The organism is Novosphingobium barchaimii LL02 (assembly GCF_001046635.1).
In the GTDB taxonomy this organism is placed as follows: domain Bacteria; phylum Pseudomonadota; class Alphaproteobacteria; order Sphingomonadales; family Sphingomonadaceae; genus Novosphingobium; species Novosphingobium barchaimii.
On sequence record NZ_KQ130459.1, the window covers coordinates 1 to 57,671 of the forward strand.

Below are 57,671 nucleotides of genomic sequence, written 5' to 3' on the forward strand. Positions count from 1 at the left end.
GTATGGTTACGTAAGGACATGTAAAGGTAACGACTATTACTGCCACCCCGAGCCCTGAAGCCCCGGGAGCAGGCGCCGTCGCCCACATGTCCCTTCATCTAAAACCTACAATGTCAAAGATCCGCCAGACAAAAAACCCGGACAAACCACCATCCCCCGCTTCTTGCGATTAGGGAGAGAGCTAGCTGCCCGTCCAATGTTGGCGACCGCTGCAAAACCGGGTGGTCCGCTGCGGTGAACAGCCCTCTAAGAGCCACCCGCGATTCGGTCAACACTCAATTTCAAAAAAGTGTCAGACTTCGAGGAAAGCCGAATTTATCCAAATTTTTCAATCTATGGGACCGCAAAGTCTGGCCCGTCCCCCCCGTCGCGGTGGAGCATCATCAACCCTTCGAACGGGCTTTCACAACATCAAGACCTTGAGCGAATTTCAGCATCATCTCGCCGGCTTCACTGGCGCCGACAGCCTGCGAATAAAGGTAGCCCTGACCGAGAACGCACCCCAGCCCCAGCAGCTGGCGAACCTGGGAGCGCTCCTCGATGCCTTCCGCCACAACCCTGATGCCCAGCCTGCGGGCAATGCCGACGATGCCTTCGATTATTGCGGCACTGGGGCCATTGTCGACGATGCTATCCACGAAGGACTTGTCGATCTTGATAATGTCTACCGGCACGCTCATGAGATGGGTGAGCGATGCGTAGCCGGTGCCAAAATCGTCCAGTGCGATTTTGAGGCCTTTTTCCCGTAGCGCGGCCATCGACTGACGCACCACACCGGCATCGTCGTCCATGTAGACCGATTCCGTCACTTCCAGGATGACGTGCTTCAGGGGCACCCGCTCACGCTCGAAATTCTCCGCCAGCACCGAATAAATGCTGCCGTTATGGAAATCGACTGAGGAGACGTTGATGCCGACGTGCTGGAACGGGATGCCCATGTCGAGCCACATCCGCACGTCCCTGGCCACCTGCGCGACGATCTGCCCCGTGAGCGCTGCGGCAACGCTGGCATCCGTGGTCGCATCGTGAAAGGAGGATGCGGGCACCACCCTATCGCCGATGCGCATCCGGCAAAGCGCTTCAAGACCCACGATCTCTCCCGTCTCGAACAGGATGATCGGTTGGTAGAACGGCTCTATCCGTCCTTCGCGCAGAGCCGCATCGACTTCACGAATGGCCGTGAGCCTGCGCGTCATGCGCGTGCCGATGCCCGGCCAATAGCGGACATAGCCGCCGCGCCGGGTTTCCTTGGCGTGATAGAGGGCAAAGTCCGCGTTCTGCCGCACCCGTTCGGCGGTGCGATCTCCGTCCGACAGCACCGCGAGGCCGATTGTCGCACGGGGGCCGACGATCTTGCCGTCGCAATCGGCCGTGGGTACTAATGCTTCGAGATAGGCTTCCACCGTGCGATCGATGTCGCGCAGCGCCGAGCTACTCCTCACGACGACCGCGAATTCATCGCCGCCGATGCGGAAGACCTTGTCGGGAACGGCCGCAGCGGCAAGCCGGTCGCCGACCTCCTTGAGCAGGATGTCACCCGCCTGATGGCCGAACGTGTCGTTCACGACCTTGAGATTGTCCAGATCGACCAGGCACAGAGCCCAGGCGCCGGGGGAGGTACAGTCGAGATCGGGCAGCGCAATGTTGAAGGCCGCACGGTTCGCCAGGCCGGTAAGCGCGTCCGTATAGGCGCGGCGCTCATGCTCCAGCACACGCCGATGGCGATCGAGCGCGATCGCGCACAGGTGGACGCATCGATCGACCATCTCGCGCTCAATGGGCAAGGGCCCTCTTTTCTCGCGGTAGTAGAAGGCGAAAGTCGCGATCGGCCGATCGTGCGCGCCGAAAACCGGGCTGGACCAGCACGCCTTCAGGCCCAGCGGCAGCACGAGGTTTTTGAAATCGTGCCAACGCGGATCTGTCGCCACGTCCTGCACGGCGACTTCCCCCCCTAGCCAGGCCGCGGTTCCGCAGGAGCCTGCATTCGGTCCGATCACCATCCCATCGATCATCGCCGAATATTCGGCCGGTAGACTGGGCGCGGCGAGCGAGCGCAGGCAGCCGTGCGAATCCACCCTCAGCACGGAACAGATCGCATCCGGGACGATCCGCTCCACTTCCAGGCACAGACGGTTGATGGTGTCGGCCAGCGACTCCCCTTTTGCTATCATCTCCAGAATTGTGTTTTGAAGGTCGATCACTCGGCATCCCATTCGCTGACCCGCAGGTCTACAGCTATACTGGGTTGCGGTGATTAATGTTCCTTTGATCAAGGTACAGTTATTAGAACCGAACCGGTTTGAATAGGGTCCATTCAGATCCGTATCGGCGCCTGTATTGGCGATATGAGCAGTTGTGTTCAGTCCGGGACGTGTAGGCGGGCAAAGCCGCCTTCGGTCGATCGGTTCAGCATTTCGCGGTAGGCAGTGAAATACGGCATGTCCGGGCTGACGAGCCCGAGTTGCGCCTCTTCCCCTTCGCCCAGCTTGCCAAGAGCGAGCGGCGCGGAAGCAGGAACCAACTGCGAGCCGTGGCCCACTTCCAGCGTGGTGAGGATGCCGAACAGGCCACCGTCGATGGTCGGTCGCGAGAGGATGGCGAGGCGGTATTGCCCCTGCTCGTTGGTGATCAGATAGATGTGGCCGGAAAGGTTGGGCATCGAAACCTGCCCGGCCTGTTCAAAGCGGACGTCGGAGCGGCCCGATTCCGCGAAACACAGGCATGCCTTCTCGGGCACCCAGCGGATCGTGGTGAGATAGGCGAAAAGGCTTCCCGGCGTGCCGAAGCTGGGCCGCACGGTAAGGTAGCGCCCTTCTAGCCAGGTCACGGCCGAACGGGAGTAGGCGCCCATCGCCTCGGGCGCGACGTCGCCGCCGCTCGGCGTCGGCGCTGCAGAGCTGGCGCGCAGGCTAACGCCCAGCGCTTCCTCTATACGAAGCAGCGTGGCCAGCGTGAAGGGGCGCTTGCCGGCCAGAGCCTTCTCCAGCGTGGAGAGGCTGATCCGCGCCATGTCAGCCAGCGCCTGGCGCGAGATGCGGCGCCGTGCAATCTCCTCACGCACGCGGCGACCCGTCTCCATCCCTTCCGCGGATGTGGCGTCGGCTTCGGATGCATCTTCGGGCGTCATCTTGATGGACATCGTCATTGCGCCTATTTGCGCACAAATGCGGACATTCCGTCAACACCTGCGTTATTGTGCGTCTTCCCGCACACGGCGAGGCGGGAACAGGCAGAAACTGCTCGTGGCTGTACGCATGGCCCTGCGCATAGAGGGGTGGCTCCCGATCTTCGATGGAGCCCAGCCATGCCGCATTCCTTCGCTTTCCGCACTTGCCTGATCCCCGCCGCCGTGCTGGCTCTGGGTATGCCTGTCACTTTGACCGTCCACCCTACAGCCGCCCTCGCCGCGGATGATGCAGGGGACGAACCCGCGCCTGACGATGGCCCCGCCGCCGGCACCCTGATGCTGCGCGGCCAGGGCATTACCCAGGCCCTGCCCGCTGTCCGGCTTGGTACCGACATGGAAGTGAACGTCACCGGGCAGGTGGCCCGCGTGCGCGTCACCCAGGCGTTTCGCAACACCTCGGACAAGTGGATGGAGGCCAGCTACCTGTATCCGCTGTCGCAGGACGGGGCGGTGGATTCACTGAAGATGGTAGTGGGCCAGCGCGTGATCATAGGCCGTATCCAGCCGCGTGAAAAAGCCCGCGCCGTTTACGAGCAGGCCAAGGCCAGCGGACGCAAGGCCGGGCTGGTCGAACAGCAACGGCCCAACATGTTCTCCACCATGGTCGCCAATGTCGGCCCTGGCGAGACGGTGCTGATCGCGATCGAGTACCAGGCCCCGGTCTCCCAGGCCAACGGCACGTTTTCGCTGCGGCTGCCGCTGGTTGTGGGGCCGCGCTACACGCCGCCCCATACACTGCTTTCGGATGCTGCCGTGGCGGATGCGAATGCGTTGACGGCCGCGCCGGTGCTCGATCCGACGCTGGGTGCAAAATTGAAAGGCGGCCTCAACCCCACCTCGATAGTGGTGCGTCTTGCGCCCGGGTTCGATGTCGCCAACCTCATCAGCCGCTATCACCGCGTCAATGTGTCCGGCGCACAGAACGACCGCACCGTTCGGCTGGCCGATGCCACCGTCCCCGCCGACCGCGACTTCGTGCTGGAATGGCGCTCCGCCTCGGCTGACCCCACACTGGGCCTGTTCGCCCAGCACACCGCCAGGGGGGATTACGTGATGGCTTCGGTGACGCCGCCTGCCGACCTGTCCGCCCTGCCCACGCCGCCGCGCGAAATGGTTTTCGTGATCGACAACAGCGGGTCGATGGGCGGAGATTCGATGGACGAGGCAAAGGCCAGCCTGATCCACGCCTTGGGCTCACTGCGCCCGCAGGACCATTTCAACGTGATCCGTTTCGATGACACCATGACCCGCCTGTTCGAGCACAGCGTCGCCGCCACGCCCGATCAGGTCGCACTGGCGCGCCGCTTTGCCGGATCGCTCGAAGCGCAGGGCGGCACCGAGATGCTTCCCGCCTTGCGTGCCGCTTTGGCCGATGCCGGCAGCGGCGGCGGCAGCGATCCTGACGTTCTGCGCCAGATCGTGTTCCTGACCGACGGCGAAATCTCGAACGAACGCGAGATGATGGCCGCCATCGGCGCCGACGGCGGACGCAGCCATGTCTTCATGGTCGGCATCGGTTCGGCTCCCAACGACTATCTGATGGAGCGCATGTCCACCATCGGCGGCGGCGTCTACACCCATGTCGGCGCGCCGGGCGAAGTGGCGGCGAAGATGATGCCGCTGCTCGACGTACTGAGCCATCCGGCCGTGCGCGACCTGTCGGTGAGGGTGGAGGGCGGATCACTGGACCTGACACCTTCGCGCCTGCCCGATGTCTACGCAGGCCGCCCGTTGGTGCTGGTGGGCCGCAGCGATCACCTTGCCGGCACGTTGACGGTCAGCGGCAGGATCGGCGGCAAGCTGTGGGAACGGCGGGTAGACCTGGCCTCCGCCCTGCCCAGCCCGGCCGTGGAGAAGCTGTGGGCCAGTCGCCGCATCACCGACATCGAGGCGGACCGCGCGCTTGGCAAGATGGACGACACCGCGGCAGACGCCGAAGTCGAACGGGTGGGTATGGAAAACGGGATTGTCACTGGCCGGACCAGCCTTGTCGCCGTGGATGAAACGCCCTCGCGCCCCGCAGGCGCCCGCCTGACCCGCGAGGAACTGCCGATCAACCTTCCCGCCGGCTGGGATTTTGACAGCCTGTTCGGACAGGCCGCACAGCGGGCCGCAGGCGGGGAAGGATCGGGCGATCTTGCCGCCATGCAGGCGCAGGCGCTGGAACTCCCGCAAACCGCCACCGGCTTCCTCGGCGTGATCGGCAAGGGCTGTGCGCTGCTGCTGGCGGGCCTTGCCGGGCTGGCCGTGCTGATGCGCCGGAGGGCAGCGTGATCCTGCTCCCGCGTATCAGGGAGGCCGCGCAAAAACGCGGCCTCCGCGTTATCCTGCTGTCCGCGCTATGCCTTGCCGGCGTGGCCGATATCGGGCGCGGTCTTTACGTTCCGGCCAAAGCGGTGGCCGCCCAGTTCCTGCTGGAACGCGCCTTCACGCGCAGCCTTGCCGACCAAAGGCCGCGCAGGCCTTGGCCGTGGGCGGACATGACACCGCTCGCCCGGCTTTCTGTGCAGCGGCTTGGCGTGACGCGCATGGTTCTGGATAGCGGGTCGGGGCAGGCGCTGGCGTTCGGGCCCACGCTGCTACCTGGCGGTGCGGCGCCGGGCCAGCCGGGCACTACCATTATCGCCGCCCACCGCGACACGCATTTTCGCTTCCTGCGCGAACTGCACCAAGGCGATGTCGTGACCCTGGAAACCCGCACCGGGCTGAAACGCCGTTACCGGGTGACCGGCACGGACGTGGTGCGCTGGGACCGCTACGCCGTGCCCGACAGCGCCTCAGGCGAACGACTGGATCTGACGACATGCTTTCCCTTCGACGCCATCCGGCGCGGCCCCTGGCGCTATGTGGTGCATGCGCAGGTCATTGCTTGACCCGCGCAGTTCGCGCAGGAAGCGGGCCGATGATCTCCTGCTGATGATGACGCTTGCGATTTGAGAATCTCGACCATATGAACGCGGCATTCGTGCATCGGCCATAAGCCGTCCGCACGGGTAAAGATCGCGTCGGTTCCCCGAAAGGGGATTAAAACGGGAATGCGGTGCGGGTGGTTCTCCATCTAAATCCGCAGCTGTCCCTGCAACTGTAAGTGGCGAGCGCGATATACATGTGCGGACGGCATAGCGCCGAGCCGCCAGCCACTGGGCCGGACGCTGTAACATGCGAGGCCTGGGAAGGCCGTATATCAAGCGATGACCCATGAGCCAGGAGACCTGCCGGCGTCTGGTCGCTCTTGCCTTGGTCCAGGGGATGGCCGCGGCACGGTGAACTCCGTCTGAGCGACGAACGAGCGGCTGGGGCCGCATCGGTTTCGTGTGTCGGCCGCCCCTGGCGTCCGGGCGATGCGCGGCGCCGACCGTTCGTGAACGGCACGCCCCGGCCCAACGTCGATTGACGCCGACGGGGGAAGATCATGACCAATTTCGCATCGGCCGCGCTTGCGGCCTTCACTCTAGTTGCGCCCAATTTCGCGGCCGGTTCGGCCCTTGCCCAGCAAGCCCCGAGCGAGGCGGAGGGCGACGTGATCATCGTCACCGGCATCGTCGACCAGCTTCGACTGAACACCAAAACGGACAGCGCCAGCCGCCTCAACCTTACCCCGCTGGAGACGCCGGCCAGCATCGAGACGCTGGACGGCGACGCCATCCGCCTGCGCGGAGACCTGACGATCCAGGACGCTGCCGCCCGCGCGACCGGCATCGTCAACACGTCCGGCGTGTTCGGCTACGGCCTGTCCGCGCGCGGCTTCACCGGCCAGAACTCGGTGATGACGCTGTATGACGGGATGCGCATGTACAACAACACGCTGACCTTCCCGGCAGACCCGTGGATGGCGCAGAGCGTGGAAATCCTGCGCGGCCCGGCCTCGGTCCTCTACGGCGAAGGCGCGATCGGCGGCGCGGTGAACGTGACGCGCCGCCAGCCCGGCGATACGCTGGAGATCGGCGGGCGCGCCGGCGTGGCCTCCTTCGGAACCTACTCCATCGCGGCAGGCGCGGGCGGCCCGGTCAACGATCTGGTCGGTTTCCGCGCCGATGCCAGCTATCGCCGTTCGGACGGCTGGATGGACCGGGGCGACAGCAGCGCGCTGGCGCTTTCAGGCGCGGTCCGCCTGAAGCCCGCCCCGGACCTCAGCATCACCCTGTCCCACGATTTCAGCACGCAGAAGCCGCGCACATGGTTCGGCGTACCGCTGGTGAACGGCAAGCTCGACAAGTCGATCCGCCGCAACAACTACAACGTCACCGACGCGAACCTGCGCTTTCGCGACAACTGGAGCCAGGCGAAGCTGGAATGGTCGCCGTCCAAGGCGATCACCATTCGCAGCACGTTCTACCACCTATGGGCGAACAAGTATTGGAACAACGCAGAGAACGTGACCTACGTCCCCGCAACCGCAACCAGCCCGGCGAAGATCCGCCAGTCCAGCTTTCTGGAACTCTACCACATCCAGAAGCAGACCGGGAACCGCACCACCGCCAATATCGCGCACGATCTGGGCGGGCTGGAGAACCAACTGGTGGTCGGCTTCGACGTGAACCGCATCAGCTACAAGAACGTCAGCAATTCGGGCAATAACCAGACCCGGCTGATCGATGTGGTCGATCCCATGCCCGGCCTGTTCATCGACCAGGCCAGCGCGCCGACCAAGCCGCGCTATACCAACAAGATCCGCCAGTATTCGATCTTCGCCGAAGACCGGCTGAAGTTCAGCGACCAGTTCTCGCTGGTCGGCGGTTTGCGCTATGACCGGCCGGAAATCACCAAGACCGATTACGTCAACGCCGCCAACAACTTCACCGGCACCCCGGACGCGGTGACCTGGCGGGTGGGCGCGGTTTACAACCCCATCCCGACCCTGTCGCTTTACGGACAGTACGCGACGGCAGCCGATCCGGTCGGCGCGCTGGTTTCGACCAGCCTTGCCCAGAGCAGCTTCGACCTTTCGACCGGGCGGCAGTACGAAGTGGGCATCAAGCACATCTTCTGGGGCGGGAAGGGTCAGTTCACACTGGCCGCCTATGACATCGTCAAGAAGAAGCTGCTGACGTCCGATCCGCTGATCCCGACGATTCAGGTCCAGGTCGGCCAGCAATCGTCCCGGGGCGTAGAGGCATCACTGTCGCTGGAGCCGGTGGAGCGGGTAAGCATCAGCCTCAACGGCGCGGTGCTGCGCGCCCGTTATGATGACTTCGCCGAATCCGTTGGGGGCGTGCTGTTCCAGCGTGCCGGCAACCGGCCGACCAATGTCGCGACGAAGACCGCAAATGCCTTCGTGAGCTGGGAATTCCTGGACGGCTGGATCGTCGACGGCGGCGTCAGCCATGTCGGCAAGCGTTATCAGGATGCTGCCAATACCCGCGTCATTCCCGCTTATACGCTGACCGACATCGGCCTGCGCTGGCAGTTCGTCGAGGCCGCGAGCGTCGCCCTGCGCCTGCGCAACGTCTTCGACGAAACTTATGTACGGGCCACTTACGGCACCTCGCAGTGGGTACTGGGCGATCCGCGCGCGGTGGAGGCCAGCCTCAATGTCGGCTTCTGACAGCGCACCTGTCGTAACCGGGGGCGCGCCGCACGCGCGCCTCCATCCCGGACCACGGCCCAGGCAGCCGCTGTCCACTGCCGCATGGCGCGCGGCGCGGCGGTGGCTTTACTTCTTCCACCGCTGGACCGGCATTGCGCTCTGCGTCCTGTTCGCCGTCTGGTTCGTGTCGGGCGTGGTGATGATGTACGTGCCCTTCCCAAGCTTCCGCGCGCCCGAACGGATTGCCGGCGCACCGCCGATCGACTGGGCGCGGGTCCGGGTAAGCCCGGAGACGGCGCTGGCTACCCTGAACGAAGCGACCTTCCCTTCCGAAATGCGAATTGGCATGACCGCTGGTGAGCCGGTCTATCGCTTCGTCACCAAAGAACGTCGCCGCGCGGTGTCTGCCGTGACCGGCCGTGAGATCCTGTCCGTCGACGCGGACCGGGCCGGGACGATCGCCTCTACCCTTGTCGGGGCCCCGGTGGAGGCAGTCACCCCGGTCGATAACGACCAGTGGGTGGTCACCGGCGCCTACAAGAAAATGGCACCGTTCTGGCGGGTGAGAATGGCCGACATCGCCGCGACTGACATCTACGTGGCGCAGAAGACCGGCGAGATAGTCCAGAACACCACGGCGCATGAACGTCTCTGGAACTGGCTGGGCGCGGTGCCGCACTGGATCTACTTCACAGCCCTGCGCCTCCATCAGGAACCATGGCGCCAGACAGTGCTGTGGACCTCGGGCATCGGCATGGTGGGCGCTGTCGCGGGCGTCTGGATCGGGCTGATGCGCGTGCGGTTGTCGAAGCGGTATAAGTCAGGCTCCGTCAGCCCCTATCGCGGGTGGATGAAATGGCATCATGTCACCGGCCTTGTCGGCGGGCTGGCCGTCATCACCTGGGTCTTCAGCGGCTGGATGTCGATGAGCCCCTGGGGCGGCCAGCGCGATGCGGATCACGGCATCGCCGAGCGCTATTCCAGCAACAGGCAGGGCTTCGCGCCTACCGATCTCGCTGCCCTGAAAAGCGAAGCGCACGGCGCGCGGGAGGTGACTTTCGCCTATCTCGGCGCAAAGCCCGTGATGATCGCGCTGGGCGGGGTGCGGGACAAGGTACTTATGGACGGCGCCACCGCCCGTCCGCTGGCTCTGCCCACCAGCCGGATCGAGGCGATCGCCCGTGCAGCCGTGACTGATGGCAAACTGGTGTCCGTGCATCGGCTCACTTCCTACGATCGCTACTGGTACACCACCGGCGATCCGCGCAGCGATGCCCGGCCGCTTCCCGTGCTGCGGCTGGTCTTCGACGATCCCGCCAACACATGGCTGCACATCGACCCGGCAACCGGGATATTGCTGGGCAGGATGGGATCGGGCAGCCGTAGCTATCGCTGGCTGTTCGCGGCGCTCCACAGCTTTGACCTGCCGTGGCTGCTGACATGGCGACCGCTGCGCGACGGCCTGATGTGGGTGCTTTCCGCTGCGGGACTGGCCATTTCCGTCACCGGCATAGTCGTCGGCTGGCGGCATCTGCGGCCAGCAAAACGCAGGCGTGCAAAGCCGGGATAGCCGCGCCCCGCAATCTCGTTTTCAGGGCGAAATCCGATTGCTACCGCGTCACCGAACCCGCAGAACCGCTTGATCGGGCACTAAGCGGATTCGGTTGATGCGTTCCTGGATTTTAGGCGTAACTGCGGGAGTCGCCCTTGGCTTCCTGACCTTTCACACCCTTGCCGCAGCCGTGACTCTTGCCGGCATCTGCGGATTTGTGTCCCATGCCGTTTCCACGGAATCTGCCGCGCGCAGGAAGCGCCGCGCGAACGATGGATCATCGCCATCGGACAACGGCGGCGAGGTTTCATATGAAAATGACAATCACGATTGGTCTTCCGACTCCTTCTCCTTCGACGGCGGCGGAGATGGGGGCGGGGGAGATGGCGGGGGCGGCGGCGACTGAGTTCGGGCACGAACCGCGCCCGTCACAGGGCTCCCATCGTTCCCTCCGCCGCAGACGATAACGGCGCTCTAACAATCGCTTCCGCCGGAAGCGGCGGCGTTCCCACACGGACCGGACATGCACTTTGCCGCGCATTTACGGAATGGCAACTCCCCTGCGCCCGTTCCTCAGAGCATACAATGGAATATTGCGGCCAAGCCGCAAGCAAGGACCGGATGCAACGCCTGGCAGCCATTTCCCGGAACTTTGGCAAATTGTCTATTGCATCCCGTGACGGTTGAGATACACATTTTTGATGTAACCGTTACCATCTGCTAATGACAGGGCGTTTACGGCATCTCTCTCTTTCGTTGGCCAAGCAGAAAGAGGAGATCGCCTGATACTAATGTAATGCATTTCAGGATATGCGCGGGGAGCGCGACAACCATGAGGGGTACCATGCTTCAGTCTCCAATCTCGACCTTCGCAGTTGCAGTGGCGATCGCCGCCGCCGGCATCGCCGCGCCCGCCATGGCGCAGGATGCAGGCGCAGAAAGTTCGTCCGGCCAGTTCGGCGACATCGTCGTCACCGCTGAAAAGCGTGAGAGCACCGCGCAGAAGACCCCGATCGCGATGACCATCGCCACTGGCGAGGAGCTGACGAAGAACGGCGTCAGCGACGTCAACAGCCTGGTCAATATCGCGCCCACGCTGGGCATCGCCCAGAACAACCAGAACACGATCATCACCATTCGCGGCGTCTCCAGCCGCGACTACACCGAGACCGGCAACCCCGCCGTCGCGGTCAGCATCGACAACTTCTACCTCCAGAACGGCACCGCGCTGAATGTCGGCTTCTTCGACCTGGAGCGTATCGAAGTGCTGCGCGGCCCGCAGGGCACGCTGTACGGCCGCAACGCCACCGCCGGCGCGATCAACATCTCCACCGCCAAGCCGACCGACAAGCTCGAAGGCTCGATGGCGCTTGAATACGGGTACAAGAACGCCCTGATCGCGGAAGGCATGCTGAACGTACCCGTCAGCGATTCCATCAAGGTACGCGGCGCCTTCTCGGTCCACCAGCGTGACGCCTACCGCAACAACGGTTCGTTGTCCGATGGCGGACTGGTCCGCAAGGGAGGCAACGATGACGTCAGCCAGGCCGCGCGCCTGCATGTTGCCTACGATTCGGGTTCGCCCTTCACTGCGCTTGTTACCGGCGAATATACCCACGTCGGCGGCGTCGGCGCGGTCATCAAGGGCATCCCCTACAGCGATGTCGTCGACGGCAAGCTGAAGCTGGGCAGCGATCGCAACTGGGCGCTCAACACCCAGGGCTTCATCGATCTCACCATTAAGAACGTGCGCGCCAACCTGAACTACGACTTCGGACCTGTCACGCTGTCGTACTTCGGCGGTTACCGCACGCAGGACATCAGCCGCCAGAACGACCAGGACGGCGGCACCAGCGCCGGCTTTGCCTTCCCGACCGACGGCACCACCAAGACCCAGAACCACGAACTGCGCCTTGGCACCAACGGCACCGGTCCATTCGGCTTCCAGGTCGGCTTGTACTACTTCAGCGACCACAACGATTCGCTGACCAACTTCCAGATCCTGGGCGGCGCCGCGCCGATCAACTTCTACACCTTCGACTATGTGACGGATGCCAAGTCCTACGCCGGGTTCGGCCAGGCCTATTACGAAATCACGCCTGACCTGAAGGTCGAGGCAGGCGCCCGTTACACCCGCGAAAAGAAGAACCAAGTCGGCTTCAGCGACGTTGCCGGCACCTATACCGACGTTGACGCCAGCTACACCGGCAACAAGGACACCTACCACCTGGGCGTCAACTGGCAGGCCACGCCGGACAATCTCGTCTATGCAAAGTACGATACCGGCTTCAAGGCAGGCGGCTTCCAGAACGGCTACACCTATGGCCCTGAAAGCATCACGGCTTACGAAGCGGGCATCAAGAACCGCTTCCTGGGCAGCACGCTGCAGGTCAACCTGAGCGGCTTCCTCTACGACTACACCGACCTTCAGGTACAGCAGAACGACCCCGTCACGGCCGTATCGCGCGTGTTCAACGCCGGCCGCGCCCGCATCTACGGCGGCGAGCTGGAAACCAGCTGGCTGCCCACCACGCTGGACAAGGTGGATTTCACCGTCGCCTACCTCCACGCCCGTTACCGGGACTTCAACAACAACGGCGTACAGTATGCCGGCAACACCTTGCCCCAGGCGCCGTCGTGGTCTCTGTCGGGCGGTGTCAGCCATGACTTCCTGATCGGCAACGGCAAGCTCACCGCGCGCGCGCAGAGCCGCTACCAGTCGAAGTCGTTCTTCAGCTTCCGCAACATCGGCACGGAAATGCAGAAAGGCTACACCAAGACCGACCTCATGCTGACTTACGTGCCCAACGAGGCTTCGGGCTTCGAGATCTTGGCCTATGTGCGCAACATCGAGAACTCGGTCATCCTGACCACTTCGGAAGAAGCCGCTTACGCCGGCGGTTACCTTGTGCAGTTCGGCGATCCGCGCACTTACGGCGCGCGCGTGACCTACCACTTCTGACGATACGGGAAAGGCGGGCTCGGCATGGCCCGCCTTTTTCCTTGCAAGGGATCCAGTCCTACGGGACCGGATCCCTTTTTCATGTCTACGCCCGGCCCTGCCGGCATTCTCCCGAACCGAAAAAGAGCTAGACCGTTGCCTGCCGACCACCTCGACACGGCCGAGGGTAAGCACCGCCTTTTCGTCCTCAGCGACATTGGCAATGAGCCGGACGACCAGATGTCACTGGTGAGCCTGCGGCTCTATCCGAACGAGATCAACATCGAAGGGCTGGTCGCCATCGCTTCAACCTTGTAGAAATCGTCACTCATCCTGAGAAGATCCGCACATCCGGCACCGGCGATTTTCAGGGAGTAACTTAGATCGATTATGGAATTCTCTCTTTTCAGCTGATGGCGCAGAGAAACTAACGTGCTGCATTAATCGCCTATGAAAAGCATTTCATTGCCAGTTTCGGGTAACTTGTTCGATCCCGCTGCCCGTATCTGACGGCGAGGAACAGCGGCATGCCATCTTACGCGGCTCATAAATGTAACGATTACATGAAGAAACCGTCGGCACCACGTCTGCCCGAAATCAGTCCGACCGCCCCTGCCAACCCGGCAGGACATACCGTGCAATAGCCGCCGCGACGCCGTCCTCATCAGCGCTACCAGTGATGTGCATGGCCCGCGACTTCACCGCATCGCTGGCCTGCCCCATTGCGATCGACATGCCTGCCCGCGCGAACATCGGCAGGTCGTTTATCTGATCCCCGATCACCGCCACGGCACCAAGAGGTAGGGCGAAAGCCGCCGCCAACCGCGAAATGCCGTCGCCCTTGTTCGCCCCGGCGGCGGTGATATCGAGGTAATAGGGCTGCGAACGGGCAACCGTGGCGCGCGATCCCGCCAAGGCTGCTGCTTCACTTTCAAGCCGCGCGATAATGGCGTGGTCGTCGCTGACACCGACAATCTTGTCGACCCGCGCCAATCGCCCCCGAAAATCTGCGGTAAGAATCGGCTCGATCCCGGCGGATTTCACCTCCCGCTCGGTGTGCGGGTCAGACGCGTCGGTTGAAAACCACTGCCCGTCTGCAAAGACCCAACAGGTAATTCCGGCCCCTACGACAAGCCCGATAACAGCCTCGGCGACGTCCCGTTCCAAGCTGCGATGCTCGATGACGGTGCCGTCGCGGTCGAACAGCGTGCCGCCATTGAAGGCACCGAACGGCCCGGAAAGGCCAAGCTGGCGGGCGATCCACAGGATACCTGATGGCGGTCGGGCGCTGATGAGGCTCATTGGCATCCCCGCCTCGGTGAGCGATTTCACCGCTGCGACCGTCGCCGACGCCAAGCTTTTGTCAGAGCGGACCAAAGTTCCGTCGATATCGGATATGAACAGCTTGACCGAGATGGATGACGAGCGCTCCTGCCGCGCGGCGCCGTCTTGCCTGTCATCGCTCATTGCCGAATCTCCATAAGGCCACCGACCGGACATAGCGCAACTGCGCATCCCACTAATCCGGAGAAGCCATCGGAATCGGCCATCCAAGCGGCTTAGTGAGCCGGTTCTCGGTCCTTGGCCAGATTGAACGGTCTTCGGAAAGGCTTTCCAACAGCCCTACCGGAGCAGGCTGATCCCGACCCCCGAAAACCGGAGCCGGCCGTCCGCCGAAAGGGCGGTGCCAACCATGCTCGAGGCAGCGAAGTCCGAAGGTAATTCTGGCTGGAGTGGTCCTGCTGGGCACGCCGCTGAAGGGCAGCCCGCCCAGCCCGCACGCTCGCGGTGAAGCCAAACGCCTGCCTCTTGAACTGTCCCTGCCCGCGCAAGTATGGCGGATACGGCCATGCCGAGGACGGCAAAGCCTCGTCCTTCGACCCCGCAGCGGGCGGCGCAGGGCCACTGCTCATCACCTGACGAAGGACCAGCGGACCAACTACCCTCGGTCATTTTCGCTGCGTACTGTTATCAGCCGCGCTGGCGCTTGAGCACGCGCTCCGCCCAAAGTCCGAAGGCGACGCCGATTGTCGCCCACAGCAACAGTTGCGTCGCGATGGAGGCAACGCGGAAATTCCACAGGAGGGTTGCCGGGAAGTCGGCCGGCACTTCGTCTATGGTCGGCAGCAGGAACTGCCCCACCCCGACGATCACCGCGTAAGCGCCAAGCGCCAGCAGCGTTGCATCGAAGCCGCGCCCCGACCTGCTCGCCAATGCCGCGCGGACCTTGCCTGCGATGGCCGCTGCGCCCAGCGACAGGGCTATCATCGCGAAGTACGCGGCGGTGCGTAGGCCCACAGTCTCATGCTTGCCTACCGCAGGCGGCGTTTGCGGATACTTGATCGCAGGCACGACCACCACCAGCACGAACACTAGTCCCGCCATCAGCAGCGCCAGGCTGCGTGGTCCGATCGCCGCAAACCGGCCGTAGCCATAGGCGAAGACGATGGCGAAAATTCCGCCCACCGCAGCCCCGTAAAGCGCCAGCGCCGTGAGCAGCCCAGCGCCCTTCTGGGTAGAGCGGCTGACCACCTCTTCTTCAGGTTCGCTGACGATCGATCCACCGCCATGGGGCGCGCTCATGTGATGCGCGGAATGCGATTGCTCCACCCCGATAGCGAGATCGATCTGCGGTTCGGCAAAGGCACGCGCGAAAAGCGTGGCGAGCAGGGCCGCGAGAATGCCGGCCAGCATTCCGCGCCACAACAGGTCCTTGGTCACCGAAAGATCAGTGGCAGGGGAAGCCGAGGAGATGGCGGCCGTCATGCACGAATTCGTGCACGTAAGTGCCCTGGAACAGCGCGAAGGCGCCCTGCTCGGTGCTGACGAAGTAGAGGAAGATCAGCGCCAGCAGCGTGCCGAGCACAGCCCAGGGGGCGATCTCTTCTACGGGAATGGCAGCGCCGCCCTGTACGGGGATGAAGCTGTCGTCGAACAAACCGGCAGTCGTAGCCATGTCACGCTCCTTCAGGGGATTTCGCGTCCCGGGGAATTCTTCAGCTTCTGGGATGAAGGTCTGGCTCTCGACGCCGGGGCATGGCGTCGATTACAGTGGCGCGACCGCGCCGGACTCAAACCGGCTTCCTCATCCCGAAGGCCGCCGCCATCTAGGGCGCGCAAGGCTGCCGCGTCAACGAAGAGTTGGAAAATTCCCCGTGGCGACATCGCTCCTGCTGCTGTGCGCGGCCTCCACGAAGCTGAGCCGGAGCGGCGGCTTTCCCTGCCCCGCCGACCCGCTTGACAAACCCGGCGTAAAAGCAGCCGCCGCCTGCCAGTTGCCCGCGCGGTACATAGCGGGACTGCGGTGCGGTCCCTCGCATGCGGCCCGCGAAACGGCAGCGGCGATGGGTCTGACGGCGCGGATCGACCCCGCGCTGGCGGATATCGATCACGGCCACTGGACAGGCTGCGCGTTCGACGAAATCGCCCCGGATGCCCTCGCCTCGTGGCTTGCGGACCCAGCTGGCGGCGCCCCCGGCGGCGAAACGATGGCGCAGGTGCAGGCGCGCATCGGGGCATGGCTGGACGATATCGCCGCCGCGCCCGGCGCCGTCTGCGCGGTGACTCACTCCATGACGATCCGCGCCGCACTGGCCCATGCGCTTGATCTGCCGCTGCCCGCTACCCTTGCCATCGACCTCGCGCCGCTTTCGCGCACCATGCTGTCGTTCAACGGCCGGTGGCGGCTGCAATCGCTGATCCCCAACTGAACGCTTGCCAGCCCATACGCCCGTCGGTATCCGCTGTGAGGTTCCGTGAAAGCCCGCAAGGGTCAAGCGGGCAATGATCGCGCCGGTGCCTCGCAAGAGGCTTAAAACGGGAAGGCGGTGCGGGCTTCACGGCCCAATTCCGCTGCTGTCCCTGCAACTGTAAGCGGTGAGCGCGATGCACATCGCCTGTCCCCCAGCGGGGACGGGCAGCCACTGGGCCGGACGCTGAAACATGCGAGGCCTGGGAAGGCCGTGCATCGAGCGGTGACCCGCGAGCCAGGAGACCTGCCGGCGTCTGGTCGCTCTTGCCTTGGCCCAGGGGATGGCCGCGGCACGGTGAACTCCGTCTGAGCGACGACTGTTTCATGCGGCCGGGGCCGCATCGGCGCGCCTGCGCGCGTGCCGGACCGTTCGATCGCGCGCGTCGATCCAGCGGTGCGTCCCGCCGCGTCGATTGTCGTGAGCGCGCGGGAGAAGACCATTTGAGCAAAGTGCCGACCACCGTCATCACCGGCTTCCTGGGCGCGGGCAAGACCACGCTCATCCGCCATCTGCTGCAGAACGCGAAGGGCCGCCGCCTCGCGCTTATCATCAACGAGTTCGGCGACGTCGGCGTCGACGGCGAACTGGTGAAGGGCTGCAACGACGAAGCCTGCCCCGAAGACGACATCGTCGAACTGGCCAACGGCTGCATCTGCTGCACCGTTGCCGACGATTTCCTGCCCACCATGATGAAGCTGCTGGAACGGCCCAACCCGCCCGAGCACATCATCATCGAAACTTCCGGCCTGGCCCTGCCCAAGCCGCTGGTGAAGGCGTTCCAGTGGCCCGACATCCGCACCCGCGCAACGGTGGACGGCGTGGTCGCCCTGATCGACGCGGATGCGGTGGCAGCTGGCCGCTTCGCCACCGACGAGGTCGCGCTGGCCGCAGCCCGCGCCGCCGATCCCACGCTGGATCACGATTCGCCGCTTGAGGAGCTGTTCGAAGAGCAGCTGGCCTGCGCCGACATGGTCGTCCTCAACAAGACCGACCTCGTCGATGCGGACGGCCTTGCCCGCGTCGAAGCGCTGGTGCTGGCGGAAACCCGCCCCGGCGTGAAAATCGTGCGCGCGGACCACGGCGCCGTAGACATCGCCGCCCTGCTGGGCATCACCGCCGCCGCCGAGGACGACCTCGACAGCCGCAGGTCGCACATCGACGGGCTGGACGAAAGCCACGACCATGATGACTTCGACAGCTTCGTGGCCCAGGGTGGCGACGTGGCAGACCTGGACGCACTGCTCGCCCGCATGGCCGCGCTGATCGCCCAGCACGACGTGCTGCGCATCAAGGGCATGGTCGCCGTCGCCGGCAAGCCCGGCCGCCTGATCGTGCAGGCCGTCGGCCCGCGCATCCAGCACTTCTACGACCGTGCCTGGGGCAGCGCCGAGCCGCGCCGTACCCAGCTTGTGGTGATCGGCCAGAAGGGCCTCGACCGCGCCGCAATCGAGGCCGGGCTGACCGATGTTCTCGGTGCCGTTCCAGCCTGATGCACCTGCTTTCCGCCACTCCGGGAACCATCTCCAACGGCGATGAGGCGATCGACCTCGACCAGCCGCCCGGCGACATCGTGATCCTGACGGTGGCGGACAGCGAACTGGCGTGCTTCGCCAAGGCAGCGGCGCAGTTGCCGCAAGGCGCCGCCGGCGGCGCCCCCAGCGTGCGCCTCGCCAACCTGCTGCAGCTGAAGCACCCCTATTCGATCGACCTCTATGTCGAGAAGGTGATCGCCCCCGCCAAATTCGTCTGCGTGATCCTGCTGGGCGGTAAAAGCTACTGGCCTTACGGCATCGACGAGATCGCCCTGATCGCCCGCGAACGCGGCATCGCCTTCGCCGCCATCGCGGACGGGCGCGAGGACGATCCCGCGCTGGACCGTGCCTGCACCCTGCCTGCCGCTCAGGTCGAGCATTTGCGCGACTACCTGCGCCAGGGCGGCACCGCGAACGCGCTGTCGTTCCTGCGCACCGCGGCGCGGGTAATCGGCCATGACTGCGGCACGCCCGACGATCCCGTGCCCGTCGCCGATGCCGGGCTGTACCTCTCCGGCGTAGAGCGCCCCGGCCTCGCCGACCTGCGCGCCCGCTGGACGCCCGGCGCTCCCACCGCGCTGCTGGTGTTCTACCGCGCGCTGATGATAGCGGGCACGCTGGACGCGGTGGACGCGATGGTGGCGGACCTGCAATCACGCGGACTGAATGTCGCCGCCGTCCATGTGCGCGCTTTACGCGAACCCTTTGCCATCGACTGGCTGCGCGGGCTGATGGACGAGATCGCTCCCGACGTCATCGTCAACGCCACCAGCTTCGCGTCCTCCTCCTCGGGCGAGCCGCGCACCCCCGGCGTGCTGGAACGCGCCGACTGCCCGATCCTGCAGGTCGCCTTCGCCGGGGTGGAGGAAGCCGACTGGCTGGCCGCCGCGCGCGGCCTTGGCCCGCGCGACCTTGCCATGAACGTGGCCCTGCCCGAGGTCGACGGGCGCATCTTCACCCGCGCCGTCGCCTTCAAGGCCGCGCAGCACTTTGACGAAGTGACCCAGTGCGGCATCGTCGTGCCCCGCGTCGCGCCCAGCCGCGTGGCCTTCGTCGCCCGCCTCGCCGCCAACTGGGCGCACCTGCGCCGCACTGCGCCCGCGAAACGCCGCGTGGCCTTGATCCTCGCCAACTATCCCAACCGCGATGGGCGGATCGGCAACGGCGTCGGCCTCGACACCCCCGCCAGCGCCGCTTCGATACTCGCAGCCTTGCGCGGTGCGGGCTACGACGTCGGCGCGGCCCCGCAGAACGGCGCGGGCCTGATGGCGCTGATGACCGGCGGCGTGACCAACGACCTGACCTCGCTGGACCGCCCCGGTGAGATAGCTCTGCCCCTCACCGACTACCACGCCGCCTTCGCGTCCGTGCCTGAAACCGCGCGCGGCCTGATGCTGGACCGCTGGGGCGCGCCCGAGGCCGACCCATTCGTGAAGGACGGCGCGTTCCGCCTGCCCGTACACCGCTTCGGCAATGTCGCCCTCGCGGTTCAACCGGCGCGCGGCTACAATATCGATCCCAAGGCCAGCTACCACGACCCGGCCCTGCCCCCGCCGCACGCCTACCTTGCCTTCCACATCTGGCTGGAGCACCATTTCGGCGCGCAGGCGCTGGTCCATGTCGGCAAGCACGGCAATCTGGAATGGCTGCCCGGCAAGGCCATCTCGCTATCGGAAGACTGCTTCCCCGAGATTTGCGCCGGGCCGCTGCCGCAGCTCTACCCCTTCATCGTCAACGATCCCGGCGAGGGCACGCAGGCCAAGCGCCGCATCTCCGCCGTCGTGATCGACCACCTGACGCCCCCCCTTACCCGCGCCGAAAGCTATGGTCCGCTCAAGCACCTCGAAGCGCTGGTCGACGAGTACTACCTTGCCGCCGGCATGGACCCGCGCCGTCTGGAGCGATTGCGACGCGACATCCTCGATCTTGCGCGCGGTCAGGGGCTGGATCAGGACGCCGGGGCGCTGGGCGACGATGACGATGCGCTTTCAGCCATCGACAACTACTTGTGCGAACTGAAGGAACTGCAGATCCGCGACGGGCTGCACGTCTTTGGCCACTCGCCGCAAGGGCGGCTACGGCGCGACCTGCTGGTTGCGCTGGCCCGGACCCCGCGCGGGTATGACAAGCCGGGGCAGGCGTCCCTGCTGCGCGCGATGGCGCAGGATTTTGGGTTTGCGTTCGATCCGCTCGACTGCCGGATGGGCGATGCCTGGGCTGGGACGCGCCCAGCGGTGCTGGAGGCGGTGTCGGCCGATCCGTGGCGCACCTTGGGCGATACGGTAGAGCGGCTTGAGCTGCTGGCGGCGGCTTGGATAGAGGCCCTTGAACCGGGCCGCGACGCTTTCCCATCCCCCCGCCGTCACCCTGAACTTGTTTCAGGGTCCATCTCTCCGCCCGCACCGACGGCTGATGGCCACACATGGACCCTGAAACAAGCTCAGGGTGACGAAGCGGGGGTTGGTGAGGTGGGGGCAAAGACCGCCGCTGTCCTTGCCGAGATCGCAACCAATCTCGCCCCCCGCGTAGACCGCTGCGGTGATGCCGAAACGCAGGCCCTCCTTGCCGGACTCGAAGGCCGGTTCGTCCTGCCCGGCCCCTCCGGCGCCCCTACAAGAGGCCGCCCCGACGTGCTGCCCACGGGGCGCAATTTCTATTCGGTGGACACCCGCGCCGTGCCCACCGCCGTCGCGTGGGACCTGGGCTACAAGTCCGCGCAGCTCCTCGTCGAGGACTACCTCCAGCGCGAGGGCGAGTACCCCAAGGCCATGGCGCTTTCCGCCTGGGGCACCGCCAACATGCGCACCGGCGGCGACGACATCGCGCAGGCCCTCGCGCTGATGGGCGTGCGCCCGCGCTGGGAGTGGACCTCCGGCCGCGTCACCGGCTTCGAGATGATGACGGTGGTGGAACTGGGCCGCCCGCGCGTGGACGTGACCTTGCGCGTCTCGGGCTTTTTCCGCGATGCCTTCCCCGAACAGATCGACCTGATCGACAGCGCCGCGCGCGCGGTGATGGCGCTGGAGGAACCCGAAGGCGACAACCCCGCAGCGGAGCGCCGCCGCGCCGAACTGGCCGCTCTGGTCGAAGCCGGCGAGGACGCGGCCACCGCCGCCCGCCGCACCGGAGCGCGCGTTTTCGGATCGAAGCCGGGCGCGTATGGCGCCGGCCTTCAGGCCATGATCGACGAGAAAATCTGGCACGAACGCGCCGATCTCGCGAGCGTGTACCTCGACTGGGGCAGCTATGCCTACGGCGCGGGCGTGGAAGGCGAGGCCGAGCGCGAGTTGTTCGCCGCGCGCCTCACCCAGACCGACGCCGTGGTCCAGAACCAGGACAACCGCGAACACGACCTGCTCGACAGCGATGATTACTACCAGTTCGAGGGCGGCATCGCCTCCGCCGTGGAGCACCTGAAAGGCCGCAAGGTGATCTCGTATCACAACGACCACTCGCGCCCCGAACGCCCTGTCGTCCGCACGCTGGAGGACGAGATCGGCCGCGTGGTGCGGGCGCGCGTCACCAATCCCAAATGGATCGCAGGCGTGATGCGCCACGGCTACAAGGGCGCGTTCGAGATCGCCGCCTCGGTCGATTACCTGTTCGCTTTCGCCGCCACGACCCATGCGGTGAAGGACCACCACTTCGACGCCGTCCACGCCGCCTTCATCGAGGACGAGGCTGTCCGCGACTTCATGGCGCAGGCCAACCCGGCGGCTTTACGCGAAACCGCCGCCCGCCTCGCCGAAGCGCTGGAGCGCGGATTGTGGAAACCCAGATCAAACAGCGCGGGCGTCCTGCTCGCCGAAATTCCAGGAGCTTGAAATGGCTGAACGCACCGACGAACGCCACGCCGAGAAAATGAAGAAGAAACAGGCCGCCCACGACAAGATCCTCGCCGGCAAGACCGTCGAGAAGGGCCTGCTGATCGTCAACACCGGCAAGGGCAAAGGCAAGACCACCGCCGCGCTGGGCATGGTGGTGCGCGCCATTGGCCACGGCAAGAAGGTCGGCGTCGTGCAGTTCGTGAAGGGCGCGATGACGACCGGCGAAACCGCCGTGTTCGCCGCTTTCCCGGACAATGTGGAATTCAAGGCCATGGGCGAAGGCTTCACCTGGAACACCCAGGACCGTGCCCGCGACATCCTGCTTGCCCGCGAAGCATGGGACGAAGTGAAGCGCATGATCGCCGACCCCGCCTACGACATGGTGCTGGCGGACGAGTTGAACATCGTCCTGCGCTACGACTACCTGCCGCTGGACGAAGTGCTGGAAGTGCTGACCGCACGGGCCGATATGAAGCACGTCATCGTGACAGGCCGCAACGCTCCTGACGCGCTGATCGAGCACGCCGATCTCGTCACCGAGATGACGCTGGTGAAGCACCCCTACCGCGAACAGGCCGTCAAGGCGCAGCCCGGCATCGAGTTCTAGGAGCAGCCTCTCCTTGTCCCTGCCTCCGCGCTTCACCCCGGAATTTCACGAAGACCTCAGCGCGCTGCTGGCATGGCGGCGCGACGTGCGGCGCTTCCGGCGCGGCCCGGTGGCCGAGGATGTCGTGGCGCAATTGCTGGCCACCGCGCAGCTCGCCCCGTCAGTCGGCAATTCGCAGCCGTGGCGCTTCGTGCGGGTCCGCTCGCCCGGTCTGCGCGAGGCGCTCATCCGCCATGTCGACGGCGAGGCGGCGCGCGCGGGGGAGGCCATGCCCGATCCCGAACGCCGCGCCGCCTACGGGGCGCTGAAACTCCACGGCCTTGACCACGCGCCCGAAGTGATCGCCGTGTTCTGCGACGATGCGACCGACATCGGCGGCGGCCTCGGCGCGGCAACGATGCCGCAGACACGGGAATGGTCGGTGGTAATGGCGATCCATACCCTGTGGCTCGCCGCGCGGGCAAACGGGCTGGGGCTGGGCTGGGTGTCCATCGCCGATCCTGATACGGTGACGGCGCTGTCGGACGTACCGCAGGGCTGGCGTTTCATCGCCCTGCTCTGCCTCGGCGAACCCGAGGAACCGCATATCGTGCCCGAACTGGAACGTCTCGGCTGGCAGGCCCGCCTGGACGGGGGCGCGAATGTCAGCGAGCGCTGACTTTCTGCGACAGGGCACGGGCCGCTTTTACATAGGCCGGGCCGCCGCAGACCGTCCATGCCTGCGGAATGCCGATGCGCGGGATACCGTCCAGCACCGGGTGGTGCATCATCTCGGTGCCCTGATCTACGACCTTGTCTGTCGCGGTATCGACGATCAGAAAATCCGGCCGGGCGGCCGCCATTTCCTCCAGACTTATCTGCGAAAGCGACGGCTTGCCCAGCTTTCCGGCAAGGTTCACCAGCCCCACTCGCGTCATCAAGTCGTCGATCAGGGTGCCGGTGCCGGTCATGTAGCCCCGCCGCTGGTAGTACGCGGCCACCTTACCGCCGCCCGTTTTCGGCAGGCCCGCAAGATCGCGCTTCATGCGCGCGATCAGCGCCTCACCGCGTTCGGGATGGCCCACCGCCTGTGCCACTTCGCGGATCGAGGCCAGGATCGCGGGGTAACTGTTGGGCGACTTGATATCGAGCGCGGGGTACTTGCGCGATTTGAGTACGGCGATGGCCGGGCTGCGCCGCGCGGGCATCCCGATCACGAGGTCCGGATTGATCGCCATCATCTCCTCGGCGGAGCCAAGCAGCACTGGCAGGCCCCTCACCGTATCGGCAGCGGCGGACAACTGCGGGTCGGCGGCATTGCGGGTGAGACCGGCGATCTGCACCCGGTCTGCCAGCGCCAGCACGAGTTGATCCGCACACAAATTGAGCGAGACGATCCTGTGTGGCGCGGCTCTTGTATGCTGGGCTGCGGGCGCGGAACTGCTCCACGCAGCCGCTGCGCCAAGACCCACGGCCAAAGCACAAACCGCAAGCTTGCCAGAACGAAGATAAGCCGTAAGCGCCATGTCAGCGCATCCATAGCAACACGACCCCGGGACACAAGCGTGACGGGGAACCGATCCAATTCGAGGTATTCGTGGCTCAAGACGTCCTGTCATCCCAGCGCCACCCGGCGTTGATCCCGCTTCTGCTCGCCGGTGTGCTGGTCATGGGCCTGGCTTCCGTGAACCTTGGCCCGGTGCCGCTGTCGCCGGCGCGCATCCTGGCCGCGTTTACCGGCCACGGCGACGAAATCGCGCAGGCAATCCTGTTCCAGCTTCGCCTGCCGCGCACTCTGGTGGCGCTGCTGGTAGGGGCGACGCTTGGCCTTACAGGCGCCGTGCTGCAGGGCTATCTACGCAACCCGCTGGCCGAGCCTTCCGTGCTGGGTGCCTCGAACGCATCGGCGCTGGGGGCGGTGGCGGCGATATACTTCGGCGTGGCGGACTGGCACCCCGCGCTGCTTCCCCTGCTCTCGATCGCATCGGGCCTGATCGCGCTGATGCTGCTGTTTGCGCTGGCGGGGCGTTCGGAAAGCCCGCTGACGCTGATCCTTGCCGGCATTGCCGTCTCGACGCTGGCGGGGGCCGGGATCAGCCTTGCACTGAACCTTTCGCCCAACCCCTTCGCGGCGATGGAGATCATGGCCTGGCTGCTCGGCTCGATCGAGAACCGGACGATGGAGCATGTCTGGATTGCCCTGCCCTGCGTGATGCTGGGTATGGCCCTGCTGCTCTACGACCCGCGCGCGCTGGATGCACTGTCGCTGGGCGAGGATGGCGCGCGCTCGCTGGGCGTCGACCTTTCGCGCACCCGCATCAGGCTGCTTCTGGGCGTGGCGATCGGGGTGGGCGGCGCGGTGGCGGTGTCCGGCTCGATCGGCTTCGTCGGCCTTATAGTTCCGCATCTGATACGACCGCTAACCGACCGCAGCCCCTCCGCCCTGCTGCTGCCCTCGCTGCTGGGCGGCGCGATCCTGCTGACAGGCGCCGACATTCTGGTGCGCCTGATCCCGACCGCCAGTGAGCTGAAGCTGGGCGTGGTGACAGCCTTCCTCGGCGTCCCGGTCTTCCTTGTCCACCTGCTCCGGGAGCGCCGCCTGTGGTGACGATTTCGATCAGGGGAATTTCCGCCGACCTTGGCCGCCGCGCGGTCCTAACTGGCCTTAGTGCCACGCTAAGGCCGGGAACGCTGACCGGGATCATCGGCCCCAACGGAGCGGGCAAGTCGACGCTGGTGCGCGCACTGCTGGGCCTGGTGCCCACGCTGCGCGGTTTGATCGAAATCGACGGGCGGGATCTGAAGACGCTGTCCCAGCGCGATCTGGCACGCACCATTGCTTATTTACCGCAAGGACAGACATTGCACTGGCCCCTCAGTGTCGAGCGGCTCGTTGCGCTGGGCCGCCTGCCGCATCTTGGCCCGATGTCGCGCGTCTCCAGAGAAGACCGCGAAGCAGTGCTGGAAGCCATGGCCCGCGCCGACGTGGCGCATCTGGCCAGCCGCATCGCGACCGAGCTTTCGGGCGGTGAGCGGGCACGAGTGATGCTGGCGCGCGCGCTGGCAGTGGGCGCGCAGGGTCTGGTGGTGGACGAACCGCTGGCCTCGCTCGATCCCGGCCACCAAATTGACGTGATGGAACTGCTGGCCCGCGAGGCCCGCAGCGGAGCGCTCGTCGTCGCGGTACTGCACGACCTGACGATGGCGGCGCGCTACTGCGACCGCCTGCTGTTGATCGAGCGCGGGATGCTGGTGGCCGAGGGCACCCCGGCGCAAGTGCTCACCGCAGAGCGGCTGCGCACAGTCTACGGTGTTACCGGGCATATCGATATCGGCGGCGCAGCACCCGTTGTCGTCCCAACCGGGCGCTGGCGGGAGCCTCAGGCGGAAGCGGAATGACCCTCCCTTCACGGATATTATCCGGGGCGGCGGGCAGATCAGGCCGCTGCGTAACCGCCGTCAACGTGGATGGCATCGCCGTGCACGTAGCGCGCCGCGCTTGAGGCCAGGAAGGCCACGGCTTCGGCTACTTCCGCCGGCTCCACGAAGCGGCCCATCGGGTTGCCGGCGGCAACGCCCGCCCGCAGCGTCTCGACCGAGGTCCCGCCGCTGATGCGCGAATACGTGGCGAGGATGTCGTCCATCATCGCGGATTCGACGACGCCGGGATGGACAGAGTTGACACGGATCGGCTTACCAAGCGCGGCAAATTCCACCGCCGCAACCCGCGTCAGCATCCGCGCGGCGGCCTTGCTGGCGCAGTAGGCTGCGCTGAACGCGGCAGGCTTGTCCGAGGCGCCCGAGCACAAGTTGACTACCGAAGCCCCGCCCTGACGGCGCGGGCCGCTGCGGGCCAGAAGATCGGATGCGGTCTTGAGGCCAAGGAACATGCCCTCGACATTGACCTGCTGGCATCGGCGCCAATCTTCCAGCGTCATCGCATCCAGTCGCGCCATCGGGGCGATGCCAGCGTTGTTGACGAGGATATCGAGCGCGCCGTGGCGCTGCTCGACCAGGGCGATGACCTCGGCCCAGCTCGCTTCGCTGGTTACGTCGAGAGCGGCGAATTCACCCGCCGGTTCCTCAGGCGCGCGCAAGTCGGTGCTGACCACGGCGGCGCCGCGCTCTGCCAGCAGGCGGGCGACGGCGGAGCCGATATCGCCATTCGCGCCGGTGACAAGCGCAATAGTGCCGTCCAGACGGGTAGTATCCATGTGCATTCTCTCCATCGAAACGCTGTGTTTCATCGGGCGTGGAGCGTTCACCTCGCGCCGTCACCTCGCATAAAGGCGTAGACGGGATCAGCCGGCCCGCGTGCACCGTGCAGGTCGAGCGCGGCGTACATCCCGCCGGTCATGTTGCGAGTGCTGGCTTCTTGGCGCGTCCAGTCGAGGACGAAGCTGCGCTCCGCGATAGCCCAGCGGCCTTCGCGGCGCTCGAAACGGTCGATGTATCGGCCGCCGGTAAGGGTATCGGTCGCGCAGTCCTTGCTGGTGGAGACGGCAATAACGTATGTTTCGCCTATGGCAGCGTCCCCGGAAACTTCGATCCACTGGTTGGCGATCGAGTGGAAGGTCTGGGCGTAACCCTCCTCCACTAGTGCGCAGATAGTAGTGGCAAATTCCTGCCCGTTGCCGTTGAAGGCGCCGCTGACCACTGTGCTGTCGGCATGGAACACCTGCCCCAGGAGCGCCGCATCGGCACGGTCAAGCCCCCGGCAATAGGCCATGGTGACGTCCGCGATCTGTTGGCGCGAGACGACGGCATCGAGGGTCTGCTGGCTGTGAGCCATCGGCTGATATCCTTTTGTGCGATTGTGACCGGCGTTGTTCGCGCGCGCTTGGGCGAGCAGGGAGATTCCGGTATCGGCAGCACCGTGGCCGCCGACTGGCACGTGGTTGTCCACCGGCCCCAGCCCCGGCAACATGCCCCCGCCCGGCCAGTTGAGATTGGTGTCGAGCACGTAACTACGGTGGCTCATCCGCCATTCACCGCCGCGCCGCTCGTGCCGGTCGAGGTAGCGGCCGCAGATCAGGTGCTGCGTCTCGGCGCTGGAAGCGCAAGCCATGATGTAGCTTTCGGATACGGCCCGGTCCCCGTCCAGTTCTATCCACATCTGTGCAGTGCGGTGCAGGGTGACTGGCTCCGCCCTTTGCGCGCTCGCCAGGATGCCCGCGAACTGCGCGGCAGACCCCGCGAAAAAGCGGTAATCGACCGTGCCGTCATCGTGATAGCAGCCCGCCAGAAGGCTCTCGTCGGCGCGGTCCACGCCGCGGCTGTGGCAGGCCAGCACGTTCGAGATCGCCTGGATATCGGCGATGCCCTCGATGTTCATCCCACCGTCTCCCCGTTGTCGATGACGATGTGGGTCCCGGTGATCTGGCGCGATTCCTCGGAGGCGAGGAACAGAACAAGGTTCGCCACGTCTTGCGGCGTGCCCTGACCGCGCGCATTGACTTGATCCAGCCCGGCGTTGTCCTGTGGCAATTGCGCAAGCGCAGCCTGCGTCATCGGCGTGTCGTGGGCACCGGGTGCGATGGCGTTGACGCGAATTTTGTAGTCCTGCTCAAGGCAGTGCACCGCCACGCTGCGGGTAAGCGCGATGATGCCCGCCTTGGCGGCGCTATAAGCGGGGATCGCGCTGATGCCCTTGAGCGCGGCGACCGAGGCGACGTTGATGATCGACCCGCCGCCGCCCTTGGTCATGTGCGGCAGGGCTGTGTGGCAACCCAGGAAGCACCCCTCCACCATCACCTGCATCTGCAGCCGGAAGGTTTCAAGATCGCAGTCCTCGACATTGCCGAAGCGGACGAGGCCGGCATTGTTGACCAGCACGTCGATCCTGCCGAAATGCGCCACAGTCTTGCCCACCACGCGGCGCCACTGCGCCTCGTCGCGCACGTCATGCTCGAAAAACAGCGCGCCGGGGATCGAGGCCGCGACTTGGCGGCCCATGTCGGCCTGAAGGTCGGTGATGACCACCTGCGCGCCCTCCGCCGCCAGAAGCCGGGCGTCGGCAGCGCCAAGGCCAGAGGCCCCGCCGGTGATGAGGGCGACTTTGCCTGCTACGCGGTTCATGCCGTTCGTTCCCTTCGGTGTAAGCGATCAGTCGCTCCACTCGCATTCATCCTCTCCGCCCTCCCCGCGCAGGCGGGAGGGACGGGGAGGAAAGGCGTTTCATTCCATCACGTTCAGAAGTTGAAGCTGGCCGAAGCGCCGAACTGGCGCGGCGGGGCGTACCCCGCGAGGCCTGCATAACCGGGCGAATCGAAGACGGTCGAAAGGTAGCGAGAATCCAGTAGGTTGGTCGCCCATAGGCCCAGCGACCACGCTGCCCCGTCCGGCTTGTAGGTCAGCGTGGCGTCGACCAGGTGTGTGGGCTGGATCTTCGAACGCGAGGTGTCGAGGATCGCGGTGTAATATTTGGAGCTGGTGTAAGTGTAGCTCACGTCGCTCACCAGATCGGCCCCATTGCCCAGCGGGATCACGAAATTGGCACCGAAGCTGGCATTCCACTTGGGCGCATTCTGCAGCCGGTATCCCTCCAGATCGAGGATCGCGCCAGAGAGCGGGTCGCCATAAAGGAACTGCTTGTACCTGGCATCAAGGTAAGCGAGCGAACCGCGCAGCGTCATGCCCTCCACCGGCACCGCCGTCGTCTCCAGTTCGAATCCCTTGATCTCGGACTTGCCGGCATTGAGGATGCGGTTGCCCTGGGTGTTGGTGGTGTCGTCGAAGTAGATCTGCGCCACCTGCATGTCGCGGTAATTGGTGTAGAACGCCGCCAGGTTCACGCGCAGGTGCCGGTCAAGGAAGTCGGCCTTGATGCCGCCCTCGAAGGTATCCACATTCTCCGGGTTGAACGGCGTGTCACCGTCCGCCGGAACCCCGACGCGCGCGGTGAAGCCGCCCGACTTGAAACCGCGCGACCAGCTTGCATAGAGCAGAGCATCGTCGGCCACTTCATAGTCCGCGCCCAGCTTCCAGCCGACGTTGTTCCAGCTTTTCCTGCCCCCCACGGTGAAGCTACCGATAACGGTGTTGCCCTCGCCCGAGTAGTTCGAGCCGGCCGGATCGCCGATGCTGGTGATGAGGCTGGGCGTGGAAATGGTGCGCTCATGCGAATAGCGGATGCCCGCCTGCAACTTGAGCCGGTCGGTCGCCTGCCAATAGGCTTGCGCGAAGCCCGACACGGAGTAGTTGTCCTGATCCTGCAGGTTGGTCTGCAGCAGGCCCGGCGCGGCGAATTGCAGGCGGTAGGCCTGGATGTGATCGTAGTGGTTCTTGAGGTAGAACCCGCCGACCAGCAGATTCAGAGTATCTGTCAGCTCCAGATTGGTGCGCAATTCCTGGCTCAACTGCCAGCCTTCGGTGCGGCGGTAAGTGTCGTTCAGGAACAGCGGGGTGCCGTCCTGATCGGTGAATTCGCGCAGCTTGAAGTGCTTGTACCCGGTGATCGACGTCCAGTCGCCCAGCGGGGTGTTCCGCCAGTTCATCGTCAGAGTGCCGGAATAGGTGTCCATGTTGGACTCGTCGGGCACGGAATTGTTGGCGCCGTAATACTTGTCGGGCGCGCTGCACATGCCCTGTGTTGCGCAGGGGCTGACGTACATGCCCGCAGTACCCGGCGCGGTGTAGAGCACCTCACCCGGACGCGCGCCATTGATGACGATGGGTGAGCCGTTGCGGGCGTTGACGTATTCGCCCTGCAAGGTCGCATCGAAGTTCGAACCCGGCGTGAAGCGCAGATAGGCGCGCACCGCGTCGAGGTTCTTGCTGCCCATGTCGGAGCCATCGACGACATTGGTTACCCAGCCTTCGCGCTGGGTGTGGATCCCTGCGACCTTCAGCGAGAGCACGTCTTTGACCAGCGGCGCCTCGATCGATCCCGTCACATCGAAGCGGTTGTAGTTGCCGTACACAGCCTTGACGTGGCCGCCGAACTCACCCGTAGGCTGACCAGTGACGACGTTGATGACGCCGCCGGTTGTGTTGGCGCCGAACAGCGTGCCCTGCGGTCCGCGCAGCACTTCGATGCGGTCTACGTCGTAAAGGTCGAGCAGCGCGCCCATTGAGAAGAACTGCGGCACCCCGTCGACCACGATCGACACGGTATTGCCCGCATAAGGGTCCGGCTCGATAACACCGATGCCGCGCACGGTGAAGACGGCGCTTTGCGGGGTGTTGGCGAAGTTGTCGATCTGGACGTTGGGAATCTGGCCCTGAAGCGCCTGAAGCGAGGTGCCCTGCGTGGCCGCCAGCGCCTCGCCGCCGATCGCGGTGATCGAGATCGGCACGTCCTGGATGTTCTCGGACTTCTTCTGCGCGGTGACGACGATTTCCTGAATGCCGCCCTGCTGTTCCCCCTCCTGCGCAAACGCGACGGGCGACGCCATCAGCGCGGCAGCACCGAGAGCGAGTCGTGAACTGTCCTTGAGCCAGGTCTTCATCGATATTCCTCCCTGAGTTTTTCATTATCGTCGCGCACGCAGGCGCATTCACCCGTGCAAATGGTGCACGGATAGTCACTTCGCCCCGGACATGCTCCGGTGCAGTTAGCGGTATGGGAGTGCTGCCTTAGCGGCGCCCCTCCAGGTAGTCGTTCAGCACTTCATGGAAGAAACGCACCCGCGTCTCCTGCCCGGAAAGATAGGCGTCGTCATAACCGCGCGAATGCATGCCGCGTTGCTGTCCTTCAGCCAGCATCATGTCCTGGTAGACGATCTGGTCCTTGATCTCGGGCACGCCGCGCCCGTTGTCGAAGGCGCGGTGCTGGAACTCGGCTTCGTGCAGCGGCTGCGGGCCGGCCATTATGGATTCCACCATGGTCTGCCCGGCCACGGGAAAAGCCATGCACCACAGGTCGAACGTGCACTTGTTCGGATCGGTCGGGTGCGGTTCGGTGCGGAACAGGATCACGTTGTCCGGCAGGAAGCTGATCGTGACATTGGGGAACATCACCGTGTGCGGGCTGTCGGTGATCTCCTCGTCGTCCATATTCTCGTAATGGACGTAACCGCGCTCCTGCCACAGGCGCTTTTTCGCGGCCTTCAGGTCGAGCCAGCCCTGCATCGCCTTGGTCTCGAAATCCGGATAGGATTCCGGATCGATGTCCCACGCCTGCAAGATCATGTCGAAGGGGTGCTGGACGCCCTCAGGCAGCCGGTCCGACAGCGACGGGCGCATCGGCTGCACCGTGCGGCCATGCCCGCCCGGCCACATTTCGTGGCGCGCCGTGTCCACATCCTGATCGATCCATGGCGGCACTTGCGGATGCGCAGTGCGGGTATGGTAGCTTTCCGAGAAATTGTCGGTCGCGAACTTCCAGTTGGTTTCGAGGTCGATCTTCATCCAGAAGACGCGCACCCCGGTGTCCATCGGGTAGTTCTTGTAAAGCTCGGGCATGGGCGACAGGAAATCGAGCAGTTCCGGCGCCTCGTCGTCCATTGTGTACCACACGAAACCGCCCCAGGTCGCGCAGCGCAGTTCCTTCAGCTTGAGCTTGCCGCAGGGGTTGCCCTGCGGAAAATCCTCCGGGTCCTGCGCTTTTTCAAGCACGCCGTCCTTGCCCCAGATCCAGCCGTGATAAGGACACTGGAAACTATCCTGCGAACTGGCGTCCCACACCAGCCGCATGCCGCGGTGACGGCACGAGTTGTAGAATGCCTTGATGGAGCCATCCTCCTGCTTCACGCAGAAGACGGATTCGTTCATGAAATCATGGACCACGTAGTCGCCAGCCTCTTCCAGCTCGGCAGTGCGGCCCGCGATGTGCCAGATGCGGGTCCACATATGGTCCCATTCGCGCTTCATGAATTCAGGTGAAGTGTAGCGCTCGCCGGTAATCGGATCGCCGCGCAGGTTCGCTGCGTTACGGCCGTCGATCATCAAGGCGTCGATGTCTTGCCTTCCCATCTCGTCTCTTTCCCGTGTGCACAGGCCCTTGCCGGGTCCGTGTCTTCGTTGAGGCGAGAATAACAAAACTGGTCGATCGACCAACCTATCAAAACGATCAGGCCAAAATGATCAGCGAGGCCGGCAATCGCGGATCAGGTCGCTGAAGGCTCCTGCAGGCTTTCCAGCCCGCGCGCGAAGAAGCGTAGCGCCGGGCTGGCCATGTCCTCGAGCCGTGCGACGGAATGGTGATCGCGGCTGAGATCGTCGAGGAAGCCGGGGTCCTGCACCATGAAGATCAGCGCCGCCTCGATCAGGTAGACGCCCGCCAGCAGATTATTCTCGGGGATGGCGGGGGCGTGGATGCGCAATTGATCCGTCAGGATCTGCGACACCGCACTCAGCTTGCCAAGGATCGGGCGGAGCTCCGGCATCCTGTAAGAACTCATCAGGTGCGAGGTCATGACGATGTAATTGCGCAAAGGATCGCTATCGGTCGAGGCTGCATGAAGAAACGGCAGGATGAAGGCGGCGACGATCTCCTCCAGCCCGAACCGGCCCCGCCCCTCTTCGGCCTGCGCCTGCCCGCGCGCGAAACTTTCCTCGATGGTGGAGCGCAGCAGGGCCAGCTTGCGCTCCAGCGCCGCGTCGAGGATCAGGTGCTTGTTGCCGAAATGATAGTGAACCAGCCCCATGCGCACGCCCGCCTCATGCGCGATATCGCGCAGCGAAGTGCCCAGATAGCCGTTGCGGGCGAACAATATCTCGGAAGCGTCGAGGATTTGGCCGCGCGTCGCTTCTCCCTTGGGCGTGCCGCCTTTGGGAGTTCTGCCCGCGCCTGGCTTGGATTTCGCTTCTGTCATGAACCCTCAATGCGGCGTGAATGAGATCCGGCCGCATGCCGCTCTCATGACGGGTCACGGTGCAGGTGACAACCGCGCACTGTGCAGAAACAGGCCCCCTCAGAGGCCCGGTGCCGACGAGGCCGGAGTTGGGGCTGGAGCCGACGCGCCCGGATTGACGCGCAACCCCTGCCCGTCGATCTGCACGTCGAGCGGCACCCCGCCGACCCTGGTGCTGATCACGGCCTGTCCATCCTCGATACGTACATGGCTGTCGTCCCCCACCGGGATATCGCCGATCTCCGGTACATCGAGCGGTTGCACCGGCCCTTCGGGATCGGCCGCCTTCGGCCGCGACGGCACGGGCCTCTCGCCCAAGGCATCACGCATGAAATCGCGCCATATCCGCGCAGGTACGGTCCCGCCGGAAACGCCCTTGAGCGGCGAGTTGTCATCGTTGCCGACCCATACGCCCACGACGAGATCGCCCGAATAGCCCACGAACAGCGCGTCGCGGTTCTCTTGGCTGGTCCCCGTCTTGCCGAAATTCGGCCCGCGCAGCATCGCGGCATGGCCCGTGCCGCGATTGATCGTGGCGCGCAGCATTCCCTCTATCGCCTCGTGATCGCGCGAGGACAGGCTGCGCTTGCCGTCGAGCAACCAGTCGAACCAGCCCGCCTCGGGCACCGGAAAAGCGCGCGGGGCAACCGGGAAGCTATTTGCCGCCACGCCGGCGTAGGCTGACGTCAATTCCAGCAGCGTCATGCTGGCCGTGCCCAATGCAAGACTTGGGTCGCCGGTCGGCAACGGCGACGCAACACCAAGACGCCGCGCCATGTCGATCACGGCCTCGTCCCCGACCTTGGAGAACAGCCGCACCGCCGCGACGTTGCTGGAGCGCGCAAAAGCATCCTCCAGCGTGATCGTGGGCGAATAGGCGCCACCGGCATTCTGCGGGCGATAGGAACCGGCCTCGATCGGGGTGTTGGGAAGCGTATCGTCCGGCGACATGCCCGCCTTGAGCGCAGCAAGATAGACGAACAATTTGAAGGTCGAGCCCGGCTGGCGGCGCGCTTGAGTAACGCGGTTAAACGGACTGGCCGAATAATCGCGCCCGCCGACCATTGCTACGACCTCGCCGTTTCTGCGCATCGCCACCAGCGCCACTTGCGCCTTGCCCGCACCGGCTTGCCGGATCGCCCGATGTGCCGCCGCCTGCAGGCGCGAGTCTAGGGTGGTGCGATAGGTCTGCCCGGCATAGCCGGCGGCCTCGATCTGGCGGGCTTGAGGCAGTGCCCAGTCGGCAAAGTAGGTCCCGGTCGGCAACTCGCTGCGATCTCGCACATCCAGCCGAGGCGTGGGAACCGCCCTGGCCTCCTGCTGCGTCATGTAGCCGGCCTCGACCATGGTCTGAAGCACCAGCCGCATCCGCTTTTGCGAAAGCGCAAAATTATTAGTCGGTGCCAGCCGCGAGGGCGCCTTCATCAACCCCGCAAGCAAAGCCCCCTGCCCCTCAGTCAGCTTTTCAGGCTGACGGTGGAAGTAATGCAGCGATGCTGCGCGGAGGCCATAGGTGTTGTCACCGAAGTAAGCGTTAGAGAGGTAGCGTTCAAGAATCTCGTCTTTTGTGAGCCAGGCCTCAAGCCAGAACGCGATCAGCAATTCGCGCGCCTTGCGGGTCAGCGAGCGCTCGGCAGTGAGGAAAGTGAACTTGGCCAGTTGCTGCGTGATCGTGCTGCCGCCCTGCGTGCTGCCGCCGGTCAGGTTGCTCCACGCGGCGCGGGCGACACCACGCGGATCCACGCCCCAGTGGCTGTAGAAGCGACGGTCTTCGATCGCGAGGAATGCATGCACGACATGCGGCGGCAGTTTCGACACGTCCACGGGCGAATCGGTGATCGCCCCGTTGCGTGCGATAGGTGTGCCGTCCGCGGCAAGCAGCGTGATCTCCGGCGGAGCGATTGGCTGCAGCGACTTCGACAACGGCGCGGTGACCGCCAGATAGCCTACCGTGACAAACACAAGGCAAAGCGTCCCTGCAAGGCCCAGCTTGATCCGTTTCCACCGGGACCGGCGGGGTTTGCCCGGAGGCGCGACCGATTCCGGCGCGGCAGGCGCAACCGACTGGGCGGGATCGGCAATGACGTGTCCAGAAAGCTCCATCGCCCGGCACTGCTATACGATTATTCGCCGCAGCGCATCATCAAGCGTGATGCGGCATAGCAGGTTATCCTCCCCGAATTCGGGGAGGATAAGGGCAGCCTTATGCCCGAGCCCCGCCGTTTTCCGAATAAGGCATAATCATGGTGCCATCTGGCGCAGCCGTGAAAGTCGTCTGCGTGGGGTAGGGGATCGAAATGCCTTCCGCCGCAAAGCGCTTCATGATCGCCACCACCAGCCGGTCGCGCAGTGGATGCGCTATCGCCCAATCGCGTCCCGGCACGTCGACCAGCAGCGAAAAGTCCAGCGAACTGGCGCCGAAGCTTTCGAACCCGGCGCGTGCGGGCTTGCCGCCTTCGGCCTCGACCAGTTCCTTCAGGATATCGGGCACCCGCGCCAGCGTCTCGGGCGGGGTCTCGTAAGCAACGCCGATGGTGAAAGGCAAGCGTATGTGGTCGCGTCCGCTGACGTTGAGGATTTCCTTGTCGAGCAAGTTCTTGTTGGCGATGATGCGCAGCTCACCCGTATAGGCACGGATACGCGTGGATTTCAGCCCGATAGCCTCGATCACACCCGAACTGGTGCCGAAGCTGATCTGGTCGCCCTTGCTGAACGGTCGGTCGAAGATGATCGCCAGAGCCGCGAAAAGGTCCGCGAAGATGCCCTGTGCGGCAAGTCCTATGGCTATACCGCCAACGCCGAGTCCCGCGACTAGGCCTGTCACATTGACGCCCAGATTGTCGAGCAGGACGACCGTCGCCACCGCAAAGACCACGACGCTCACCAGCAAGCGGATTAGGCCCATCGCATTGATGATCGCCTCGCCCTGGAAATGTTCGGCAGAGGTGCGGTGCTCTATGGCGCCGAGGATAAACTCACGCGCCCAGATCGCGCCCTGTACCACGGCAGCAAGCGTGAAAAAGAACGTGATGAAGCGGTCGAGGGTGGGAGGTGTCTGCGCATAGCCGTCGACAGCCCGGATCGCGACCATGATGATGAAGTAGTTTGTGGTCTTGGAAACGACGCGTCCGACGACCACCAGCCAATCGGCGCGGCCGCGCTCGGGACGGCATAGCTTGGTGCCCAACCGCCGCAGCGCGTAAAGTGCGGTTACGATGGTGACGGCAATGACGCCAGCGATGATTATCTGAAGCCAGTAAGTCTGGAACCAGGCCCGGCTGGATTCCCAAATATCGCGAAGCTGGGCGGAGACGTCGGGAACCGCGTGAGCGGCGGGGGCGGAATTCGGGGTAGTGCTTACGCTCATCGCGTGTTCGTCATCCTGCATTGCGGCGCCGGCAGGGCCTGGTTCCGATGGCGGGCGAACCCATACCAACCGGTTGATCGGCGACGTCCGAATTACATGATCCGGGCATCGGCGCGGGACACTGGAATGGCCGAAGCGCCAAATTTGTTCCCATCAATCGGGCAGACTGCCCCATTGATGGGACTGCCCCCTCTACCTATTGCCGGCGGCACGCGTCAACGAGCAGCTAGACGGCTGCGTCCACCCGGACGGGGATCGACTTGTAAGCCGGGGTCCCGCTAGCCGGGTCGAAATCATCGAGTGGGACCAGACAATTCGCCTCGGGATAATAGGCAGCAAGCGATCCGCGTGCGATTGCATGGCGGATCACTGTGAAGCCCTTCAGCATGCGGCCGGTTGGCGTGGTTACATCCACTCGGTCGCCATGTGTCAGCCCCAGCATCGCCAGATCCACCTCGTTGGCGAAGATCACGTCGCGCCGACCGGTGACGCCGCGATAGCGGTCGTCTAGGCTGTAGATAGTGGTGTTATACTGGTCGTGGCTGCGGATGGTAGTGAGCAGCAGCGGCTGCCCCTCCATGCTTTCCTCCACATGCGGGTGGGCGAAGAATTGCGCCTTGCCGCTCGGCGTCTTCCAGACGCGCTTATCCGGGGCAATGGTCAGGCGGAAGCCGCCTGGTTCCCGCACGCGCAGGTTGAAGTCGTGAAAGTCCGGGTAGACCGCCTCAATGCCGTCGCGAATACGGTCGTAATTGGCCACCAGCGCAGCCCAATCTACCTTGGTAAGCGGCATGGCCGCAGCGGCAAGCCCCGCAACGATCGCAGGTTCGGAGCGGACTTGCGCCCCCGGCGGCTTCAGCTTCCCGCGCGAGGCGTGAACCATCGACATGCTGTCCTCAACCGTCACCCACTGCGGACCGGTAGCCTGCACGTCCAGCTCCGTGCGGCCCAGGCACGGCAGCACCAGCGTCTCCTTCGCGGTGAGCAGGCAAGTGCGATTGAACTTGGTAAGGATATTGACGGAGAGATCCAGTCCGCGCACCGCCGCAAAGCACGCTTCCGGATCGGGCATGGCGACAGCAAGGTTCCCGCCCAGTGAGACCAGAGCTTTGGATTTGCCCTCATGCATCGCCAGCAGCGCCTCTACGGCATTGTGGCCATGCTTGCGTGGGCTGGCGATGCCGAAAGCCGCATCGAGCCGGTCCAGCATGTCTTCGGGCGGAAGTTCGGTAATGCCCACGGTGCGGTCGCCCTGCACGTTGCTGTGGCCGCGAAGCGGGCAAATGCCGGCTCCCGCCTTGCCAAAGTTTCCGCGCAGCAGCAGCAGGTTGGCAATGGCCTGAACATTTTGGGTGCCGTGGCTATGCTGGGTGATGCCCATGCCGTAACACACGATCACCCGCTCGGCCCCGGCATAGACTGCCGCCATACTCTCGATTGCCTCGCGCGTCAGGCGCGACTGACCCTCGATCCAGGTCCAGGACGTGGTTTCGATATCGGCGCGAAGCGCATCGATGCCTTCGGTATGTTCGGCGATGAAAGTATGGTCGAGAATGCCGCCTTCGGCCTCCTCCATCGCGAAAAGCGCCTTCATCATGCCCTTGAGCATCGCCATGTCGCCGCCGATCCGCACCTGGTGGTAGGCCGAGGCGAGCGGGGTGGAATGGGTCGACAGCATTTCGGTAGGGTGCTGCGGAGACTTGAACCGCTCCAACCCGCGCTCGCGCATCGGGTTGGCGACGATGATCGGCACGCCGCGCTTCGAAGCCTCGGCCAATGTGCCTAGCATGCGCGGGTGGTTAGTGCCGGGGTTGTGGCCGATGCAGAATATGGCGTCGGTGGTATCGAAATCCTCAAGCGTCACCGTGCCCTTGCCTATGCCGATCGACTTAGGCAGCCCGGTGCTGGTCGCCTCGTGGCACATGTTGGAGCAGTCGGGGAAATTGTTGGTCCCGAATTCGCGCGCAAACAGCTGGTAGAGGAATGCCGCTTCGTTCGATGCTCTGCCCGAGCAGTAGAACTCGGCCTGGTCGGCGTGGTCGAGCGCCTGCAAGGCCGCGCCCGCCCGTGCGAAAGCCTCGTCCCAGGTGATCGGTATGTAGTGGTCGGTTTCGGGATCGTAGCGCAGCGGTTCGGTTAGACGGCCCGCGTCTTCCAGTTGGTGATCACTCCAGCCCCACAGTTCGGTCGCGGTATGTTGGGCGAAAAAGCCGGGATCGACGCGCTTGACTGTCGCCTCCCACGTCACTGCCTTGGCACCGTTCTCGCAAAATTCGAACGAGGAGGTGTGCTTCGGATCTGGCCAGGCGCAGCCGGGGCAATCGAAGCCATCGGGCTGGTTCATCTGCAGCAAAGCCCGTGTATCGGGGCTGGCCTTCATCTGCTCGGCAACCGTGCGTGCTACCGCCTTGAGCGCGCCCCAGCCGCCGGCCGGGCCGTTGTAGTCGCCAATGCCTTCGACGTTCCGTTCCGCAGGTTGGTCTTCGGACAAGGTGTAGGCCTTCCGCTGTTTGTGTTGCGAACGTAGGGATTGAGAAGCGTTATTTCGAGCGGAATCGCACTTAACGGGCCTCCTCTTGCGAATGCGCAAAATATACCGTAGGGGGGTATGGTATGTCGCATCTTAATGAAAATAGTCAGCCGCTGATCATGCGCGTGCGCCGAATGATCGGCCAATTGCAGGCAGTCGAGCGCGCGCTCGTCGGCGGGGAAGACTGCGCCAAGACGCTGCTGCTGAGCGCGGCAGTTCGCGGCGCGATAAACGGCTTTATCGACGAACTGATCGCAGATCATCTGCGCACGCACGTAGCCGCCAGCGAACTCACCCAGGAAGAGCGCGACGAAGGCATGCAGGCAGTGATCACCGCGATTCGCCGCTACGCGAAATGACGCGATACAATACCATCGCAACCCTTCCCCAGACCGACCCGCTTTCGCACGCCCACGACTTCCTGGGTGCATCGCACGACGACAACGCGCGCCGTACGCGCTGGGTTGTGATCCTGACCGCTGCAATGATGGTGGGAGAGATCATCGCCGGCTATGCGACCAGGTCGATGGCCCTGCTGGCGGATGGCTTCCACATGGCCACCCACGCCGGCGCGCTGACCGTGGCAGCGGCGGCTTATGCCTATGCCCGGCGCCATTCAAATGACCCTGCCTTCAGCTTCGGCACCGGAAAAGTGGGTGATCTTGCGGGCTTCGCCTCGGCTCTGGTTCTCGCGATCTTCGCAACCGGGATCGGCGTGGAATCGATCAACCGGCTGCTGCACCCCGGCGCCGTTGCATTTGGCGAGGCGACGGTGGTGGCGGTTCTGGGGCTGCTGGTGAACATCGCCAGCGCACTCCTGCTCTCCGGCAACCATCACCACGGACATCATCATGACCAAGGGCATGATCATAGCCATGGTCATCATGGCCACGGCGACAACAACCTGCGCTCGGCCTACCTTCACGTCATTGCCGATGCGTTGACGTCGGTTCTGGCGATCGCGGCGCTGCTTTGCGGCCGCTACCTTGGCTGGACGTGGCTGGACCCGGTGATGGGCATCATCGGCGCGGCGGTAATCGCCCGCTGGTCATGGTCGCTCATGAAGGACACCGCAGGCGTCCTGCTCGACCGAACCGACCGTCACGTCGCGCAGGAAGTGCGCGAGGCAGTCGAAGGACCGGGCGACGCGCGCATCACCGATCTGCACGTATGGCGCATCGGGCCCGATGCCCATGCCGCGATCATCGCCGCCAAAACTTCGCTGGACCAAGCCGAACTGCGCCGCCGCCTGACACCCGTCCACGAACTGAGGCACGTCTCGATCGAGCGGTACTGAAACAGCCGCTCAGTCCGCCGTCCAGCCGCCATCGACGACGAGGCTGGTGCCAGTCATCAGCGTGGAGGCATCCGACGCCAGGAACAGGATCGCGCCCATGAGGTCCTCCACCTGACCGATCCGGCCGAGCTTAATCTTGCTCAGCACGCTAGCCTTGAACGCCGCATCCTCGAAATAAGGCTTTGTCAGCGGTGTCTCTATGAACGTGGGTGCAATTGTGTTGGAACGGATACCGTGCGGCGCAAGGTCCAGCGCCATGGCCTTGTTCATGCCCTCCAGCGCCCATTTGCTGGCGCAGTAAAGCGAACGTCCCGGCCCGCCGACATGGCCCATCTGCGAGCCCATGTGGATCAGGCTACCCGTTGTGCCAGCCGCGATCATCCGCTTCGCGCAGGCCTGCGCCACAAAAAATGCGCTTTTCACATTGAGATCAAGAACAGCGTCGTAGTCCTCGCCCGTCACGTCCCACATAGGCTTCGGCCGGTTGGTCCCGGCGTTGTTGACGAGGACGTGGAACGGCTCTCGCACGTCAAAGAACGCGGCAACAGCATCAAGGTCCGACACGTCGAGCGTGACGGCATGGGCGATGCCGCCCCGCGCTACGATCTGAGCGGCTACCGCCTCTATCTCACTGGCAGTGCGCGCCACGAGGGTTACTTCGGCGCCCGCCTGCGCCAACGCGGCAGCAGCGGCAACGCCGATCCCCCTCCCTGACCCCGTGACCACGGCGCGGCGGCCATCGAGACGCAAACTGGGCGTGACAGGCAAGGTCATGGTCGTCTCTCTCATCACAGATGCAGGAATGGCGGGGGCAGGAAGAACCCGATGCGGCCAGTCTGTCCACCCCCTTCGGTGGCCGGCGGGGAAGAAATTCCGACTAAGCGGTCGTCTGCGGGGTCGGCTCTGCCTGCCCGGCATAGGGCACGTCGCGGCCGCCGAAGCGACGCACACGGATGTTGGCCTGTTCGCCGTGGCCGGCAAAGCCCTCCAGCGCGCAGAGGCGGCTGCAATATTCGCCGATCAGTGCCGAAGCTTCGTCGGTGATGACGCGCTGGTAGGTACAGGTCTTCAGGAACTTGCCCACCCACAGACCACCTGTGTAGCGAGCCGCCTTTTTCGTTGGCAGCGTGTGGTTGGTGCCGATCACCTTGTCGCCGAAACTGACGTTGGTGCGATTGCCCAAAAAAAGTGCGCCGTAATTGGTCATGTTCTGGAGGAAATAGTCCGGGTCGGCGGTCATCACCTGGACGTGCTCGGAGGCGAGTTCGTCGGCGATCCGCACCATCTCCTCGTAGCTTTCGGCCACGATCACTTCGCCGAAGGTTTCCCATGCCTTGCCGGCATGGTCGGCGGTGGGAAGTATTTCCAGCAGGCGCTCGATTTCGGCCATGGTCGCGCGGGCGAACTTCTCCGAATTGGTCAGCAGGACGCCCGGGCTATCGGGGCCATGCTCGACCTGGCCGAGGATGTCTGTGGCGGCCATCTCGGGGTCGCAGCCGATCTCATCGGCGATGATCAGCGTTTCGGTGGGGCCAGCAAAGAGGTCGATGCCGACGCGCCCGAACAATTGACGCTTGGCTTCGGCGACGAAGGCGTTGCCCGGACCGACGAGGATGTCTACCGGCTCGATCGTCTGGGTTCCGATCGCCATCGCGCCGATCGCCTGGATACCGCCCAACGCGTAGATCGCGTCCGCCCCGGCCATCGCCTGCGCGGCAACGATCGCGCGCGCGGGCTTGCCCTGGAACGGCGGAGCGCAGGTAATCACACGTTTCACGCCCGCAACTTTGGCCGTGATCACGCTCATGTGTGCGCTGGCGAGGAGCGGGTATTTGCCGCCTGGCACGTAGCAGCCAGCGGAATTCAGCGGGATATTCTTATGGCCCAGAACGACGCCAGGAAGCGTCTCGACCTCGACATCGGTCATCGAGGCGCGCTGGATCTTCGCAAAGTTGCGCACCTGCGTCTGCGCGAACTCGATGTCCTTGCGTTCCTGCGGGGAGAGGTTGTTCACACACGCCTCGATTTCGGCCTGCGACAGGCGGTAGTCGTCACGGTCCCAGCCGTCGAACCTGTTGCTCATCTCGCGCAGCGCAGCATCGCCGCGTGCCTCGATGTCGGCCAGCGCAGCTTCCACGATATCGCGCACCTTTCGGTCCGCCGTCGCCTTCGCCTCGGCACTCGCACCACGCTTGAGATAGATCGCCATTCGTCCTGCTCCTGCTTGGGCCGCCGGGCCCGAGTCTCGATGGCCGGCAACGCGGCCCTTCGCAGCAGGTGAATACAAATTCGCATGGCACCCCTAAACCGGGCGACGCTTTCATCTCCACCTGATGAAAGCGAGGAGCCGCAAAAAACTGGCATTAATGGACGAGAACGAGTGCCGCGCCACCTGCGATTACTTATGAATTGAAAGTTAGGTGCCATTCGTGGTGCGCGGCACATTTGCTGACAGGTTAGGCACCCCGGAAAAGTCGCCCAAACCGAGAGTCGCACTAGTTGTCTATCTAATGTTTTTTAGCTATACATTTTCCTGATAGCCTTTGAATTTTTTGGATTTTTTAGCGGTTCATGGAAGACAAAAACACTGATTTCGCCTTTGCAGAGGCTCGCGCCATGCTCGCACTCGGGCGCCTCGACGGAGCGCTTGAGCATTGTCCCCCAAACGTCCAGCGCATTTTTGCCGCGCAAATCCTGCGAGGTACGCTCGTCGGCGCTCTCCGTCAGGAAGGCCACCTGTTCACCGAGGCGCGCTTCCATGCCTGGTTTGCTGGCCTGACAACCTTGTCTGAGATGCCCTCGCGCCATGCCAGCGCCCCGCGCGCGCTATGTGAAGGCATTCTGATCGAACTGGCGCACGCCAGTTGGGCGCCGCTCGCAGACATCGCCCTACAGCTGAAACCCGCCTTGCTGGCCCCGCACGACCTGCAATCACAGGGAGACAACGCCCGCACCCATGCCGCGATCGAAGATGCCCGTGCGCTGGTCGACAGACATTCGCCCAAGCCTCAGCCCCTTCCTTTCGCATCACTATCCCGGCTCTACGACGCGGTGGCCGGTAGCCTTCGCTTCGCCCCCGCCGACCGCCAGTTCTCACCCATAGCCTTGGCTGGTCGGCGCTTCAGCGTGGAGCGCCCTGCCCCGTCCTCTCCGCGCTGGGCTATCGAAATGCAGTATGGTGAATGGCTGCGTAGCGCCGGCACCTTACGCTGTGCCCTGCCTTTCACCGGCCTGATCCGCATGGATGTTCTGGCGGCCGACGATCCCGGCACCGCCCGAACCAGCCGCGCCGACGCCTTACACACTGTCGCCAGCAACATGTTCCAACAACTTGGCGAAGCCACCCGGTTGGCGCTCGAATGTAGCGAACGCCTCTCCGGACAACGCACTACATCGCGCGCGCCCGCACTGTTCGAGTTACTGGGAGGCTTTGGTCCTTTGCGTTCCGCGCAAATCGAAAGCGCACTGGGCGCGACGCGGATCGGGGTGCGAGGGATGGTAGCCATACTCGAAGACCGAGGCATGATCGCGCACAGTACGATTGCCGGATCGCATCTTCATGCACTCGCCGCCAGCGGGTCAACAGGACCAGATAAAGACATCGCGTCTGCTTTCACGGTGAAGGCGCTGGACGATTTCGAGGCATCGCTGGCCCACATCGACGAACTGCTCGCCGGCAGCGGCAATTGAGCTGATAGATGCCAGATTGAGCGGTTTTCGGAGCCTTCCGATCTAGAAATTAAGCGTTTGACCCAAAAACCGCCCGCCGCGTTGATTTTTTGAGCCCGTTTAGAAAGCTGCCGGAAAAGGCCTTTAGAGCGCCCATAGGCCGCCCGGGGTGGACAGATGTCAGCGGAACCTCAAATGCGCTCTGCGGGCCTCTGAGCGCATTTTACACGCATCGACCGCGATCGCTGTCAACACAATCGCCAATTCACCGAATTTCGGACCATCGCCGCGCGTAATAGGGGACTACGCGCGGCGATGGCCAAAAACCTATTCCGCGATCAAACCGCGGATCGCCGTCAGCACCTCATCGACAGATGCGCCCGACTTGGGCACCACGCGCAGGGTCAGCCCGCTACGCGCCGAACGGGAATAGCGCAGCATCGGCTTGCCGTTGCCAGCCTTGAGAATGACTTCACCGCCACTCTCCTTCGCCTTTGCAACTGTAGCGCGGACGAGTCGCTTCGCTATCTCGGGGCCGCTCAGCCGCGTGCCAAGATCAGCGCGCTCATCACTGATCAACTTGCCTTCGGCTGCCATGAGCGCCAGCGCACGCGGATCCCCGGCCAGCGGCTTCACATCGCGCGCCACACGAACGGTGATGTCATGGGTATCAGCAAAGGCCTCGACGATCTCGTCCGGCAAACGCGCAACGTCAAGCAGGCGGCTGAGCCAAGACCGCGAGATTTTCAGATGCTCGGCCATCTCGCTCTGCGACCCATCGTAGAATTCGTTGAGCGCGCGCATGTACTCCTTTGCGCGCTCCCAGTCCGAGATGTCCTTGCGAGACCGATTCTCGATGTCGGAAACCCGGAACGCCTCTTCATCGGAGACATGCTGGATGGTGACGAGGTACTCGAAATCTGGATGGTGATGAGCACGCAGCCACTGCACCGTCCACCAGCGACGGACACCGGCAATGATCTCAAAGTCGTGGTCCGGATCGTTCTGAAGTCGGCGGACGATCGCCGGAATGCGCTGCTTCTTGGCCGAAAGAAATGCGTCGATCAGGTCGCGGCATGTTTCCTCATCAAGGTGATCGATGTCGCGGTTATGCAGGCGCCAAGGGCGGCAACGGACCGGGTCGACCCACTCGGTCCGGTCGGTGACCACCTTGCCCGTAGCAAGACGCGCCAAGGTCTGGCTGCGGCTCGCCATGATGCTTTCGGAAGGTGCAGAGGCGTCCAGCTCCTCGTCATCGAGGCCTTCTGTCAGGCTGCTTCCGAAGCCGCGGTTACCCTTGCTCATGTCTTGGTCCTTCCTGAAAGCGCCTTTTCGATGTCCCTGTTGCCACGTGGCAACCGCGCCGAAGAGGCCCTCCCCTGCAAATCAGGCAATCACCCCGCTGCGTTGCGGAAGGGTGGTTAGCCATTTGATAAAACGTCATTTTCAAGTTCGTTGCCACGTGGCAACGGGTCAGCTCACGTCCTTCGCCCTGCTCGCCCAAGTGCGCAGAACGTCCTGTTCGATGTCGTGGCAAACGTCGTTCAGAAAGCGTACGCAGCGGTTGTGCACCTCATGCGAAGTAACCGGGCGATCGAGCTCGTAGACCGTCTTCATGCGCGAACTGGCATTGTCGATCTCGGCGCTGACCTTGAGGACCGAGTTAATCATCGAGCCCCCGAAGACCTGCCGCATCATCGACAAAATCTCGCGGTGCATAGACTTGCTGTCATCGACGCGGCTGCCGACCAGACGGATGAAATTGTAGGCTGGCTTCACCCTGCCCCCAAGCTGCTCCAACTGTTTCATCGTGGTGCGCGCCATGTCGATGAAGGATACAGTCGAGGCGAAATCCATTACGCTCGGCGGCGCCGGAATGACCATCGCATTGGCCGCCTGAAGCACCGCCATCGAAACCATGCCCAACGCCGGCGGCGGATCCATGATGACGATGTCGTAGTCGTCGACGACGGTGTCGATGGCCTGACCGATCAGGTCGATAACATCGAAGCTCTGGTTTTGGGCAAGGTAGCCGGCAATCTCGTATTCGAGGTTATAGAGCTTGAGGTTCGCCGGAATCAAATCCAGCCCGTGGAAGTGGGTCTTGCGAATGATGGAGCGCACGCCGAGCAGTTCGGGATTGTGGAAGTGCCCATAGAGAGTGTCGTCTTCGCCAAGGTCGACGTCGGGACGGTAGCCGAACATCATCGTCGAGCTAGCCTGGCTGTCGCAATCGATGAACAGCACGCGGTACCCACGGATCGCAAAATGCTGGGCGAGGTGCAACGCCAACGTCGACTTGCCGACGCCGCCCTTGAAGTTTGAAATCGAGATGATCGCCGGAACGTCCTCAGGCGCTCGCCAAGGGCGCGTGCCGAAGACGGCGCGCATGTGGTCAAGTTCCTCGAGAGTATATTGCACGCGATGGCCCGATGCGGTCCGGTCGCGTTCAGGCAAACGCCCATCGCGTTCGGCTTCGCGAATAGCCGAAGCGGTCCGGCCAACGAGCGATGCGGCTTTTGATATTGCGAAAGACGGACCAACCTTGTGGCCGGTCTCGGGGTCGAGCGCACCGTCGCGGATGCGCTTCAGGATGGTAAGGGCCTTACGGTGAAGAAGGTCGAGGCTGTCTTCCAGCAGTTCATTGCCGGGGACGTCGGAGCGGGCATCGGATGCAGGGTGGGTCGCCATGAATACCAGTCTTGTGGATTTGAACCTCGACCGTACCCGCGTTGGAAGTTTCGAGCAACAATCGTCCACCAGTCTTCCAATCGAGCCGATGATCTCCGAGCCCTTTTATCTAGGGAAGCAAATGGCGGAGGGCCCGTGCTGCTGTTCGGACCGATGATCTCGGTGCCGTTGATCTGCCCAAGAAGCCATCAGCGCGTTGTGGGGGTCGCTTCGGGAGTGCTGTTTCCGCAGTTTTCCCGGAACGCCGATGATCTCGGTGCCAGCCGATGATTCCGGTGCGTTTTGCCGATGATCTCGGAGCCAAACCGACCGATGATCTCGGTGCTTTAACCTATACTAGAATCCCTAAATCAAAACCGATTCGCGAATCGGCTATTTCTGGAAATAAGGGGAAATGGGCGCGATCTCAGCAACGGATCCGAGATCATCGGTGATATTGTAGGTTTCAACCGCCAAATGTCCCCGAAACTGCCAACGCACTTGCGTTTGAGGACCAAACCTGTTGTCTAAACCCCACATCACAGGCCCCGAGTCGGGGTAAAGCAGGGTCATATGATTAACGGGGATAGCAGCAAGCCGATCGGACACCAGTATGCCCTCGCCATGCTGGATGGCGGGGAAGCGCAGGTGCGTTCGCTTGCACTGCGGGCCGGATCGCAAATTACCATGGATGCGTTTTTGCGGGTTCAGGATGAGGAGCCTGTGCCTGCATTCCTGCATTCGGCGCTGTGTGCCATGTCGCTGCCGACCAAGCGGCCCAAGGACGAAACGCAGCCGATCTTGCGCGAAGACGGCAAATATGCGCTGGCTATCAACCCCAGGCCCGTACTGCAGACTGTCGATGGCAAGCCCGTTTTGCGCAGTCTGGGTGTTCCGTATGGCGCCTATCCCCGGGTCGCGCTGATCTATCTGCTGTCGCAGGCGGTGGCCAAGCGTTCGCGTGACGTTTACCTGGGACGCAACTTTACCGAGTGGATGCGCCGTTTGGGATATCAGACGGTGTCTTATGGACCGCGCGGAACTGCTAATCGCATGCGCGAACAGGTGGACCGCCTCCTGGCCTGCGAATGGCAGATTCGCTGGGACGGCACTGAGGCCGACGGCAACGCCTTTGCTGTGCGCGATGTGAAGATTTCCAATGAATATGCCGGTTCCCTGGAAAAGAACGGAGCCTTCGCGCGGGAGATTCGCATGTCCGAGGGGTTCTATGGACACCTTATCGAACATGCAGTCCCGCTGAACGAGGTCGCGATTCGCGAACTCAAGGGCACGCCGACCGCGCTCGATCTCTATACATACCTTGCCTATCGCCTGCCGCGCATCACCAGCGACAAGGGGCAGACGATCTCGTGGGATCAGCTTGCCCGGCATCTGGGTAATGAGGCGGACTCCAAGCGTTTCCGCCAGACGGTGCGTGAGACGATGCAGCTGGTTTCAGCGGTCTATCCCAACGCCGACGTCGATCTTTCCGGCCGCAAGGTTGTGTTGAATCCCTCCCCGGCGCCGCTCGAACGCAAGCTCGTAGGTACGCATTTGCGACTGCTGGGTGCATCAGTGTCGGAAAAAGCACCGAGATCATCGGTCCCGGCGAAAGACGGCGAGAGCAAACGCGCCGGCGCTGCGACTGAAGAAACAATGCTTGCGTTTCCGAGTGGCAGTTTGAGCTTTGGCTCGCGCGAGACTGCGTTTCGCGTCATCGGTGTCGACAAAGGCCATCCGTGGTCGGTGGATCAGATGGCCGATGCATTCAGGGCAGGCTTCCCCGGGATCGCGCGAAAACGCAGCGAGACAGAATGGCTGCGGGTATGGGAATCTTTTGTCGTCAGCTATGCGAAGCGGCGGGACAATTCGGAAGGCGAATGACCGATGATGTCCGAGCCGTTTTCGGCTCGGACAGGGAAGGGGCCTCTACACGCGTTGCAGGGAGCCCCATTTGACCCTCTGGTCTACCAGTTTGCGGAAGTTGAGCGTTGCGGGCGATGCGTCGCGGGCATGGAACATTACCAGCTGACTGGAAAATGGCATTTCGATATGTCGGAACACCAAGGTATCTATGGTGAAGCGCGCCAGCGAGCGCGACAGGATGGTAACGCCCAGACCTGCTGCCGTCAGCCCGACCAAAGTGCCGAAACTATTGGCCTCCAGCGTGACGTTCGGCCGAAAACCCTGGATCTCGCAGTGCGCCATAAGCATTTCGTTGAAACCGGCCCCGTTCATGGAGCCGAACAGGATCAGCGGTTCGTTTTCGATATCTGCCAAAAATAGCGCCCGCTCGAGATTTGCCAGTGGATGGTCGCGGCGCATGGCCAGAACCATGCCTTCGCGCTGCAAGGGGAGGGCCTGCATCGTCTCAGGCAATTCAAGCGCCGAGAATGCCCGCACGATGCCGATATCGATCGTGCGGCGCTCTACACCGGCAATCTGTTCATCACGGGGAAGTTCGTTCAACTCGACACTGACTTGGGGGAACGAACGGCGGTAGCGGGCGAGCGTGTCCATGACTTCGGCAATGAATGGCACTGACGGCGACAGGCCAAGGCTGAGTCGCCCGATTTCACCGCTATGCGCTAGGCGCGCCACCTTGGCCGCTCGCTCGGCCTGAGCCAGCGTTTCATGCGCCTGGGGCAGGAACTGGCGCCCGGCTTCGGTCAGTTGCACGCGCCGGCTGGTGCGGTCGAACAGTCGAACACCTAATTCTTCTTCAAGCGCGCGAATCTGCTGGCTCAGCGGCGGCTGCGAAATGCCCAAGCGCTGCGCCGCATTACCGAAGTGAAGCTCTTCGGCGACGCATATGAAATAGCGCAGATGCCTCAATTCCACGGTTTTACAGTCCTCACGATTGAGATGCTTTAGGTATCGATCAAGCCTCTTTATATATTGGACAGAAAAGATTGAAACGAGCATCGGCAAAACGCGAGCAAAACTCCTCGTGACGCAACCGGCCAGAACCGCATCTCCCAAAAACGGCGACCGGGGCGTCTTTCCTTTTTTTCGAATTCCGGGCGTTCCAGCCCGGTCCCATGGACTGCCGTGCGATGCGGCCGGCCATGGGACGGAAAAAGCCCCGAGAGGATAGCGAAAGGGGCCGTAGGCTGCGGGTAGTCCGCAGGGTACGGCGTACGGAGAAGTCGATGATCGGTATCGTCAAAGTTGCCCTCAACCGCCCGCTGACGTTTATCGTCATGGCCATCCTGATCGGCATTGGCGGCATCATTGCGGCGCTGAAGTCGCCGGTCGACATCTTCCCCGAGATCAAGGTCCCGGTCATCGCGGTCGCCTGGCAATATGCCGGTCTCCCGCCCCAGGATATGACCGACCGTATGGTCACACCGTTCGAACGCGTGCTGACGACTACCGTCAACGACATCGAACATATCGAAAGCCAGTCCTATCAGGGCTTCGGCATCGTCAAGATCTACTTCCAGCCGAACGTCGACATCCGCACCGCGACGGCGCAGGTCACATCGATCTCGCAGACGATCCTGCGGCAGCTTCCGCCGGGGTCGACACCGCCGCTCATCATCAATTATTCGGCTTCCACTGTGCCGATCCTGCAGCTTGCAATGTCAGGCAAGGGCCTGTCGGAACAGCAGCTGTTCGACATTGGGCAAAACCAGATCCGGCCTAAGCTGGTTACCGTGCCGGGCCTTGCCATGCCGTTCCCCTCGGGCGGCAAGCAGCGTCAGGTTCAGATCGACCTCAACCCGCAGGCACTGCAGGCGCGGGGGCTTTCAGCTCAGGATGTCGGCAATGCCATCGCCGCGCAGAACCAGATCAATCCCGCCGGTTTCGTGAAGATCGGCGCGACCCAGTACAGCGTAAGGCTCAACAACGCGCCGGATTCGATCGACGCGCTCAACGAACTGCCCGTCAAGGTCGTCAACGGCGCAACCATCTACATGCGCGACGTTGCTTATGTCCGCGATGGCAGCGCCCAGCAGCAGAACGTCGTCCATGTCGATGGCGGGCGCTCGGTCCTTCTCACCGTGTTCAAGAACGGCGCGGCCTCGACGCTGGCGGTGGTCAACGGGGTGAAGGACGCGCTGCCCAAGATCCAGGATACGCTGCCCGCCTCGCTCAAGATTCTGACGGTGGGCGACCAGTCGCTGTTCGTGAAAGCGGCGGTCAGCGGCGTGATCCACGAAGGTGCGATCGCAGCGGCGCTGACCTCGCTGATGATCCTGCTGTTCCTGGGTTCCTGGCGTTCTACCGTCATCATCGCGCTGTCGATCCCGCTGGCGGTGCTGGCCGCCATCGCTGCGCTGGCGGTGTTCGGGCAGACGCTGAACGCGATGACGCTGGGCGGTCTCGCCCTCGCGGTCGGCATCCTGGTCGACGATGCGACGGTGACGATCGAGAACATCAACTGGCACCTGGAACAGGGCAAGGGAGTGATCGAATCGATCCTCGACGGCGCCGCGCAGATTGTGACGCCGGCCTTCGTATCGCTGCTGTGCATCTGCATCGTCTTCGTGCCGATGTTCTTCCTGCCGGGCGTTGCCGGATATCTCTTCGTGCCGATGGCGCTTTCGGTGGTCTTCGCGATGATCGCCTCGTTCATCCTGTCGCGAACGCTGGTGCCGACCATGGCGATGTACCTTCTGAAGCCGCATCAGCCGCATGGCGAGAACAGTCATAACTCCGGCGAGCCGGGGTCGCGCAACGTCTTCGTGCGGTTCCAGCGCGGCTTCGAGGTCCGTTTCGAGAAGCTGCGTTCGGGCTACATCGGGATGTTGCACCGTGCGCTCAATGCACGCCGGGGCTTCATGATCGGCTTCATGGCGGTAGTGGTGCTGTCCTTCGGGCTGTTGCCGTTCCTGGGGAGCAACTTCTTCCCCACCGTCGATTCCGGCCAGATCGCGATGCACGTGCGCCTGCCTTCGGGCACGCGCATCGAAAGCTCCGCCGCCCGCTTCGAGGAAGTGACGCAGGCGGTGCACGGCATCATTCCCGCCGACCAACTGGCATCGATCACCGATAACATCGGTCTGCCGGTCAGCTCGATCAACACGATCTACAACAACAGCGGCACCATCGGGCCTCAGGACGGCGACGTCCTGATAACGCTCAAGGAAGGCCACGAACCTACCGAGAGGTATGTGGAAAAACTGCGCGCGCAGTTGCCGCGACGGTTTCCTAGCGTGACGTTCTCATTCCTGCCGGCCGACATCACCAGCCAGATCCTCAACTTCGGTTCGCCATCGCCGATCGACGTGCAGATCGCGGGCAGGGACGTCGCGGCATCGCGCGCCTATGCGCACAAGCTGATGGTGAAGCTGGCGAAGATCCCCGGTCTTGCCGACCTTCGCATTCAGCAGCCTTCGCATGCGCCGCAGCTTCAGGTCGATGTCGACCGCTCACGCATCGGGCAGTATGGCTTGAGCGAAAAGGATGTGACGACCAGCCTCGCCAGTTCGCTCGCCGGTACGTCGCAGACCGCGCCGGTGTTCTTCGTGAACCCGGACAACGGCGTGTCCTACCCCGTCGTGGCGCAGGCGCCTGAATATCAGGTCGGCTCGATGAACGCGCTGTCGGACATCCCGGTTTCAGGGGCTGTCGGCATCCCGACGCAGCCCCTGGGCGCGCTTGCCTCGCTTTCGCGTTCCAGCACGGCGCCGATCTCGTCGCACTACAACATCCAGCCGGTGATCGACATCTATGGCACCCCGCAGGGCCGGGACCTTGGCGGCGTGGCGGCTGACGTTCAGAAGGCCATCCAGTCGCTCAAGGCCGAGGAACCCAAGGGCTCCACTGTTACGATCCGCGGCCAGTACCAGACGATGAACACGGCCTTCTCCGGCCTCGGCTTCGGGCTGCTGGGCGCGATCTTCCTGATCTACCTGCTGATCGTCGTGAACTTCCAGAGCTGGGTCGATCCTTTCGTGATCATCACCGCGCTGCCCGCCGCGCTGGCCGGGATCGTGTGGATGCTGTTCGCCACCGGCACCACGCTATCGGTGCCGGCGCTGACAGGCGCGATCATGTGCATGGGCGTGGCCACGGCCAACTCGATCCTCGTCGTCAACTTCGCGCGGGAGAAACTGGCGGAGCTTGGCGATGCGCGCGAGGCGGCGATCCAGGCCGGCCTCGTCCGTTTCCGCCCGGTGCTGATGACCGCGCTAGCCATGATCATCGGCATGGCACCTATGGCCTTTGGTCTGGGCGAGGGGGGCGAACAGAACGCGCCGCTCGGCCGGGCCGTGATCGGCGGCCTCATCTGTGCAACGATCGCTACCTTGTTCTTCGTCCCTGTCGTGTTCAGCTTCGTCCATCGCCGCCGTGCGAACGGCGGCGGGCAGACCTCTCCCGTGGAAATGCAGCCCAGCCATGCTTGAACCTGAAACTTCGCAAAACACCGGACCCGACAGCCGCACGCTGAAGCGCGTGGGGATTGGCGCTGCCGTCGTCGCCGTCGCACTGGTCGGGTTCGGCATCGCCACCCGGATCAACGCCACCAGCGATCTGGAGCAGGTGGCCGCCGGCGCGGCAGTGCCGACCGTCACGGTCGTCTCGCCGACTACGGCAGAGGGCGGGGAAGGGCTGGTCCTTCCGGGCACCATCCAGGCTTATAACAGTGCCGCGATCAACGCGCGCACCAACGGCTATGTCCGCCGCTGGCTGGCCGATATCGGCGACCATGTGCAGGCAGGCGAAACCCTTGCCATCCTCGACGCACCAGAGATCGACCAGCGCCTTGCGCAGGCCAAGGCGGATTACCAGACCACAGTGGCCAACCAGAAGCTTGCCGCATCCACCGCGCGCCGCTGGCAGGCGATGCTCGCGCAGGATGCCGTTTCGCAGCAGGAAGTCGATGAGAAGGTCGGCGATCTTGCGGCCAAGACCGCAGTCGCCAACGCCTCGCTCGCCAGCGTGCGCGAATTGAACGCATTGCGCGGCTTCACCCGCCTGTCGGCGCCCTTCAGCGGCGTAGTCACTAGCCGTTCGGCGCAGGTCGGCGCGCTGGTGGTGGCGGGCAATGCGGCGTCGCAGCCGCTGTTCACGGTTTCTGACGTACACCGCATGCGCATCTATGTCCGCGTGCCTCAGGTCTATTCGTCGCAGGTGCGCGCAGGGATGCAGGCCAAGCTGACCCTGCCGGAATTTCCGGGGCGGGAATTCACCGCCAGCCTGACGCGCAGCGCCAATTCTGTCGATGCCCAGTCCGGCGCCATGCTGGTCGAACTTCAGGCCGACAACGGCGAGGGTGCGCTGAAGCCGGGCGCCTACGCCCACGTCAAATTCCCCATCGACGGGGCAGGGGCGGGGCTTCGCCTGCCCGGCAGCGCGGTGCTTCCGGCCGAGGACGGCCCCAGCGTCGCGCTTGTCGGCAAGGATGGGCGCGTAACCCTGCGCCGCGTCACCATCGCGAGGGACGAAGGCAAGACGGTGCTCGTCTCGGTGGGGGTAAAGCCGGGTGACAAGGTGATCGATTCCCCGCCGGACTCGATCCAGACCGGCGACAAGGTACAGATCGCCGCGCCCGAGAAGGGGGCCGACAAGGGGGCCAAGCCCAATGGTTAAGTCGATCGCCGGGATTCCGGCGGCGGCCATGATGTCGCTGGTGCTGGGCGCCTGCTCGATGGCGCCCGACTACAAGCCGCCGGTCACCACCCCGCCCGCGCAGTTCAAGGAAGTGGCCGGCTGGACCGGCGCCGCTCCCGGCGACGATGCCAGGCGCGGGGACTGGTGGAGCGCCTTCGACGACCCGGTTTTGGCCGATCTGGAACAGCGCGCCGCCGCTGCCAGTCCCACGCTGGCCGCCGCGCTTGCCCGCTACGACGCCTCGCGCGCGGCTGCGCGGGTGAACGAGGCTGATCTTCTGCCCTCCGCCGGGATCAGCGGCGATGCCTCGCGTGAGCGGCGTTCCGCGAACCGCCCGCTGACGACCGGCTCGGCCGCTCGGTACAACGACTATGTCGTGGGTGGCTCGATCGCTTACGAGTTGGACCTGTGGGGCCGCATTCGCAACCAGGTGAAGGCATCGAAGGCCGAGGCGCAGGCGAGCAGGGCCGACCTGGCATCGGCGCAGCTGAGCCTTCAGGCATCTGTCGCGGATGCCTATTTCCGGCTGCGTGGTCTCGATGCGGAGGCGCGGTTGCTGGACCGTTCCGTTGACGCCTTTGCCCGCGCCTATGACCTGACATCCAAACGCCGCAGCGGCGGCATCGCCTCTGGCATCGACGTCAATCGTGCTCGGACCGTGCTGGGCAATGCCCGCGCGCAGGTCGCCACTGTCGCCAACCAGCGCGCCGCGACCGAGCACGAGATCGCTGCACTTGTCGGCGAACTTGCCAGCCAGTTCTCGCTGGCTGCCGCCGTTGGCCCGCTCGATCCGCCGAAGCCGCCCATCGCGACGCCGTCCGAATTGCTGCAGCGCCGTCCCGACATCGCCGCTGCCGAGCGCCGGGTCTTCGCTGCCAATGCGCGTATCGGCGTAGCCCGCGCCGCCTTCTTCCCCTCGTTGACACTGGGCGCGAACGGCGGTTGGGAGACGACCGGCGGAAGCCTGCTGACTACGCCGAACACGTTCTGGGCCCTCGGGCCGCTGTCCAGCCTGCTCACCGTGTTCGACGGAGGCAAGCGCGCTGCGCAGGTCAAGATTTCGCGAGCCGAGTACGAAGAAGTCGCCGCCGACTACCGGGGTACTGTGCTGACGGCCTTCCGTCAGGTCGAGGATTCGATTGCAGCCATCCGCAACCTCTCGGACGCTTCGGTTGCGCAGAAGGACGCGGCACAAGCAGCGCAGCGCACCAGCGACATCGCCATGTCGCGCTACCGTGACGGCGCTTCGGGCTATCTCGATGTGGTGACCGCGCAAACTGACGCCCTCGACGCGCAGAGGGCCTACATCTCGGTGCAGACGCAAAGGATGCAGGCCAGTATCGAACTGGTGCGCGCCACGGGCGGCGGCGTGGCCGATGTTCCGGTGGCGAGCGCGCAGTAAACCGCCCTTCAGTTCAGCCGCAGCTCTCCCTGCCTTCGGTCGTCGTTGCCGGACAAGGCGGGGAGAGGGGCGCCCGGGGAACGTCCCATCAGGCAACATGCTCGCCCGACCAACGCATAGACGACATGGCGGCCGGCGCCTCGGTTGCGGTGATCCACCCGAAAGCCCTGGTAATGACGGCGGATCAGCCCGGCGTGGACCAGTTCGGAAACCGCACGGCTGAGGTTGGTCTTGCCGGATTTGCGGATGCGTTCGTGGACTTCCGCGGCGATCGCAGCTTCTGCCGCTTCGGGTTCGCTAGGGACTTTGCCCAGCGCCAGCAGTTCCGCGCGCACCTTTTGCGGCAGCATCAGTCGCTTGGCATCGCGACCACCCATGGGCGTCAGTGCGTCGCATAGCCAGTCGCGTAGCAGGGTAGAGCGTCCGCCAAGCATCACGAAAGGTCCCGCGCTCCCATCCGGCCGGGCGATCTCGGCGATCAGGCTCAGTACCATGAAGGCATAGCGCGGGCGGGTGCTGGCACGAGCGACCCGGTCCAGCAGCTGGGCCATGTCGCTGGCCTGGCCGCGGTGCGGGAGAGGGGGCGGTTCAAGGAACATAGCAAGGCAAAATAGAGCACATAAACGGAATCGTGAGAATCCCCTTTCCGGGCGGCCTTTCGCTTTGTCAGCCATGACACTTTACCGTCCGGTAAAGTGTCACAGGCGAGATTCTTCCGGCGGCGAGTCTTGTCAGCATCGATTCTTGTAAGCCCGCCATCATAGTGGTTCGGCCATTGGTCAGTGGAGGCTTCGAATCTACTGCGGATGTCCAGTCGAGGCGGTTCGACTATCGTGATTTGCACGGGCGTTTTTTAATATGCGCTGATCCGGCATTCTTTGAGCCGGCTATAATACAGACACGGCAAGCCGAGAAACCTGCCTATTCCGGCGCTTCGGCAAAGTGTCGCTACCGCCATTTCTTCCAGTTCATTGAATTTCGAATCGGTGACAGATCGCCACGGCGAACGGCAAAACGGCGATTAATCGCCACGAAGATGTTGCCTGGTGCCGCTTCATTCGCCGCGCTGCCCCCCGTATGCTCCAATCGTCGATTGCAAGTCTGCAGATGGGTTCAATTGGCCGGACAGGTGCGGGCGAGATGGCCCGGCAAGTGCACCATACGTTCGGCCTTGCGCGAAATCCGTGGTCTCAGCATCGCCGATGACTTGGCTTCAGGGCCTCGTCGCGGCGGCGCTTCGACCAAAACGATAAGACCAATGAATAGGGAGAGATGTTATGAGGCTATTTTCGTCTGTACTGCTGTGTTCGGCCAGCTTGGCGGGTCTTTCAGCGCCGGCGATGGCGCAGGGCACCGCACCCGCTGCAGAAGAAGGCGCCGTTTCAGGCGACGTGATCATCGTTCAGGCCCGCCGCCGCGACGAAGCAGTGCAGGACGTTCCCGCCGTTATCGACACCGTAACTGCGGACGACG

42 protein-coding genes and 2 riboswitches (1 of these 44 running past the window's edge) are annotated in these 57,671 nt (G+C 63.9%); of the genes, 21 read left to right on the top strand and 21 right to left on the bottom strand.

Translation table 11 applies throughout. The features are described from left to right. Positions 1-383: 383 nt before the first annotated feature. Together V474_RS21745 and V474_RS21750 are read right to left on the bottom strand one after the other, a co-directional pair. On the bottom strand, positions 384-2,171 hold the full coding sequence (locus V474_RS21745; protein ID WP_236711384.1) for a putative bifunctional diguanylate cyclase/phosphodiesterase: 1,788 nt from the start codon (positions 2,169-2,171) through the stop codon (positions 384-386). Between the two features lie 188 nt (positions 2,172-2,359). Further along, on the bottom strand, positions 2,360-3,139 hold the full coding sequence (locus V474_RS21750; RefSeq protein WP_236711385.1) for a helix-turn-helix domain-containing protein: 780 nt from the start codon (positions 3,137-3,139) through the stop codon (positions 2,360-2,362). Positions 3,140-3,304: 165 nt separating this feature from the next. Between V474_RS21750 and V474_RS21755 the strand changes: the two genes are divergently transcribed. The 6 genes from V474_RS21755 (at position 3,305) to V474_RS26340 (ending at position 13,525) form a co-directional block, all read left to right on the top strand. Then, a complete protein-coding gene (locus V474_RS21755; protein WP_059153329.1) occupies positions 3,305-5,461 on the top strand; it encodes a marine proteobacterial sortase target protein in 2,157 nt (718 codons plus the stop codon). Beyond that, positions 5,458-6,060, top strand: a complete 603-nt coding sequence (locus V474_RS21760; protein ID WP_082699949.1) for a class GN sortase — start codon at positions 5,458-5,460, stop codon at positions 6,058-6,060. The genes V474_RS21755 and V474_RS21760 overlap by 4 nt, the downstream gene beginning before the upstream one ends. 116 nt (positions 6,061-6,176) lie before the next feature. Continuing rightward, a riboswitch (cobalamin riboswitch) is annotated at positions 6,177-6,421 on the top strand. A gap of 178 nt (positions 6,422-6,599) precedes the next feature. After that, positions 6,600-8,732 carry a TonB-dependent receptor gene (locus tag V474_RS21765; RefSeq protein ID WP_059153330.1) on the top strand — a complete coding sequence of 711 codons (2,133 nt, stop codon included), beginning with the start codon at positions 6,600-6,602 and terminating at the stop codon, positions 8,730-8,732. Next, the gene (locus V474_RS21770; protein WP_059153331.1) at positions 8,719-10,284 is read left to right on the top strand and encodes a PepSY domain-containing protein; all 1,566 of its coding nucleotides are present in this window, start codon (positions 8,719-8,721) and stop codon (positions 10,282-10,284) included. Before V474_RS21765 ends, V474_RS21770 begins: the two co-directional genes overlap by 14 nt. A gap of 826 nt (positions 10,285-11,110) precedes the next feature. Then, a complete protein-coding gene (locus V474_RS21780; protein WP_059153333.1) occupies positions 11,111-13,228 on the top strand; it encodes a TonB-dependent receptor in 2,118 nt (705 codons plus the stop codon). 135 nt (positions 13,229-13,363) lie between these two features. Continuing rightward, positions 13,364-13,525: a nucleoside hydrolase-like domain-containing protein gene (locus V474_RS26340; protein ID WP_169795123.1), complete on the top strand. Its 162-nt coding sequence runs from the start codon at positions 13,364-13,366 to the stop codon at positions 13,523-13,525. Between the two features lie 279 nt (positions 13,526-13,804). On the opposite strand, the gene V474_RS21785 is transcribed toward V474_RS26340, so the two are convergent. The 3 genes from V474_RS21785 to V474_RS21795 all read right to left on the bottom strand — a co-directional run bounded on the left by V474_RS21785 (position 13,805) and on the right by V474_RS21795 (position 16,163). Next, positions 13,805-14,674, bottom strand: a complete 870-nt coding sequence (locus tag V474_RS21785; protein WP_059153334.1) for a Cof-type HAD-IIB family hydrolase — start codon at positions 14,672-14,674, stop codon at positions 13,805-13,807. Between the two features lie 504 nt (positions 14,675-15,178). Further along, the gene (locus V474_RS21790) at positions 15,179-15,973 is read right to left on the bottom strand and encodes a CbtA family protein (protein ID WP_059153335.1); all 795 of its coding nucleotides are present in this window, start codon (positions 15,971-15,973) and stop codon (positions 15,179-15,181) included. Beyond that, complete coding sequence (locus tag V474_RS21795) at positions 15,936-16,163, bottom strand: CbtB domain-containing protein (protein ID WP_201786085.1); 228 nt, start codon at positions 16,161-16,163, stop codon at positions 15,936-15,938. The genes V474_RS21790 and V474_RS21795 overlap by 38 nt, the downstream gene beginning before the upstream one ends. 199 nt (positions 16,164-16,362) lie before the next feature. Between V474_RS21795 and V474_RS21800 the strand changes: the two genes are divergently transcribed. The 5 genes from V474_RS21800 (at position 16,363) to bluB (ending at position 23,583) form a co-directional block, all read left to right on the top strand. Then, positions 16,363-16,917: a histidine phosphatase family protein gene (locus V474_RS21800; RefSeq protein ID WP_059153336.1), complete on the top strand. Its 555-nt coding sequence runs from the start codon at positions 16,363-16,365 to the stop codon at positions 16,915-16,917. Between the two features lie 71 nt (positions 16,918-16,988). Next, a riboswitch (cobalamin riboswitch) is annotated at positions 16,989-17,224 on the top strand. A gap of 175 nt (positions 17,225-17,399) precedes the next feature. Further along, positions 17,400-18,449, top strand: a complete 1,050-nt coding sequence (cobW, locus tag V474_RS21805; protein ID WP_059153337.1) for a cobalamin biosynthesis protein CobW — start codon at positions 17,400-17,402, stop codon at positions 18,447-18,449. Next, positions 18,449-22,315 (top strand): cobaltochelatase subunit CobN, encoded by a 3,867-nt coding sequence (gene cobN / locus V474_RS21810; protein ID WP_059153338.1) that lies wholly within the window; start codon positions 18,449-18,451, stop codon positions 22,313-22,315. Before cobW ends, cobN begins: the two co-directional genes overlap by 1 nt. A 1-nt stretch (position 22,316) precedes the next feature. Then, on the top strand, positions 22,317-22,925 hold the full coding sequence (gene cobO, locus V474_RS21815) for a cob(I)yrinic acid a,c-diamide adenosyltransferase (protein WP_059153339.1): 609 nt from the start codon (positions 22,317-22,319) through the stop codon (positions 22,923-22,925). A 13-nt stretch (positions 22,926-22,938) separates the two neighbouring features. Then, positions 22,939-23,583 carry a 5,6-dimethylbenzimidazole synthase gene (gene bluB, locus V474_RS21820; RefSeq protein WP_148649509.1) on the top strand — a complete coding sequence of 215 codons (645 nt, stop codon included), beginning with the start codon at positions 22,939-22,941 and terminating at the stop codon, positions 23,581-23,583. Here the strand turns inward: bluB and V474_RS21825 are convergent. Next, positions 23,570-24,430: an ABC transporter substrate-binding protein gene (locus V474_RS21825; RefSeq protein ID WP_059153340.1), complete on the bottom strand. Its 861-nt coding sequence runs from the start codon at positions 24,428-24,430 to the stop codon at positions 23,570-23,572. The genes bluB and V474_RS21825 overlap by 14 nt on opposite strands. An 86-nt stretch (positions 24,431-24,516) precedes the next feature. Between V474_RS21825 and V474_RS21830 the strand changes: the two genes are divergently transcribed. Next, entirely contained in the window at positions 24,517-25,512 is a 996-nt protein-coding gene (locus tag V474_RS21830) for a FecCD family ABC transporter permease (RefSeq protein WP_059153425.1), read from the top strand. Then, the gene (locus tag V474_RS21835) at positions 25,506-26,303 is read left to right on the top strand and encodes an ABC transporter ATP-binding protein (protein ID WP_059153341.1); all 798 of its coding nucleotides are present in this window, start codon (positions 25,506-25,508) and stop codon (positions 26,301-26,303) included. The genes V474_RS21830 and V474_RS21835 overlap by 7 nt, the downstream gene beginning before the upstream one ends. A gap of 38 nt (positions 26,304-26,341) precedes the next feature. Here V474_RS21835 and V474_RS21840 read toward each other — a convergent pair whose 3' ends face one another. The 9 genes from V474_RS21840 to V474_RS21880 all read right to left on the bottom strand — a co-directional run bounded on the left by V474_RS21840 (position 26,342) and on the right by V474_RS21880 (position 39,558). Then, a complete protein-coding gene (locus V474_RS21840; protein WP_059153342.1) occupies positions 26,342-27,118 on the bottom strand; it encodes an SDR family NAD(P)-dependent oxidoreductase in 777 nt (258 codons plus the stop codon). Positions 27,119-27,165: 47 nt separating this feature from the next. Next, positions 27,166-28,239, bottom strand: a complete 1,074-nt coding sequence (locus V474_RS21845; protein WP_059153343.1) for a nuclear transport factor 2 family protein — start codon at positions 28,237-28,239, stop codon at positions 27,166-27,168. After that, positions 28,236-28,982, bottom strand: coding sequence for an SDR family NAD(P)-dependent oxidoreductase (locus V474_RS21850; RefSeq protein ID WP_059153344.1), 747 nt, complete (start codon positions 28,980-28,982; stop codon positions 28,236-28,238). The genes V474_RS21845 and V474_RS21850 overlap by 4 nt, the downstream gene beginning before the upstream one ends. 113 nt (positions 28,983-29,095) lie before the next feature. Continuing rightward, positions 29,096-31,354, bottom strand: a complete 2,259-nt coding sequence (locus V474_RS21855) for a TonB-dependent receptor (RefSeq protein ID WP_059153345.1) — start codon at positions 31,352-31,354, stop codon at positions 29,096-29,098. Positions 31,355-31,481: 127 nt separating this feature from the next. Next, positions 31,482-32,819 (bottom strand): aromatic ring-hydroxylating oxygenase subunit alpha, encoded by a 1,338-nt coding sequence (locus V474_RS21860; RefSeq protein WP_059153346.1) that lies wholly within the window; start codon positions 32,817-32,819, stop codon positions 31,482-31,484. Between the two features lie 134 nt (positions 32,820-32,953). Further along, positions 32,954-33,661: a TetR/AcrR family transcriptional regulator gene (locus V474_RS21865; RefSeq protein WP_059153347.1), complete on the bottom strand. Its 708-nt coding sequence runs from the start codon at positions 33,659-33,661 to the stop codon at positions 32,954-32,956. Positions 33,662-33,760: 99 nt separating this feature from the next. Next, complete coding sequence (locus V474_RS21870; protein WP_059153348.1) at positions 33,761-35,803, bottom strand: transglycosylase domain-containing protein; 2,043 nt, start codon at positions 35,801-35,803, stop codon at positions 33,761-33,763. Positions 35,804-35,903: 100 nt separating this feature from the next. Further along, positions 35,904-37,067 (bottom strand): mechanosensitive ion channel family protein, encoded by a 1,164-nt coding sequence (locus tag V474_RS21875; RefSeq protein ID WP_059153426.1) that lies wholly within the window; start codon positions 37,065-37,067, stop codon positions 35,904-35,906. Positions 37,068-37,293: 226 nt separating this feature from the next. Next, complete coding sequence (locus V474_RS21880; protein WP_059153349.1) at positions 37,294-39,558, bottom strand: FdhF/YdeP family oxidoreductase; 2,265 nt, start codon at positions 39,556-39,558, stop codon at positions 37,294-37,296. Positions 39,559-39,680: 122 nt separating this feature from the next. Between V474_RS21880 and V474_RS21885 the strand changes: the two genes are divergently transcribed. Together V474_RS21885 and dmeF are read left to right on the top strand one after the other, a co-directional pair. Continuing rightward, positions 39,681-39,956: a metal/formaldehyde-sensitive transcriptional repressor gene (locus tag V474_RS21885; RefSeq protein ID WP_059153350.1), complete on the top strand. Its 276-nt coding sequence runs from the start codon at positions 39,681-39,683 to the stop codon at positions 39,954-39,956. Then, positions 39,953-40,894: a CDF family Co(II)/Ni(II) efflux transporter DmeF gene (gene dmeF, locus V474_RS21890; protein WP_236711386.1), complete on the top strand. Its 942-nt coding sequence runs from the start codon at positions 39,953-39,955 to the stop codon at positions 40,892-40,894. Before V474_RS21885 ends, dmeF begins: the two co-directional genes overlap by 4 nt. Before the next feature lie 9 nt (positions 40,895-40,903). Here dmeF and V474_RS21895 read toward each other — a convergent pair whose 3' ends face one another. Next, entirely contained in the window at positions 40,904-41,668 is a 765-nt protein-coding gene (locus V474_RS21895) for an SDR family NAD(P)-dependent oxidoreductase (RefSeq protein ID WP_059153351.1), read from the bottom strand. A gap of 103 nt (positions 41,669-41,771) precedes the next feature. Next, positions 41,772-43,103: a histidinol dehydrogenase gene (gene hisD, locus V474_RS21900; RefSeq protein ID WP_059153352.1), complete on the bottom strand. Its 1,332-nt coding sequence runs from the start codon at positions 43,101-43,103 to the stop codon at positions 41,772-41,774. Positions 43,104-43,465: 362 nt separating this feature from the next. On the opposite strand from hisD, the gene V474_RS21905 reads away from it, so the two are divergent. Beyond that, a complete protein-coding gene (locus tag V474_RS21905; protein ID WP_059153353.1) occupies positions 43,466-44,584 on the top strand; it encodes a hypothetical protein in 1,119 nt (372 codons plus the stop codon). A 306-nt stretch (positions 44,585-44,890) separates the two neighbouring features. Here V474_RS21905 and V474_RS21910 read toward each other — a convergent pair whose 3' ends face one another. Next, a complete protein-coding gene (locus V474_RS21910) occupies positions 44,891-45,868 on the bottom strand; it encodes a ParB/RepB/Spo0J family partition protein (protein WP_059153354.1) in 978 nt (325 codons plus the stop codon). Positions 45,869-46,036: 168 nt separating this feature from the next. Beyond that, on the bottom strand, positions 46,037-47,254 hold the full coding sequence (locus V474_RS21915) for an AAA family ATPase (protein WP_059153355.1): 1,218 nt from the start codon (positions 47,252-47,254) through the stop codon (positions 46,037-46,039). Between the two features lie 555 nt (positions 47,255-47,809). On the opposite strand from V474_RS21915, the gene V474_RS21920 reads away from it, so the two are divergent. Next, positions 47,810-49,117: a replication protein RepA gene (locus V474_RS21920; protein ID WP_059153428.1), complete on the top strand. Its 1,308-nt coding sequence runs from the start codon at positions 47,810-47,812 to the stop codon at positions 49,115-49,117. A gap of 45 nt (positions 49,118-49,162) precedes the next feature. Here V474_RS21920 and V474_RS21925 read toward each other — a convergent pair whose 3' ends face one another. Then, on the bottom strand, positions 49,163-50,158 hold the full coding sequence (locus V474_RS21925) for a LysR substrate-binding domain-containing protein (protein WP_236711387.1): 996 nt from the start codon (positions 50,156-50,158) through the stop codon (positions 49,163-49,165). 227 nt (positions 50,159-50,385) lie between these two features. On the opposite strand from V474_RS21925, the gene V474_RS21930 reads away from it, so the two are divergent. The 3 genes from V474_RS21930 to V474_RS21940 are packed head-to-tail and all read left to right on the top strand — an operon-like array spanning position 50,386 to position 56,198. Then, a complete protein-coding gene (locus tag V474_RS21930) occupies positions 50,386-53,589 on the top strand; it encodes an efflux RND transporter permease subunit (RefSeq protein WP_059153357.1) in 3,204 nt (1,067 codons plus the stop codon). Next, complete coding sequence (locus V474_RS21935) at positions 53,582-54,775, top strand: efflux RND transporter periplasmic adaptor subunit (protein ID WP_059153358.1); 1,194 nt, start codon at positions 53,582-53,584, stop codon at positions 54,773-54,775. The genes V474_RS21930 and V474_RS21935 overlap by 8 nt, the downstream gene beginning before the upstream one ends. Next, on the top strand, positions 54,768-56,198 hold the full coding sequence (locus V474_RS21940) for an efflux transporter outer membrane subunit (RefSeq protein ID WP_059153359.1): 1,431 nt from the start codon (positions 54,768-54,770) through the stop codon (positions 56,196-56,198). The genes V474_RS21935 and V474_RS21940 overlap by 8 nt, the downstream gene beginning before the upstream one ends. 8 nt (positions 56,199-56,206) lie before the next feature. Here the strand turns inward: V474_RS21940 and V474_RS21945 are convergent, their stop codons facing one another. Next, positions 56,207-56,749 carry a hypothetical protein gene (locus V474_RS21945; RefSeq protein ID WP_059153429.1) on the bottom strand — a complete coding sequence of 181 codons (543 nt, stop codon included), beginning with the start codon at positions 56,747-56,749 and terminating at the stop codon, positions 56,207-56,209. A gap of 726 nt (positions 56,750-57,475) precedes the next feature. On the opposite strand from V474_RS21945, the gene V474_RS21950 reads away from it, so the two are divergent. Then, on the top strand, positions 57,476-57,671 hold the 5' end (the start) of the coding sequence (locus V474_RS21950) for a TonB-dependent receptor (protein ID WP_059153360.1). It continues 2,177 nt past the right edge of the window; 196 of the gene's 2,373 nt are visible here — the first part of the coding sequence; the start codon lies at positions 57,476-57,478; its stop codon lies off the right edge, out of view.

Bases quoted from the DNA above. Each gene is read 5' to 3' on its own strand.
- V474_RS21745 (WP_236711384.1), bottom strand. From the start codon at position 2,171: ATGATAGCAAAAGGGGAGTCGCTGGCCGACACCATCAACCGTCTGTGC.
- V474_RS21750 (WP_236711385.1), bottom strand. From the start codon at position 3,139: ATGTCCATCAAGATGACGCCCGAAGATGCATCCGAAGCCGACGCCACA.
- V474_RS21755 (WP_059153329.1), top strand. From the start codon at position 3,305: ATGCCGCATTCCTTCGCTTTCCGCACTTGCCTGATCCCCGCCGCCGTG.
- V474_RS21765 (WP_059153330.1), top strand. From the start codon at position 6,600: ATGACCAATTTCGCATCGGCCGCGCTTGCGGCCTTCACTCTAGTTGCG.
- V474_RS21770 (WP_059153331.1), top strand. From the start codon at position 8,719: ATGTCGGCTTCTGACAGCGCACCTGTCGTAACCGGGGGCGCGCCGCAC.
- V474_RS21780 (WP_059153333.1), top strand. From the start codon at position 11,111: ATGCTTCAGTCTCCAATCTCGACCTTCGCAGTTGCAGTGGCGATCGCC.
- V474_RS21785 (WP_059153334.1), bottom strand. From the start codon at position 14,674: ATGAGCGATGACAGGCAAGACGGCGCCGCGCGGCAGGAGCGCTCGTCA.
- V474_RS21790 (WP_059153335.1), bottom strand. From the start codon at position 15,973: ATGACGGCCGCCATCTCCTCGGCTTCCCCTGCCACTGATCTTTCGGTG.
- V474_RS21795 (WP_201786085.1), bottom strand. From the start codon at position 16,163: ATGGCTACGACTGCCGGTTTGTTCGACGACAGCTTCATCCCCGTACAG.
- cobN (WP_059153338.1), top strand. From the start codon at position 18,449: ATGCACCTGCTTTCCGCCACTCCGGGAACCATCTCCAACGGCGATGAG.
- cobO (WP_059153339.1), top strand. From the start codon at position 22,317: ATGGCTGAACGCACCGACGAACGCCACGCCGAGAAAATGAAGAAGAAA.
- V474_RS21825 (WP_059153340.1), bottom strand. From the start codon at position 24,430: ATGGCGCTTACGGCTTATCTTCGTTCTGGCAAGCTTGCGGTTTGTGCT.
- V474_RS21840 (WP_059153342.1), bottom strand. From the start codon at position 27,118: ATGGATACTACCCGTCTGGACGGCACTATTGCGCTTGTCACCGGCGCG.
- V474_RS21845 (WP_059153343.1), bottom strand. From the start codon at position 28,239: ATGAACATCGAGGGCATCGCCGATATCCAGGCGATCTCGAACGTGCTG.
- V474_RS21850 (WP_059153344.1), bottom strand. From the start codon at position 28,982: ATGAACCGCGTAGCAGGCAAAGTCGCCCTCATCACCGGCGGGGCCTCT.
- V474_RS21855 (WP_059153345.1), bottom strand. From the start codon at position 31,354: ATGAAGACCTGGCTCAAGGACAGTTCACGACTCGCTCTCGGTGCTGCC.
- V474_RS21860 (WP_059153346.1), bottom strand. From the start codon at position 32,819: ATGGGAAGGCAAGACATCGACGCCTTGATGATCGACGGCCGTAACGCA.
- V474_RS21865 (WP_059153347.1), bottom strand. From the start codon at position 33,661: ATGACAGAAGCGAAATCCAAGCCAGGCGCGGGCAGAACTCCCAAAGGC.
- V474_RS21870 (WP_059153348.1), bottom strand. From the start codon at position 35,803: ATGGAGCTTTCTGGACACGTCATTGCCGATCCCGCCCAGTCGGTTGCG.
- V474_RS21875 (WP_059153426.1), bottom strand. From the start codon at position 37,067: ATGAGCGTAAGCACTACCCCGAATTCCGCCCCCGCCGCTCACGCGGTT.
- V474_RS21885 (WP_059153350.1), top strand. From the start codon at position 39,681: ATGTCGCATCTTAATGAAAATAGTCAGCCGCTGATCATGCGCGTGCGC.
- dmeF (WP_236711386.1), top strand. From the start codon at position 39,953: ATGACGCGATACAATACCATCGCAACCCTTCCCCAGACCGACCCGCTT.
- V474_RS21895 (WP_059153351.1), bottom strand. From the start codon at position 41,668: ATGACCTTGCCTGTCACGCCCAGTTTGCGTCTCGATGGCCGCCGCGCC.
- hisD (WP_059153352.1), bottom strand. From the start codon at position 43,103: ATGGCGATCTATCTCAAGCGTGGTGCGAGTGCCGAGGCGAAGGCGACG.
- V474_RS21905 (WP_059153353.1), top strand. From the start codon at position 43,466: ATGGAAGACAAAAACACTGATTTCGCCTTTGCAGAGGCTCGCGCCATG.
- V474_RS21910 (WP_059153354.1), bottom strand. From the start codon at position 45,868: ATGAGCAAGGGTAACCGCGGCTTCGGAAGCAGCCTGACAGAAGGCCTC.
- V474_RS21915 (WP_059153355.1), bottom strand. From the start codon at position 47,254: ATGGCGACCCACCCTGCATCCGATGCCCGCTCCGACGTCCCCGGCAAT.
- V474_RS21925 (WP_236711387.1), bottom strand. From the start codon at position 50,158: ATGCTCGTTTCAATCTTTTCTGTCCAATATATAAAGAGGCTTGATCGA.
- V474_RS21930 (WP_059153357.1), top strand. From the start codon at position 50,386: ATGATCGGTATCGTCAAAGTTGCCCTCAACCGCCCGCTGACGTTTATC.
- V474_RS21935 (WP_059153358.1), top strand. From the start codon at position 53,582: ATGCTTGAACCTGAAACTTCGCAAAACACCGGACCCGACAGCCGCACG.
- V474_RS21940 (WP_059153359.1), top strand. From the start codon at position 54,768: ATGGTTAAGTCGATCGCCGGGATTCCGGCGGCGGCCATGATGTCGCTG.
- V474_RS21945 (WP_059153429.1), bottom strand. From the start codon at position 56,749: ATGGCCCAGCTGCTGGACCGGGTCGCTCGTGCCAGCACCCGCCCGCGC.